The following is a 56,687-nucleotide window of genomic DNA, read 5'->3' as shown; positions in this document are numbered from 1 at the left end:
TACCGCGTACAATGCAACTCCAGGGAACCACCTGGGACCTGATGCGCAAGACAGATGAGCTTGCGTTTCAGGAAATTCGCGAAGGCCCGGCAATCTATTACATCGCCGAGCTGGATTTTCTCGACGAGGAGTGGCGTCATTTTGAAGTACACTTTCGGCCTGAAGGGGCGCAGCAAACCTACACCTTTGAACTGAAGCACCAGATGTATACGGACCACAACCCTTGAGCCACTCCGTCGTCGTACTCGCCAGTAGCAATGCCGGCAAGCTCAGGGAGCTGAACCGTATTCTCGCACCACTGGACGTCACGCTGCATTCACAGGCGCAATATCAGGTGCCGGACGTTCCGGAAGACGGCCTCAGCTTTGTAGAAAACGCCATCATCAAGGCCCGCGCCGCGGCTGCGCACACCGGCTTGCCGGCCATAGCCGATGACTCCGGGCTGGAAGTCGACTACCTCAATGGCGCGCCGGGGATACATTCTGCACGCTACTCCGGGGAGGGAGATGCAGGCAACAACGCCAGGCTGCTACGCGATCTGGCGGGGGTACCCGATGAACAACGGGGCGCAAGATATCAGTGTGTGCTGGTATACATGCGCCACGCCACTGACCCCAATCCGTTGGTATGCCAGGGCAGTTGGGAGGGGAGGATACTCACTGCCGGGCAGGGGGAAGGGGGCTTCGGTTACGACCCGTTGTTCTTCCTGGAGGAATACGGATGCAGCGCAGCCGAGCTGGACGCGGCTATTAAAAACCGGATCAGTCACCGGGCTCATGCCAGCGCGCTGTTGCTCGCTGCGCTACAAAAGCAAACCTGAGACGTGCCCCTGCCTCCGCTGAGCCTCTATGTGCACCTGCCCTGGTGCGAGCGCAAATGCCCCTACTGCGACTTTAATTCTCACGAGATCGCACGAATTCCAGAGCGGGAGTACGTGGCTGCACTACTCGCTGACCTGGAGGAGGACCTGGAATTAATACAAGGCCGCCCCGTCTCCACTCTGTTTATCGGCGGCGGCACGCCAAGCCTGTTCAGTGGAGCCGCGATCGAACGGCTGATGGCGGGACTGGGAGAAAAGTTAACATTTGCCGACCATCTGGAAGCGACAATGGAGGCCAATCCCGGTAGCGCTGAGGTAGAAAAATTCGGCGAGTTTCGCCGGGCGGGCATAAATCGATTGTCCCTGGGCGTGCAGAGTTTCCAGGATGAGAAGCTGCAGGCACTCGGCCGTGTACACAACAGCAACCAGGCGCGATCAGCGATTGAACAATTGCAGCAGGCCGGTTTCGAAAATTTCAATATTGACCTGATGCACGGGCTGCCCGGACAGGACCAGTGTGACGCGCTTTTCGACCTGGAGCAGGCCATTGAATTCCAGCCTCCGCATCTCTCCTGGTACCAGCTGACCATCGAACCCAATACCTTCTTCAACAAGCACCCTCCCGTTCTGCCGGCAGAGGACAACCTGGCCTCCATACAGGACTGCGGCGAGGCACTGTTGGCAGACAGGGGCTACACCCAGTACGAGGTGTCCGCATACAGCCGCCCGGGAAAGAGCTGTCGGCACAACGTGAATTACTGGTCATTCGGTGACTACCTTGCTCTCGGCGCTGGCGGTCACGGCAAGATTACCCGGTCAGACGGCAGGATCACACGCTATGCGAAGACCAGGGCGCCAGCTGACTACCTCAAGGGCAAGCAGCGCACTGTCAGCCGGCGCCATCTCGGCAGGGATGAAATCGTAGAGGAGTTCATGCTCTTCGCGCTGCGTTTGAACGACGGTTTTTCACTGCAGCGCTTTGAACAACGCACGGGGCAGTCTCGCCAGTTGATCGCGCCGCAGATTGCGTCCCTGGCACAGCGAGAATTATTGGTGCTAGACGGGGACAATATTAAAACCAGCGAACTGGGCAGGCGCTTCCTCGACTCTGTGATCACTGAGTTTTTACACTAGAACATGCGGACTGCAGAACATGCGCGCACTGTGCAGAAAGCGACCTCAATCTGTTCTGGTGAACAGCAGGTCCCAAACGCCATGCCCAAGACGCTCACCACGTGCCTCAAACTTGGTCAACGGCCTGGACTCCGGGCGGGGGGCGAATTCACCGCTGGCAATGGTGTTGGCATAGCCATCGGCCTCTGAAAGCACTTCCATCATTTGCTCGGCATAGTTTTCCCAGTCCGTTGCCAGGTGCAATATACCGCCGGGTTTTAACTTACACCGCAAGCGGTCGACAAACTCCGGTTGTATCAGGCGTCGCTTGTGGTGTCGCTTCTTGTGCCAGGGGTCAGGGAAAAACACCTGCACCGTATCCAGGGAGTCGTCAGCGATACAGTCGCGCAGTACTTCTACTGCATCGTGACAGTAAATACGGATATTACCGACACCTTCGTCGGCCATTGAATGCAGCAAGCGGCCCACGCCTGGCCGGTGTACCTCGATGCCGACAAAGTTGGTCTCAGGTGCCGCGCTGGCCATGGCAACCAGGGACTGTCCCATACCGAAACCTATCTCCAGGACCCTGGGGCCCGGGCGTCCGAACACCCTGTCGAAATCAAGAGTGCCATCTGCGTGTTCCAGGCCCCACTGCGCCCAGTTTTCATTGAAAGCGCGCTGCTGCCCCGGGGTCATGCGGCCCTTGCGCAACACGTAGCTACGGATACGCCGATCCTGTTCAGAGTCTTTCATTCAGGCGAGCAACTTCCAACCCACGGACGCCAGGCAGGCCCACCCGGCTATAAAGGCCAGGCCACCGAAGGGGGTGATAGCGCCCAGCCACTTGATCCCGGTGAGTGCCAGTACATACAGGCTGCCGGAAAACACGATTATTCCAATAAGAAACAACCAGCCGGCGCTCTTCAGCAACACCGTTTGCGGCTGGCTGAGGGCGATAACCCCCACTGCCAGAAGCGCAAGGGAATGATAGAAATGGTATTGCACGGCGGTCTCAAAAACACCGATGGAATAATCATCAAGCCTGCTACGCAGGGCATGGGCGCCGAAGGCCCCGAAAGTGACCGCCAGCATTCCGCCAAGCGCAGCGAGGGTGATAAATAACTTAGCCATAGTCCGAGTTTACCCAATAGATGATTGTTTTAGCAGTACCCGCAATGACAAGAGCCCGCCCCGACGCGATGAGTCGATAGCTCAATCGCGCGGTGGCGGGCTCCCGGGGGAAATCGTGCCGGTCTGGTGTCAGGCAGCGATAGCCGCCCTGAGCTTCTTCATGGCATTCGCTTCCAACTGGCGAATGCGCTCGGCTGATACGCCATAATGATCGGCCAATTCGTGCAGGGTCGCTTTCTCTTCGGCCAACCAGCGCTGGGCAAGGATATCCCGACTGCGCTCATCCAGATCGGCCAAAGCGCTGTGCAACTGGGCTTCCGAGTTTTGCTGCCAGTCGCCCTCTTCTACCGCCATCGCCGGGTCCGCGTCATGGTCCTGCAGATAATACTGCGGTGACTGCCAGCTGTCTTCGTCATCACTGTCGGTCGGCAAGTCGTAGGCAACGTCGCGACTGGACAGTCGACCTTCCATGCGCTGCACTTCCTTCACATCGACACCCAGGTCTTCCGCAACCGCCTGAGCTTCTGCTGCACTCAACCACGCCAGTCCCTTCTTCTTGCTGCGCAGATTAAAGAACAGCTTGCGTTGCGCCTTGGTTGTAGCGACTTTTACGATGCGCCAGTTGCGCAGAATGAACTCATGCATTTCCGCCTTGATCCAGTGCACGGCAAAGGAAACCAGCCGCACTCCTTTCTCTGGATTGAAACGCTTAACCGCCTTCATCAGGCCCACGTTGCCCTCCTGGATCAGGTCGGCTTCAGCCAGGCCATAACCAGAGTAGCTGCGCGCAATGTGCACGACAAAGCGCAGGTGCGACATGATCAACTCACGCGCCGCATTAAGATTGTCATTGTAGTAGAGATCATCAGTCAACTCGCGCTCACGCTCCGGACTGAGTACCGGGATGCTGCTCACGGCCTGGACATAGGCAGCAAGATTAGCTCCCGGTACCATCTGGTCTACAGGTTGCAGGCTGAAACTCATACTTGGCTCTCCATTAAATGGCCGGCAATATTAGCACTCTTTATATTAGAGTGCTAATCCCGGAAAAGTTCCATTTTTCGAGCGACGGGCTTGATCTATTGGCAATAAAATCAAGGTGATAGCGAAATTCCGTCGCCGATGTCGCAGATCTTAGGACAGCCCCTGCGCCGCCTTGTTCCGCGCCGCAGGCCTGCAGGCGATCACGCGCTAGCGAGGTTCAATATCAGCCAGATGGCGGGTAACGGCAAGCCAGGCCCCGGCAAGACCCAGCAGTCCACCCAGAACCAACAGGTTGAGGCTGCCCATCAGGCCGAGGCCCTTCAGGGTGAAATCACTCTGATACAGAGCGGCAAGCTGGGAGACCGGCGCCCGCAAAAACCACAGACACAGCGTTACCAGCAGCGCCGCCACCAGGCCGCCGCCGAAACCAAACCACAGCCCGGTATAAAGGAAGGGGCGGCGCACAAAGGGGTTACTGCCGCCTACCAGCTTGACGATGACTATCTCCTCGCGCCGGTTTTCTATCGCCAGCCGGATGGTGTTCCCCAAAATAAGCACCACGCCAACGACCAGCAAACCGCCAATTGCCATTACGATACGCCGGCTGAGCTCCATCAGGCTATTGAGGCGCTGCAGCCATTCCATATCCAGGACAGCCTCAGACACCTCTTGGCGCTCTCCCAGTTTCGTGCGCAACCCGCCAACCGCCGCTCCTTCGAGCCCGGTTGTCGGCGTCACCAGCAACAGATTTGGCAGTGGATTATCCTCCAGGCTGGCGAGGACATCCGCAAAACCGGATAAAGCACTGAATTCAGCCAGGGCGTCTTCACTGGTAACGACCTGGACCGCACTGATATCCGGCCGCTGCTCCAGTTCAGTGGCAAGAGCCGCGGCCTCTTCTCCCGTTACGCTATCGCGCAGGAACAGGGATATCTGCGAGGGACTGTCCCAGCCAGCGCTGAGTTGTGTTGCGTTATCCAGGGCCACGTTAAGCCCAACAGGCAGGGCCAGTGCAATGCCGATGACCAAAAACGTCATCAGCGTAGAGAGCTTGTTACTCAGCACGCGGTGCAAGCTATCTGCAGCTGAGAGACGATGATGCCGTAACCACGCATTATAGCGGTCAGCAAATCGGGTGCGGCTCTGGCGGGCACCTTCCAGTCGCGGCTTATTCACACGCTGCTCCCTGCACCAGGCGACCTTCCCTGAGCGTGAGAATTCGGTGGCGCAGGCGGGAAATCAGGGCAAGGTCATGGCTGGCAATCAATACCGTTACCCCGACCTGGTTGAATGCCTCGAAGAGCTGCATGATTTCCGAGGAAAGCTCCGGGTCCAGGTTACCCGTGGGCTCATCCGCCAGTAAAATTCTGGGGCGGCCAACCACGGCCCGGGCGATACCCACCCGCTGTTGCTCGCCGCCGGACAGCGTCAGCGGCATGGCCCTCTCTTTGTTCAGCAGACCCACCTTGTCGAGCGCCGCACGCACCCGGCGACCCACTTCACGATAATCGTAACCACTGATAATTAGTGGCAGGGCGACGTTGTCGAATACGGGCCGGTCAAACAGCAGCTGGTGGTTCTGGAACACCACACCGATATCCCGGCGGTGACCAGGAATATTCCGCCTGGCAACCCTCGCAAGGTCGACGCCATCGATCATCACCTTGCCACGAGTAGCCCGGTCCATAAGCATGATCAACCGCATCAGCGTACTCTTGCCCGCTCCAGAATGACCGGTGAGAAACACCAGGTCATCACGTGCGATTTCGAAACTGACCTCGCGAAGGGCGTCGTGGCCCTCTGCATAGCGCTTGCTGACACGCTCGAAATTGATCATCCTCAGGCATCGTCCCCGGCGAACAGTGCTTCGATAAATGGCTCCGCCTCGAACGGTCGGAGGTCGTCGGCCGCCTCACCAATACCAATGAAGCGAATAGGCAGGCCCAGTTTCTTCGCAATGGCGAAGATCACTCCGCCCTTGGCGGTACCATCGAGCTTGGTCAGGGAGATGCCGGATACACCAACCCACTGGCGAAAGTGATCTGCCTGTGCAAGAGCATTCTGGCCGGTTCCCGCATCGAGTACCAGCATCACCTCGTGCGGGGCACTGTCGTCAAGCTTGCCCATCACCCGAACAACCTTCTTCAGCTCTTCCATCAGGTTGTCCTTGTTGTGCAGGCGACCCGCAGTATCGGCAATCAGCACATCCACGTTGCGGCTCTGGGCCGCCTGCAGGGCATCGAACAGCACCGAGGCACTATCCGCCCCCGTATGTTGTGCGACCACCGGTACGTTGTGGCGCTCGCCCCACACCTGCAATTGCTCGACCGCGGCCGCACGAAAAGTGTCACCCGCGGCCAGCATCACCGTTCGGCCCTCTGCCTGGAAGCGCTTCGCCAGCTTTCCGATAGTGGTCGTCTTACCTACACCATTTACTCCCACCATCAGTATCACATAGGGTTTGTGACCGCTCACTATCAAAGGCACTTCACAGGGTTTCAACAGTGCCAGCAACTCTCCTTTCAAGGCATTTTGCAGCGCCTCCGGGTTAGTCAGCTCTTTGCGCGACACCCGCTGGGTAAGGTGGTCGATTATCTCCAGCGTGGCATCCACGCCAACGTCCGCCATCAACAGTCGTGACTCCAGTTCCTCCAGCAGTTCGCTATCAATTTCCTTGCGACCCAGGAACAGGTTGCCCATGCCCTGTACCAGGTTATCGCTGGTGCGGCTGAGCCCGTGGCGCAGCCGCGAAAAGAACCCTGGTTTGTCCTGTGGCAGCGGCACAGGCTCAGTCGCCTCTGCGGACGATGGCGTTTCCGCGTCAGCCGCCGGCACCTCCCGAACCACTTCATCATCGCCAGAGACCGGGGCAGGCTCGCGCTGCGGCGCTGCCTCATCGGCTGTTGTCGTTGCAGATGACTCGCTTCCAGCAACCGGACTGGGCAAGGATTCAGCGACCGGGGCAATTGACCCCGTTGCTAATTCCGATGCCTCGGCTGCAGCCTGGCCTGCGGCAGAAGGGGCGCTATCGGCCTCTATCTCCCGCAATTCAGCAGTCTCTGCAGGCGCGCTTTCTTTGCACGGCTCTTCCGGGGTCGGCTGAGCGACTTCCTTCTCCTGGAGATCGACGGACGAGTCGGCCTCCACCTTCTTTTTACGCTTGAAAAATTTCATATGGGTCGTGTTAGAGTTTGCCGTCACCAGAGGGGCAACCGCGACAGCGCCTATCCTACCATTCCTGAACAGAGTGATTAAATGTCGAGAGTCCGAAAAGCAGGCGGCGGACGCAGTCAATTACGCATCATCGGTGGCGAGTGGCGCGGCCGCAAGCTGACATTTCCTGACATCGAGGGACTGCGCCCCACTACAGACCGGGTCCGTGAGACGCTGTTCAACTGGATAGCGCCACAGATCCATGGCGCGCGATGTCTTGACCTCTTTGCTGGCAGCGGGGCACTGGGGATAGAGGCCCTGTCTCGTGGTGCCGCACACTGCAGCTTTGTCGACAGTTCCCGCAAGGCCACAAACCAGATTCAGGCGCATCTGCAGACACTGGACGCTACCGATCGCAGCATTGTTCACCCGCAGTCGGCTATGGACTTCCTGGCAGGCCGCGTGGGGCCCTGGGACATCGTTTTTCTGGACCCCCCGTTCGGCCAGGGCCTGGTCGCACCCTGCTGCGACTTACTGGAGTCGCATCAAAGCCTCGCTAGCGAGTCACTGGTTTATGTCGAGACTGGCAACGGAGAGCCTACCGCGGAGCCCAAAGACAACTGGGAATTGTATCGACAAAAACGTGCGGGCAGCGTTAGCTATCAGCTGTTCATTGTCCACGCCCGCTGAATCGGGTTACCATCCGCTGCTTTAACCGTCAGGTTTGCACCATGCGCACCAATACAGTGATTTACCCTGGAACTTTCGACCCCATTACCAACGGCCACGTGGACCTGGCGGAGCGTGCCGCAAAATTGTTCGACCGGGTGGTGGTGGCTATCGCCTACAGCGAGAAAAAAACCCCATTGTTTACCCTGGAGCAACGCGTAGAACTTTGCCAGGAATCACTATCGCACCTTGATAACGTCGAGGTGACGGGGTTCAGTAACCTGCTGACTGACTTTGCCCAGAGCCAGGGGGCTCGTTGTGTTTTACGCGGATTGCGAGCGGTGGCAGATTTTGAGTATGAGTTCCAGCTCGCCAACATGAACCGGGCTATTTACCCCGAGTTCGAAAGCATCTTCCTGACACCATCGGAACACCTGTCATTTATCTCCTCTTCCCTGGTAAGAGAAATTGCAGCGCTCAATGGGGATATCACCCCTTTTGTGCCACGACACGTGGCTGTGGCACTGCAGGAGCGCTTCGCAGATCAGTCTTGAACCGTGGGCTGCTTCACTCGCTTGCTGAGTCAGCTTCGCGTGCGGCCCGGATACTTTCCACGTCCTTGTTTGTATACCCAGTATTTCGACAGCCCAGGCAACGCATAAAGGTGGACTCACCAGGCCCCAGGACCAATGTCTCTGCAGCTTCGCCAGCGTGACCCGCAAGCAGGGTAAAGGGCAGGCTTACCAACCAGACCGCCGCACCACCGGCGGTCATCACCAGACCAACCGGACGCGCCACCAGCAAGTCGCCCACCATAGCCCACTCATTGGGGCTTTCATCGATGGCTGACTGGGCCATGAGTGCCTGGGGCACCATCAAACAGGCAATCATAAGTGCAGAAGCGGCGCGGCGTGCGCCAGTGTTTTTTTTCATTTTATTACTCCCGGGTTGCATCCCCGTCCCCTGTGGAAATTTCAGTTTAGCCTGTTCACCGCTGGCAGGCCACGCAGTAAATGGTACTTCGTTGACTTATTCGCAATTCGCGTAAAGGGAGGCCGCAGCGCTTACAGGGCTGCCCTTCCCGGCCGTATACATGAAGCTGCTGGGCGAAATACCCGGGTTTGCCATCACCCCCAACGAAATCACGCAAGGTAGTTCCGCCTTGACTTATAGCCGAAGTAAGCACTTGCTTTACGCGCCCTGCAAGGGATTCATAGCGCGCCAGCGAGACCCGCCCTGCCGCCCGGTCCGGCCTGATTCCGGCAAGGAAAAGCGCTTCGTTAGCGTAAATATTACCAACACCTACCACCACTTTCTGGTCCATGAGGAAGGGCTTGACCGGTCCCTTACGACCACGTGAGCGGCGGTACAGCAACTCGCCATCGAAGGCATCCGAAAGGGGCTCCGGACCGAGGTGACGCAGCAGGGGGTGCTGCTCATCTGGCGCGAGCCACAGGCAACAGCCGAAGCGGCGCGGGTCGTTATAGCGCAAGACCTGGCCGCCTTTCAGTTCAATATCGAAGTGGTCATGCTTTGCAGGGCTCTGCCCTGACGGCACCAGGCGCAAGGAGCCAGACATCCCAAGGTGAATCAGCAGTGTTCCGCCCGGCGTGAGGAACAGGAGGTATTTGGCACGCCTCTCCACCGCGTCAACCCTTTGGCCCTGCAGCAGTGCCGGCAGCTCCGCAGGAATGGGCCAGCGCAGGCGGGATTCTCGAACAGTCAGCCTGACGATCTCACGACCGACAACATGGGGCTGGACTCCGCGGCGGGTGGTTTCTACTTCTGGTAATTCCGGCATGAAAAGGAACTGTAACTGGGAGTGCGCAATGATAACCCGCCGCCAGAAACAAAAAACCCCGGGCCAGGCCGGGGTTTCTTATTTCTTGTACAGCAGGAGACCTACTTGATCTTGGCTTCCTTGTACATTACGTGCTTGCGGGCTACCGGATCGTACTTCTTCATTTCCAGCTTATCCGGAGTCGTGCGCTTGTTCTTGTCAGTGGTATAAAAGTGCCCAGTACCAGCTGAAGAGTTCATGCGAATCTTGTCTCTCATAGTGGTTCTCCTTAAACTTTTTCGCCGCGGCCACGCATATCTTCAAGCACGGCCTCAATGCCTTTCTTGTCGATAATGCGCATACCCTTGGAGGACACGCGAAGGCTAACAAAGCGCTTCTCTGATTCCACCCAGAAGCGATGCTGGTGAAGGTTTGGCAAAAAACGGCGACGGGTGCGGTTCTTCGCGTGTGATACGTTGTTTCCGGTTACCGGACGCTTGCCGGTTACCTGACATACTCTTGCCATGATCCTGTCTCTCCCAAATTGCGGGAAGTTGATAAAAAATTGAGGCTATTTGCGGGCCCAAAACGGAACCCCAGCCGCGCGGAGCGCGACTTTATACCAGAACACCACCACCATAGCAAGGAAGATCACTCGGCCTGCTGACTACAACAGTCCCTCCTCGGCGAAGGAATACTCCATCCCCCTGCCCACTATGATGTGGTCCAGCACACGAATGTCGAGCAGCCCCAGCGCCAAACAAAGCCGTTCAGTAATCCGCCTGTCTGCGCTGCTTGGCTCGGCAATACCAGAGGGGTGATTGTGGGCCAGAATGACCGCCGCGGCCCGGTACTGCAGAGCCCTGACGGCAACCTCGCGGGGATATACCGCAGCACCATCAAGCGTGCCCAGAAACAAATCGTCACAGCAGATAACCTGGTGCTGGTTATCGAGAAAGATCACGCTGAACACCTCACGCGCCTGATTGCCCAGATGATGTTGCAAAAAGCGCCTGGTCTGACCGGGACTGGAAAGCACGTCCGCTCCCTCCAACTCCTGCAGCGCCTGGCGCCGGGCAACTTCGACTGCGGCCATCAGCACTGCATACTTGGCCCGGCCTACTCCCTGACAACCCAGCAGCAGGCTGGCGTCCGCGCGCATGACGCCGGACAGCCCGCCAAACTGTTCCAGTAGCTCAACCGCCAACTGCACTGCGTTGCGACGGCGATAACCAGTTTGCAGCAACACTGCCAGGGCTTCAGCATCAGAAAGGGCCTGGGGGCCGCGCATCAGCAACCTGTCCCGAGGGCCCTCACCAGGTTCCCAGCGACTGTTTTCCATAGCGCTCCTCCCTGAGCGGGCAGACCAGTCGGTGTCAAATACCGGGGTCAGATGATATTGTTCCCTGCCTTTATACCTATTGTGGCAATTCGAGCTAAGCAATGGCACATCTATTTAATCGCAATGTCCTGTTGGGAGTCAGCGGGGGCATCGCAGCTTACAAGTCAGCGGAACTGGTCCGCCAACTGCAGGCGCTTGGCGCCGACGTCAGGGTGGTGATGACCCGCGGAGCCCGCGAATTCATCACCCCGCTAACCCTGCAGGCGCTGTCGGGACACCCGGTGCACACGGAACTCCTTGACGAGGAAGCGGAGCAGGGCATGGGCCATATCGAACTGGCCCGGTGGGCAGACCTGTTACTGCTTGCACCCGCCACAGCCGACCTGCTTGCTCGACTGGCCGCCGGCCGTGCAGATGACCTGCTCACCACTGTGGCACTGGCCACGCCGGCTCCCATCCTGCTGGCACCGGCCATGAATCAACAAATGTGGCGCGACCCGGCCACTGCCCACAACAACCAGACACTGATCAAGCGGGGCGTGCACGTCGTCGGGCCTGCAGAGGGTGTGCAGGCCTGCGGCGATGTTGGCCCCGGGCGAATGGAAGAACCCGAGGTCATCGCCGCCGCGGCCGCTGGCCTGTTCCACAGCGGTCTGCTGGCAGGAAAACGCGTAATGATCACCGCCGGCCCGACCCGGGAGGCGCTGGACCCGGTTCGCTTTCTCTCCAACCATAGCTCTGGAAAAATGGGCTATGCACTCGCCGAGGCGGCCATTGCCGCGGGCGCCCGCACCACACTGGTCAGCGGACCGGTTACGCTACCGATACCCGAACACGCTCAATACCACCCGGTAGAAAGCGCCGCCGAGATGCTGGAAACCTGCCTGCGGCTGGTAAGTGAATGCGATATTTTTATTGCCTGCGCGGCCGTTGCTGACTACCGGCCTGAACAGGTGCAGGGTGACAAGATCAAGAAAAACGACGCCGAGATGCTGCTGAAATTGGTGCGTAACCCGGATATCGTCAGCGCGGTTGCCGCCGCTGAGCCGCGCCCCTTTACTGTCGGATTTGCAGCAGAAACGCGCGATTTGCTTGCCTATGCAAGGGATAAGATGCAGCGCAAGGGGCTGGATATGATTATCGCCAATGACGTATCAGACCAGGGCATAGGCTTCAATAGCGAGGAAAACGAGGTCACCATTGTCTGCGGCCAGACAGAGCACGCGCTCCCCAGGGCCAGCAAGACCATCATCGCCAGGCAAATTATCGAAGCGATCGCCAACAGCAGCGGTAAATAGTTGATGAAAAGGCATTATTCGCGTTCACGACAGCGCGCAGTCGTAATATCATTTGCGGCTTAGAGGGATCCGCCAAAGAACATGCTGAATCGACTTAAAAAGAAGAAAAAGACCGGGACGCAGGGCAAGAAGGCGCCCAGTCCAGCAGCGAGCAATCCCCAGGGTATCGGCGCGTCCGGCAATGCCACCTACAGGGTGGCCCTGACAGGCCTGATCGTGGCCACCCTGGTCATCGTGGGCAGCTTCGCCTACCTGCTGCTGGTACGGGAACCTGGCCTGAAAACCAGCCAGGCTGATCGCGTGGCCGGCGCTTTTGCCACACAGCAGGCTACCAACCTGCACTCCCGCGTTCTGCTGCTGCGCCAGCGCCTGCAAAGCGCCGCGAGGTCACCCCTGGCGCTTTCCGCCATTGCCAGCCGCTCGCAGCAGGATATCGAGCTCGTGGAACAGGCGGTGCTGGATTACTTTCCTGATCTGATCAGCCTGAAACTGGTTCCCGTGGGCGACATGGGCACGGCGGTATTCGAGGGCGGCGACCAGGGCCTGCGCAACCATATTGAAGTCGATTTGGTGCGACGCACTGCAAGTGGCGAAAAAACCCTGCCCGAGGCATTCACCTTCGAGGACCGCTGGCTGACCACGATTGCGGAGCTGGTGCAGCACCCGAGGATGGGAGGACGGCGCGCCGTGCTGGTCGCGTCTGTCGACAACAAGACGCTGGCCGAACAGTTAGGCGCCCTGAACGCCGGGACCGGCAAGTACGAGCTGGAACAGCTGTTCACCGCCCGTGACGGCAAGACCCGCACGACCACAATCGCCCAGACCGGGAGCGGCGATGCCACCCGCTTCCGGCGCTTCGCCGTGATTCCCGATTCCAACTGGCGCGTGGCGTTCACACCCTCCAGTGAACTGGTAGCCACGCTGGGCGCATCCAGCATTTCTCTTTATATCGCCCTGGCATTTTGCCTGCTGGCCGCCGTCGCCGGTTTCGCCATCGTTGCCCTGCGCCTTCCGCGGATTATTGGCGAAGATGTCAATCACATGATCTCCGCCGCTGACCGCAAGTCTGAGTTAAAGCTGAGCATCCCGGAACTGGTTGGCGTCGCCAGGCAGCTGCGCCGCGCCACCTTGCGCGCCCTGCGTCAGAGCGCCAGTGGCAGCCGGGCTCATGAGGCGCTGCCCAGCCTTGAAGTTGAAACACTGGATTCTTTCGAAGATGCGTCCTCGGCGGCGGACCTGGATGACGTACTGGAGCTGGACCTGGCCGCAGAAGAGCCGCCGGGACCCGCCGCGTTAATACCCCCGGGATTCCCGGCGCACATCTTCCGCGCGTATGACATACGCGGTGATGCCGGGGAAGAACTCACCGAGGACATGATGGCGCGTATAGGTCTGGCCATCGGCACTGTCGCAGAAGATATGGGTGAACAGACACTTCTGGTGGGCGCCGATGGCCGCCTGTCCAGCCCGGCACTCAAGGCGGCGCTGGTTCGCGCATTGATGGAGTCTGGTCGCGACGTCATAGATATAGGATTGGTGCCGACGCCAGTATTGTACTTTGCAACCCGCCACCTGGACTGCCGTTCCGGCCTGATGGTCACCGGCAGCCACAACCCCAGGACCGACAATGGGCTGAAAATCGTGCTCAACCAGCAGACCATTCACGCTGGCGGTATCGAGGATTTACGCAGCCGGGTGCTGGAGGGTAATTTCAGCAGCGGCAACGGACGCATGATCAAGGAACAGGTCATCGACGCCTACATTGACGAGGTCGTGCAGGACGTCGCCATCGCCGTGCCCCTCAAAGTCGTTATCGATGCCGGCAATGGCGCCACCAGCGAAGTCGCACCGCTGCTGTTCGAGGAGTTGGGCTGCGAGGTGGTGCCGATGTACTGCGAAATTGACGGCAACTTCCCCAACCACTCGCCTGACACCTCTAATGAAGACAACCTGAGGGCGCTGTGCGAAGCAGTGAAGCAGGAGGAAGCCGACTTTGGCGTCGCCTTTGACGGCGACGGTGACCGGCTGGCCGTGGTAACCGGGACCGGCCGTATCGTGCGCTCTGACATTTTGTTGATGCTGTTCGCCCAGGACGTGGTTTCGCGTAACCCAGGGGCAGACGTCGTCTTCGACGTGAAGTGCAGCCGCAACCTGACTGAGCTGATCACGCGCTATGGAGGCCGACCCATTTTGTGGAAAACCGGCCATGCCTTCATGAAAGAAAAGATGGCAGAAACCGGCGCGCTGCTGGGCGGGGAGTTTTCCGGTCATATGTTCTTTGGCGAGCGCTGGTTTGGCTTTGACGATGGAATGTATGCCGCCGCTCGGCTGGCCGAAATCATGAGCACACAGGGCGACACTCTGGATGACATGATTGACGCGTTTCCCGCCACGGTGAATACGCCCGAGATCTTGATACCGGTTGCGGAGGATCAAAAGTACCCACTGATGGACCGTATTATCCGCAATACCGACTTTTCGTATGGCAAGGTCAACACCATGGATGGCATACGCGTTGATTTTGCCGACGGCTGGGGCCTGCTGCGCGCGTCAAATACCAGCCCGGCGCTCACGGCCCGCTTTGAAGCGAGCACGCAGGAAGCGCTGGACATGATCATCAGTGAGTTCCGCGAGCAGGTAGCGCTGGTGGACTCATCCCTGGAACTGAATTTCTGAGCCCAAGGCTCCTGCAGGTTTGTAAACCATGTCACTTGATCGCGACAACGCCCTCAATATCGCCCATGTGCTCACCGAGGCTCTTCCCTACATACAACGCTTCACCGGCAAGACCATCGTGGTCAAGTTCGGTGGCAATGCCATGGTCGACCCGGAACTACACGAAAGCTTCGCCCGCGATATCGTGCTGATGAAACTGGTCGGCATGAATCCTGTTGTGGTGCACGGCGGCGGACCGCAGATCGGCTCGCTACTCGAAAAGCTGAATATTCATACAGAGTTCGTTGATGGTATGCGGGTTACCGATGCCCAGACCATGGACGTGGTTGAGATGGTGCTTGGCGGTAGTGTCAACAAGGAGATCGTTTCCTCTATCAATCGTAACGGCGGCAAGGCCATCGGTGTGACCGGGAAGGACGGTCAACTGATTCGGGCGAAGCGGCTCAAGGTCACCCGCCACAGCCCTGAACTGGAGGCCCCGGAAATCATCGATATCGGCCACGTGGGGGAAGTGGACCGGATAGATACGGAGGTCATCAACCTGATCCTTGGCAGTCATTTCATTCCTGTTATCGCACCCATTGGCGTGGACGGAGATGGCAACAGCTATAACATCAATGCTGACCTGGTGGCAGGCAAACTGGCTGAAGTCATGCAGGCGGAAAAGCTGATGTTGCTAACCAATGTCGAGGGCCTGCTGGATAAGCAGGGGGCCGTTCTCACTGGCCTGAGCACGGCAGAGGTGGACGCGCTGATCGAGGACGGAACCATACACGGGGGCATGCTACCCAAAATCAGCTGTGCGCTGGATGCGGTAAAGTCCGGGGTGGCCAGTTCACACATTATCGACGGCCGGGTACCTCATGCCGTGTTGCTGGAGATTTTCACTAACGAAGGTATCGGCACACTGATTACCAATCGTCGCGACCAATAAAAGCACCAGAGTGCTTTATTTTAGGCCAATTTTGGCCGCTGCTTATTGCAGCGTCCACACGTAATCGCTAGCATGGAGCCAATCCTGTTTGGTACGTAGCCGCCATGCCCCCCCGAAAGTCGCAACGACGTCAACAGATCCTCGAAGCCCTGGCCCAGATGCTGGAGGCCAATCCTGGAAACCGCATCACCACAGCCGGGCTCGCCAGGCAGGTCGGCGTATCTGAGGCAGCGCTGTATCGTCACTTCCCCAGCAAGTCGAAAATGTTCGAGGGCCTGATTGAATTTATTGAAGAGACCTTGTTCAGCCGCATCAAGCTGATTCTCAACGAGGAGCCCAGTGCAGCGGGTCGGTGTGAGAAAATGCTGATGTTGTTACTGGCCTTCACCGAACGCAATCCCGGGATTACCCGAATCCTTACCGGGGACGCTCTGGCCGGGGAGACGGAGCGCTTGCATTTGCGGGTGGCGCAATTGTTTGATCGCTTCGAGACCCAGCTGAAGCAGGTCATTCGCGAAGCAGAGATGCGTGAAGGCCTGCGTCCCGCGATTCCCCTCTCGGCTGCTGCGAACCTGTTAATGGCGGCGGCTGAGGGGCGCATTTCCCAGTACGTGCGCTCCGGCTTCAAGCGCCGGCCGACGGAAGACTGGAGACTGCAATGGGATTTACTGATGTCGGGCTTCTTTAAACCGGCCGTCACCAAACCCCTTCCCGGCCAGAGCGGCATCGCCCAGCCCCTGGGCTAGCGGCGCGGGTCCAGCCGCTGTTCCTGTTGCTCGGCGCGCTTCTGCGCCATCATCGTGCGTCGGAATTCCACCATATCCAGCAGCACCGTGAAGCGAGCGATGTCAGCTTCGAAGGCTGCGTTCACCCCCGCTACCTCAACCTCGCGATCTGCGATGGCCCGATCAGTGGCGGCGATTTCCGCCTGCAGGTCCTCTATGGCCTGCAGCCGCTCCAGATCCACTGGCCTGCCCATACGCTCCAATTCAGCGGCCTGCGCCTGGTAGTTCTCGATCTGCTGTTTTAGGGAATGCTTGTTACTCTTGAGAATGCTGACGCGAATCCGGAGGTCCATCAATGCGCGCTCCTGCGCCGCCTCGATATCCTCTATCGTGCTATAGCGCAGCAGCAGGGATTCATCCCACTCCTTCAAGCGCCGCTGATCGGCCATAGCCTTGGCCTCAAGTCGCTCCTGGGCATCGGCCTCTTTCTGCTCTTCCTCGTTGAGCTCACGGGGAACGACACGAATCACCACACCTTTATCGTTGAGCACCTCATAGCCCTTTTTAACGTGCTCAGGAGGGACCTGATAATCGATGACCACGCTGCCTTCGTCATTGGTGTAACGATACAACTCTACCGCCGCTGCCAATGGCACCTGGCCCAGCAACACGAGTGGAGCAAGAACACCACAAAGAAATAACCGCGAGATTTTCATGATATCCAATATAGGTGCTGGGTCGCGCTGCTACAAGTCATACCCCGTAGCGGCTTCGGTAATCTTTCATTGCGTTCAGTGCCGAATCGACACCTCCTGCCGCCTCCAGGTACTCAATAAGGTGACCCATGTTGATTATGCTGAGAACCGGTATCGCGTAGGTCGCCTCCAGTTCCTGGATCGCGGACCGCTCTCCCTCGCCGCGCTCCTGCCGGTCCAGACCAATGGCAACGCCGGCCAGCTCCGCGCCCGCGCCTTCAATCATCGCAATGACCTCGCGCACCGCGGTGCCGGCAGTGATCACATCGTCGATCACCAATACCCGCCCCGCCAGTGGCGCCCCCACCAGCATGCCACCCTCACCGTGGGCCTTGGCTTCCTTGCGATTATAGGCAAAAGGCGCGTCGATCCCGTGCTCATCAGCCAGGGCAATGGCTGTCGCGGCCGCCAGTGGAATACCTTTATAGGCAGGACCCAACAGTACGTCGAACTCTACACCTGACTCAACGATGCGTCTGGCGTAGCATCGCCCCAGGGCCGCCAGGGCACGACCGCTGGAAAATTCACCCGCATTGAAGAAATAAGGGCTGATACGGCCTGATTTGAGGGTGAATTCGCCGAACTTGAGTACCTGGTACTCCCGGGCCAGCTCAATAAACTCGGTCTGGTAAGCCTGCATGGACATTAACCTTATGTCTTTAACGGTAATTCATGGCCGAATGTCGCCTCAGCGACTTTGTTCTGGAGGCATTCCCCGCTAGAATGACCCCCGTCCGGCACTCACCACCCGTTCTTCACCAGATCTGTGCCGCGAACAAAATTAATAACGCACTGCAGCAAGACCGATAGTCTGCAACAATCAGGATATGGCTATTTGATTGTCCGTAATGCCGGGAAGACTAACGCCGGGCAGGGCAGCAGTATGATACACGCTCTCATTTCAAGGGGCTATGAATGCGCATCATCAGTTTCAGCGCCGACGGCATCAAAAACGCCGCCGAGAAAGGATTTTATGACTGGCTGAAAGAGCAGGATGCTGACTTCGTTTGCATTCAGGACCTACGGTGCTCGGAGTATGACCTGCAGGACAACCTCTTCTTCCCGCAAGAATACAATCCCTACTTCTTTGACGACATCGACGGCAAGGCCAATGGCGTCGCCATCTATTGTCGCCAACTGCCGAAAGCCATCATGACCGGCCTGGGGTTCGCTGATTTTGACATGGAGGGCCGCTACATCCAGGCCGACTATGAAAATATCAGTGTGGCCAGCCTGCTGGCGCCGGTGGCAGAACCGGGTAACGCAGAACAACAGGCACGCAAGAACGAATTTTACGAACTACTGGGTAACCACCTGCAGAAAGTGCGCAACAAGCGCCGTGAGTTCATCATCTGCGGAAACTGGAGCGTCGCCCACACGCCGGCAGACGTGCAGGACACCGAGCGCAACAGTACTGTGTCCGGTTTTCTCGCCGAGGAAAGGCAGTGGATGAATGAACTGTTCCAGGAGGGCTACGTCGATGCGTTCCGGGAGATAAACTCCGATCAGGACGAATACAGCTGGTGGCCGGAAGGAGACCGCGCCAGCAACGGCTGGCGCAGTGACTTCCATGTGATTTCCAAGGGGCTGCAGTACGCGGTCGATTACGGCGCGATCTACAAGAGCCGTGAGTTTTCCACCCATGCGCCCATTATCATGGACTACGACATAGAACTGTAAACCGCCTGGCACCGCTGGAGATTCTGGCGGTAGCCATCAGCGGCGACCCGATCAGCCTTCGGCCAGCGCGGCTTTCTGCATGGAGACCAGGCTGGCAATCCCCTCACTGGCCAGGTCCAGCATGGCATTGAGCTCCTCGCGCGCGAAGTGCGCGCCCTCTGCGGTGCCCTGCACCTCGATAAAGCTCCCTGACTCACCCATCACAACGTTCATATCGGTATCGGCGGCGAAATCTTCAGGGTAATCAAGATCCAGTACCGGCTCCCCCTCAAACATGCCCACCGAAACGGAAGCTATCATCTGCCGTAGCGGATCGGTCTGGATCACTTTCTTGCGCTGCAGAAAATTTATGGCGTCAACCAGGGCCACACAGGCGCCAGTTATGGATGCGGTGCGCGTGCCGCCATCGGCCTGGATCACATCACAATCGATTGTGATGGTATTTTCTCCCAGCAACTCAAGATCCAGGGCGGCGCGCAGGGAGCGGCCAATCAGGCGCTGAATTTCTACCGTGCGGCCGCCCTGTTTGCCACGCGCGGCCTCCCGGCCCATACGTGTGTCAGTGGAGCGGGGCAGCATCCCGTACTCTGCCGTTACCCAGCCACGCCCTTCCCCACGCATAAAGCGAGGCACACCCTCCTCGACCGACGCGGTGCAGATCACCCGGGTATTGCCGAAGCTGACCAGAACCGACCCCTCAGCATGACAGGTAAAATTGCGGGTAAAGGTAATGTCTCTGAGCTGGTTGGGGTTACGACCACTGGGTCTTTGCATGAATAGTCTCCGCGAGTTAAAAAAGCGCCAGTATACGCGCAGTGACGCACTGTGAGCAGTCCCTGCAAGCTGCTACACTCGACGTCCATCCAGCAAAACTTGAGGAAACGCAGTCTTGGGCACAATACACAGCATGACCGCCTTCGCCCGGGAAAACAGCAACACCGCCCGGGACGTGCTGACCATAGAGCTGCGCACCGTCAACCATCGCTACCTTGATTGCAGTTTCAAGCTGCCAGATAGCATCCGGGCTCTCGAGCCCCGACTGCGTGAGCGATTGGGGAAAACACTGGCAAGGGGCAAGGTGGATTGCTTTGTTCGCATTCAGCAGGGTGCCGAACGCGGGCCGTCCCTGAGCATCAACCATGAAAATCTGGACGCCCTGGTGCAAGCCAGCGCAGAGGTGGCCGAAGCAATGGCTACTCGCGAGCCAACAGCACTGGAAGTGCTTCAGTTTCCAGGCATCTGCAGCCCTCCTGAACAATCTGAAGAGGCGCTGCACAAAGCGGTACTGGGACTGTTCGAGGACGCGCTGGCCACACTGGCTGCCAACCGCAGCCGTGAAGGCGAGAAGCTCAGCCACATGGTTGGCGAACGCATAGGCCAGGTTGAGCAGCAGGTGGCAAGCACTCGACAGCTTGTGCCCACGCTACAGCAGAGACAGCGCGACAAAGTGCTTGCGCGTATAAAGGAACTGAACGTCGATGTCGACCAGGGTCGCCTGGAGCAGGAACTGGTGTACATGGCCCAAAAATCAGACGTTGATGAGGAACTGGACCGTCTCGACGCCCATGTAAGCGAAGTACGGCGCACCCTCAAGAAGGGCGGGCCCTGTGGCCGCCGACTGGACTTCCTTATGCAGGAACTCAATCGCGAGGCCAATACCCTGTCCTCCAAATCTACCTCCAGCGACACCACCCAGAACTCGGTGGAGCTCAAGGTGCTGATCGAACAGATGCGCGAACAGATCCAGAACATCGAATAAGAGCCACGACAATGAGCCGCACCGGAACCCTCTATACCGTATCCGCTCCCTCCGGGGCGGGAAAAACCAGTCTCGTGGCCGCGCTGATCGAGCGCAGCAACGGCCTGCGCGTTTCCGTCTCGCATACGACCCGCTCCATGCGCCCTGGCGAGCATCACGGGGTGAACTATCACTTTGTTGAGGAAGCTGACTTTCTGGCGATGCTGGACCGGGCCGAATTCCTCGAACACGCCAGGGTATTCGGTAATCTATACGGCACATCCCAGGTCTGGGTAGAAGAACAGTTGAAAGCGGGAACCGATGTTATTCTGGAAATCGACTGGCAGGGTGCCCAGCAGGTCAAGCGGCTGCGCCCGGCAACCCGCTCAATTTTCATCCTGCCCCCCTCGCGGGAGACCCTGTTGCAGCGTCTTAACCAGCGTGGCCAGGATGACCAGGCGATCATCGACAAGCGTATGGCTGAGGCAGTGGAGGAAATCTCCCACTATGTGGAGAGCGACTTCCTCGTCGTGAATGACGATTTTGACCAGGCCCTTGCAGAGCTTGAATCGATCATCTGCTGCCATCGCCTGGCCACGGATAAGCAGCGGGATAACCTGGCCACTCTCCTCAAACAGCTGCTTTCCTGAGAGAGTTGCGGGATTTTTCACGCTGGAGCAACGCCCTGTGTCGAGGTATAATTTCCGGTTCCGTAATTTTATTCAGCAAGAGATCTTTATAGATGGCACGCGTAACCGTACAAGATTGCCTGGAAAACGTCGCTAACCGCTTTGAGCTGGTCATGGTTGCCAGCAAACGCGCCCGGCAGATTGCCACTGGCGGCAAGGACCCGATGGTAGACGAAGAGTCCGACAAGCCCACCGTTATCGCCCTGCGCGAAATTGCCGAAGGTCATGTCAACGCCGAGATCCTCACCCGCGAGGACGAGCTGGAGGCCGAGGAAGAACTGGCAGAAGTGATGATGGAGGCAGGCAACGAGGCCCTGTAGTCCCCGGGGCATCGCCGCAAGGCAACTCTATGAACGCCATACAGTCTATCGATGCCCTGACCAAGACGCTCCATACTTATCTCACCCCGGAGCAAAGCAATAGCGTAAGACGCGCCTACTACTTCGCCGAGCAGGCCCACTTCGGGCAGCTCCGGCGCAGTGGCGAGCCTTACGTGACCCACCCACTGGCCGTGGCGGGCATCCTGGCGGACATGCATATGGACCACCAGAGCCTGATTGCTGCAATGCTGCACGATGTCATTGAGGACACCGGCATTCCCAAGTCCGCCATTGGGGAGCAGTTCGGTGCCCCCGTCGCTGAGCTGGTTGACGGCGTCAGCAAACTGACGCAGATGGAATTCGAATCCCTGGAGGAAAAACAGGCGGAGAACTTCCAAAAAATGGCCCTGGCCATGGCCCGGGATATTCGCGTCATTCTGGTAAAACTGGCGGACCGCCTGCACAACATGCGTACGCTGGGCGTCCTGCAAACCGGGAAGGCCAGGCGTATCGCCCGGGAGACCCTGGACATCTATGCGCCCATCGCGATGCGCCTGGGCATGAACAATGTGCGGATGGAGTTCGAGGACCTGGGCTTTTCTGCCCTGCACCCCATGCGCGCCCGACGAATCGAGGCGGCGCGTCGCAACGCGCGTGGGCACCGCACGGAGCTGGTCAAGCAGATTCGCCAACAGATCCTGACAACGCTGGAGCAGGAAGGCCACGAGGCCGAAGTAGTCGGCAGAGAGAAGCATCTCTACAGCATCTATAAAAAGATGAAGTCCAAGCACAAGTCCTTCTCCGAGATCATGGATATCTATGCGTTTCGCATCATCGTCGACTCGGTGGACACCTGCTACCGCGTACTTGGCTGTGTGCACAGCCTCTACAAGCCCGTACCGGGCGAGTTCAAAGACTATATCGCCATCCCCAAGGCCAACGGCTACCAGTCCTTGCACACCGTGCTCATGGGTATGCACGGCGTGCCCATTGAAATCCAGATCCGGACTCGAGAGATGGAGGACATGGCCAATAACGGTATCGCCGCGCACTGGCTGTACAAGAGCGATAGCCAGACCAGCAATGGCAGCCATGCGCGCGCCCGGGAGTGGGTACAGGGTTTGTTGGAAATGCAGCAGCGCGCGGGCAACTCCCTGGAGTTCATTGAAAGCGTCAAGATCGACCTGTTCCCCGATGAAATTTACGTGTTCTCACCGAAGGGCCGAATCATGGAACTGCCTCGGGGAGCCACCGCTGTAGACTTTGCCTACGCCGTGCACACTGATGTCGGTAATAGCTGTGTCGCCTGTCGTATCAACCGTCGCCTGGCACCGCTATCCGAGCCACTGCAGAGCGGGCAGACTGTCGAAATCCTGACTGCACAGGGCGCGAGCCCAAATCCGTCATGGTTCAACTACGCGGTGACCGCCAAGGCGCGCACCAATATTCGCCATTTTCTCAAGAACCAGACCAGGGATGACTCGGTGGCGCTTGGGCGACGCCTGCTCGATCGTGCCCTCGCGGCAAAGGACAGCAGCCTGGAAAGCATTCCCGGCGATGAGCTGCAGATATTCCTGGATGAACAACAATACTCCAGCATCGACCGCCTGCTGGAGGAGATCGCTCGCGGCAATCGCCTGCCGGCGATTACCGCCCAGCAGATACTCGGCGAGAAGGGCGATGACCTGGTGGAGCCGGAAAACAAGTTTCCTGTGGCCATACGCGGCACCGAAGGTTTCATGCTCACCTACGCCAAGTGCTGCCACCCGATCCCAGGCGACCCTATCGAGGGTTACCTGAGCTCGGAGAAGGGTGTGGTGGTTCATCGCGAGCGCTGCCACAACCTCAACGAAATGCGCGAGAACAGCGAACGCCTGGTCGCCCTGCGCTGGGATGACCAGATAGAAGGCGAATACGCAGTAGAGCTGCGCATAGAGGTAGAAAACCGCCGAGGCATGATCGCCGTCATCGCCACACGCATTAACGCCATGGGCGTCAATATTGAAAAGATCACCACTGACGACAAAGACTACCAGTTCACCTACGTTAACCTGGAGATCCTGGTGAAGAATCGGGTACACCTTGCACGTATCATGAAACGCCTGCGCAGCACCAATTCAGTCCGTAAAGTCATTCGCATCAAGAACTGAACCAACAGGAGCACTACAGTGACCAACCGCGCCATCATTTCCACTCCCGGGGCTCCAGAAGCAATCGGCCCCTACTCACAGGCAGTCAAGGTGGGCGGAACCGTCTGGGTGTCCGGACAGATACCGCTGGTACCCGGCTCAATGGAGCTGGTCCAGGGAGATATTACAGCGCAGGCCCAACAGGCGTTCCGCAATCTTTCCGCCATTGCCGAAGCGGCGGGAGGCAGTCTCAACGATGCAGTGAAGATCAATATTTCACTGACCGACCTGCAGGACTTCGCCGCAGTGAATGAGGTTATGGCGGAGTTCTTCGACCAGCCCTACCCCGCTCGTGCCTGCGTGCAGGTAGCGGCGCTACCCAAGGCCGTGGACATCGAAGTTGAAGCGATTCTCGCGCTCTGAGCCATGACGCTCACTGAACTACGCTATCTGGTCGCCCTGTCTGAGGCCAGCCATTTTCGCAAGGCAGCGGATGCCTGCAATGTCAGCCAGCCCACCCTGAGTATCGCCATCAAGAAACTGGAGGACGAACTCGGCGTCAGCCTGTTCGAGCGTGCCCGGCACAAGGTCAGCCCAACGCCGATTGGTGAGCGGATAGTTGCCCAGGCGCGCACCATACTGCAGGAAATCAACAATCTGGTCAGCCTGGCGGAGCAGGGCAAGGACCCTCTGGGCAGTGTGCTTTCGGTGGGTGCAATCTTCACCGTGGGCCCCTACCTCTTTCCCAGACTGGTGCCACGTATCAAGCAATTGGCCCCCGATATGCCTATGTATATTGAGGAAAGCTTTACCGCAGACCTGCGCGTAAAGCTGAGCCGGGGAGCCCTGGATGCGATCTTTGTTGCACTGCCTTTCACCGAGCCTGAGGTGGTCACTCGACCGTTGTTCGACGAGCCCTTTGTAGTGCTGTTGCACGAAGATCACGAGCTGGCAGCTGCGTCTGCTATTGACCCCGGGGAACTGTCCAGGCACAAGGTCTTGCTGATGGGAGAAGGCCACTGCTTCCGCGACCAGGTTCTGGAGGCCTGTTCCGGCTTGCAGGAGTCCATCGCTGAGCACAATAGTCGAGATCACACGATAGTTGAAGGCAGCTCTCTGGAGACCCTGAAACACATGGTTGCCAGCGGCATGGGTATAACAGTTCTTCCCGAGTCGGCCGCCAGCACTGCGCTCTACAGCGATGGCGAACTTGTTGTCAGGCCCTTCACCGACCCGGCGCCCTTTCGCACCATTGCCCTGGCCTGGCGCGTCAGCTATCCGCGCCACCAGGCCATCGATATACTTGCCGAGGCCCTGAAGGACTAGTGCCGGCACCGGAGGCCAGGCACTGATGACCGGGATCGCCAGTGAGCCAGTCACCCAGTTACGCGGTGTAGGCCCGAAGCTAGCGACCAAACTGGCCGAAGCTGGCGTATACCGGGTGGAAGACCTGCTCTTTCACCTGCCACTGCGCTATCAGGACCGCACCCGCGTGACTCCCATAGGCGGTGCGGCGGACGGAGCAGACGTGGTCATCGAGGGGGAAGTACGTGTCGCCGATATCGCCTTCGGAAGGCGGCGCAGCCTGGTGGTGCGGCTGCAAGACGGCACCGGTACCATCAGTTTACGTTTTTTCCACTTCTCCGCGGCACAAAAAAACAACCTGTTGCCGGGCACACGGCTGCGCTGCTTCGGCCAGGTACGCCGGGGCGCCAGTGGCCTGGAGATGTATCATCCGGAGTATCGCCAGATAGAGGATGGGGAAAGCCCGGTGGAAGAAGCGCTCACACCGGTCTATCCCACCATCAACGGCATTGGCCAAAACCAATGGCGCAACCTCTGTACACAAGCGGTAACGCGGCTGCGACGCAGCGCGCCGGCCGAGCTGCTGCCCTCTAGTCACCGTCTGCGCTATGGCCTCGCAGAGGCGCTGGTTTACCTGCACGCGCCACCCCCGGACGCGCCACAGGAAGCACTACGCGACGGTGAGCATCCTGCCCAGCTGAGGCTTGCACTGGAGGAACTGGTTGCCCACAACCTGACCCTGCAGGGTTTACGCAACGAGCAACTCAGGGAAGGTGCACCTCGACTGAACATAGGCAACGACCTGGTACAGCGCTTCTTTGCCTCCCTGCCTTTTGAGCCCACTGGCGCCCAACATCGGGTGATGGCAGAGATCTGCACGGATCTGGCGAAACCTCACCCCATGCTGCGCCTGGTACAGGGCGACGTCGGCTCGGGTAAAACCCTGGTGGCTGCAGCCGCGGCCCTGCAGGCCATCGCCAGTGGTTACCAGGTGGCGATTATGGCCCCCACGGAAATTCTCGCCGAACAGCATCGCGCCAACTTCCAGTCATGGTTCGAGGGTCTGGATATTGAGGTCGGCTGGCTCAGCGGGCGCAGCAAGGGAAAGAAACGCGCCGAGGCGCTGCAGCACATTGCCTCGGGCCGCGTCGGCCTGGTGGTTGGCACCCACGCCCTGTTTCAGGAAGATGTGATTTTCCAGCGACTGGGCCTGGTGGTGGTGGACGAACAACACCGCTTCGGCGTGCACCAGCGCTTGTCTCTCACAGAGAAAGCCGCAGCTGGTGTCGGCAGGCCGCACCAATTGGTGATGACCGCCACACCCATACCGCGCACACTCTCAATGGTGGCCTACGCGGACCTGGACTGCTCAGTCATCGACGAACTCCCCCCCGGCAGGCAGCCGGTAGAGACCGTGCTTATCGACAACAACCGCCGCGAGCAAATTGTCTCCCGGGTGGCCGGTGCCTGCTCCGGCGGTCGCCAGGCTTACTGGGTCTGCACGCTGGTGGAGGAAAGTGATGTACTGCAGGCACAGGCGGCGGAGGCCACGGCCGAGGAGCTGCGAGTCGCATTGCCCCACTTGAGAATTGGCCTGGTACACGGCCGGCTGAAGCCCGCGGAGAAGGATGCGGTTATGGCCGCCTTCAAGGCGGCAGACCTGGACCTGTTAGTCGCGACCACGGTGATTGAGGTGGGCGTGGATGTGCCCAACGCCAGCCTGATGATCATTGAAAACCCTGAGCGCCTGGGGCTGGCGCAACTGCACCAGTTGCGTGGGCGGGTGGGTCGCGGCAGGGAGGCCAGTCATTGTGTGCTGCTGTATCAGGCTCCACTGTCCGCCAACGGTAGGGAACGGCTAACGGCGATGCGCGAGAGCAACGATGGCTTTTACATCGCTGAAAAGGACCTCCAGTTGCGCGGGCCGGGTGAGGTGCTGGGGACACGACAGACAGGGTTGATGGAGTTCCGCGTGGCGCGATTGCCGGAACACAATGAGCTGCTGGATGACGTGCAGCTGTTGGCTGCGCAGATTCAGAGTGAATACCCGCAGATGGCGGAGCCTTTGATTCAGCGCTGGACGGGGTCTGCCCGGGAGTTTGCGAAGGTTTAGTTGTCTGCGGTCCGGCACGGCAGTGGGGGCAGGTAGCCAAAGCGGCCACTCGCTCCGTCGCGCTTGCGGGCCGCTGCGGGACTCGGCAAAGGTTGCTGGGCGCAACCTTTAAGCGCCTCAGACAGTCCTCGCGGAAGGCCCCCGAAAACCCGACTGCGCTTAAAGCGGTGGCCCGACTGCTTTGGCTGCCTGCCCCCACTGCCGTGCCTCTACTGTGTTACCAGTACGGAGACTTCCTTGATTCCACCAAAACAGGCTGTGCCCAGAGTGCGCCGGACCGTACCAAACAGACAAAACCTAACCAGTTCAGCTGCCCAGAGCATCCCACCGTCGCTGCATTTCATCGACACCCAGGCCTTCAAGTGTCTCGATATTGCTTTGTGGAATCGCCTCCGCGTCGGGAAATTCACCTAGCACCCTCGACAACATATCTTCACGGATCAGGTGGATCGTGGGCCAGGGAGCCCGATTACTGAAATGACTGGCGGCGTTATCCGCCTCACCCGCAAAACGATACTCGGGGTGAAAGCTGGCCAACTGCACCAGGCCCTCCAGCCCGGCATCAATGAGCAACCCCTGGGAAAAGTCGAGAAAATCGAGGTAATCATCAAAATCGACCAGGGCCGCCGTGAACACCAGGAGGCTGGTAGCGACTTCTGCTTCCGCGGTGGATTGCAGCAGGTCCAGCTCGTTGAGGAAGAAGCGGCTTAAGGCCTCGTCATCTGCGCCGCCGCAGACCGCAATGCGCAGCTGCGGATTGTCCAGCATTGGGCGCGCAAAGGGGCAGAGGTTCAGGCCGACTACAAACTCGGTGAGCCAGCGACGGGTGTGCGCCTCTGCACGGGCAGGGTCCAGCACCTAGGGCATGATGGCCGGCAGTTCTTTCTGCAGGGCCATCTTATGCCTGGTGGCTTCACCGGTCAGGGCGAAACCCAGCAGCGTGCCGGCGGCATCGCGGAACTCGCCCTTGACGTTGGGACCATCTATTTCGAAAGACCAGTCTCCGGCCACGTCCCGTGGAGGCGGGGCAACCGTCACCGGACAGGCCGGTGTCTTGATGGTTACCGGCATGGCCGGATAGCTGACTTCGGTAGGCTCTCCCGTAAGCGTTTTAGCCAGCGCGCGTGCCTGCGCCATCAGGGGGGCGACATAGACAAGTACGTGACCACTTACTTCGGCGCAATCCCCCAGTGCATATACATTGGGAGCACTGGTCTGGAGCAAACGATTGGTTACCACACCCCGATTGGTTTCGATACCGGAGGCCTGGGCCAGATCTATCCTTGGACGCACGCCGACTGCGGAGACCACCAGGTCGGCCTCTATGGTCTCGCCGTTGTCCAGGCTAACAATGACGCCACCGTTGGCCTCGTTCACGGCCGTAACCAGCGGGCCGAAGTGAAACTTCGCACCCTTTGCTTCCAACGCGGCCTGTACCGCTTTGCCCGCAGGCTCGGGCAGCAGAGTGGGCAGGCAGTAGCCCAGTGGGTCGACGGTTTCCGTTTCAAAACCGCCATTAATCAGGTCGTTGGTGTACTCACAACCGATCAGGCCCCCACCGATCAGACAAATTTTCCTGGCCTCGTTCTTGCTCATGGCGGTGCGGAAATCATCGTAGTCCAACAGGTCGTTTACTGAATACACCTTGTCCAGCGCATCACCCTCGATGGGCGGGCGGATCACGTCAGCCCCCAGGGCCAGCACGAGACTGGAATAATGCACAGCGGTTTGGGCGTCTCCGACCTTGATCAACTGGTTGGCCGTATCTATCTCAGCGACCTTGGTCATGGTCCATACACTCGCCTTGAGCATGCGACCCATGCTCCCGGCGTCCATCTGCGCAAGATCATCGGTGGACAGGTTCTTGGTATAGCCGGTGGAAAGCATGGGCTTGGAGTAGGAACGGCCATCGTCCGAGGTGATGAGCACCAGCGGGGTATCCTGGTCGTACTTGCGGAACTCCTTGGCCAGTCCGTAACCGGCAAGCCCGGTGCCCAGAATCACCACCGGGGCATGCACTTTGTCCACTACCGGCTCCTCATGGTGGGGGGTCGTGTCTACGGGTGATTCTTCAAGTAGCTCGAAGTCCTCCTTGCCTACGCCACAATCCGGGCACAGCCAATCTTCAGGAACGTCCTCCCACTTGGTACCGGGAGCAATGCCATCATCGGGCCAGCCTTCCTTTTCATCGTAAACCAGGCCACAGACAATACATTCCCATCTACTCATGCTGACACTCGCTTTCTGATTCTGCTGTTTTCGCCGGGCGCTCCGCCCGGCCAAAAGGGTTATTCGGGATCGCCTCACTATAGGGTTGTCGGCAAATTGTGCAAGGGGCATTAACCCGCCTCGGTCGTGCTTTTTATGCCAGGGCCTTGCGTGCGTTTTCAGTATCACGCATTCTCGCACTCCCATGACCAATCGTAATTCCTCAACCGCCCTGCATCTGCCGCCGGGTCCCGCCGAGCCCGTCTGGCGGCCGCAGCAGCAATTCAGCGCCAGGCAGCTTTCACCTGACGTACGCAGGTGGCTGCTGGACGATGGATCACTAACAGAACGACTGACCGCACAGGGACGCGGCCCATTCCGGGTTATCAGGCTCAAACAGGGCTGGCAGGTTCCATTGCCTTCCGAGCGGGCGCTGCTGGACCTTCCCCAGCGACAGGTGGCGATCATCCGCGAAGTCATCCTGCAACAGGGCCAACACGACGTCGTTTTCGCCCGCAGCGTGGTACCGATTGCCAGTTTGCGCGGCAGGCTTGCGCACCTGCGGCGGCTGGAAAACAAGCCGCTGGGAGCGATCCTTTTTGGTGCCGCAGGTATGCAGCGCAGCCCCTTTGAGTTGGCGCGGATAAGCACCGACAGCAGCTACCTTCCCGACGCGCTGCAGGGCAGGCAAACTACTGCCTGGGGGAGGCGCTCTCGCTTTGAGGTCTACGGGCACTGTGTCATGGTAAGCGAGGTGTTTCTCGACGATTTTGAGCCCTGGCCCGCCTTGATCCCGCTACATCGAAGCCGGCGCGGAAAAGTCGCCACTGCAATTGCTGGCACAAAACAGTAAGCTTGCCCCTCTTTCCCCCACCGAATACAACATGCCCGGCGAATCCAAACTCAAGTCCCTGCTGCAACTGATCCGGTTCGACAAACCAATTGGCACCCTGTTGCTGCTTTGGCCGACTCTCTGGGCGCTGTGGATCGCTGCTGGCGGCTTTCCCGACTGGGATCTGCTGCTCATTTTTACGCTGGGTACCGTGCTGATGCGCTCCGCAGGATGCATCGTTAACGACCTGGCTGACCGCCATTGGGACGGAGAGGTCAACCGTACCCGCGGCAGGCCTCTGGTAACCGGTGCTGTTACCGTCAAAGAAGCCCGACTTTTTTTCCTTACGCTGCTAATTGCTGCGTTCGTGCTGGTATTGTTCACTAACCCGCTGACGGTGAAGCTGTCTTTCGGCGCCGTGGCGCTGGCGTCCACCTACCCTTTCATGAAGCGCTACACCCAACTGCCGCAGCTGGTTCTGGGTGCGGCATTCTCCTGGGGCATACCCATGGCCTTTGCCGCGCAGACAGCAGCGCTACCGCCGGCCCTGTGGCTGATTTACTTTGCCAACCTGTTGTGGACCATGGCGTATGACACCAAATATGCCATGGTGGACCGTGATGATGACCTGGTAGTAGGTATCAAGTCGTCGGCGATCCTGTTTGGCCGCCATGACCGGCTCATCATCGGCATACTGCAGCTGGCCTTTCTTGGGCTGATGGTGGAGACCGGCGTGCTCTTTGGCCTGGGCGCTGTGTATTATCTCGGACTGGCAGCCGCAGCGGCATTGTGCGCGTATCACCAATACCTGATTCGTGACCGCGACCCCGCAGCCTGCTTCAAGGCTTTCCTGCACAACAATTGGGTGGGGGCAGTCATTTTCGCTGGCCTGGCGCTGGATTACACCTGGTAAAAAGGATTCACAGTGGAGCTTAACGCGGAATTCATTACCAGCCTCAAACAGGTCTCTGCCCGGGAGTGGGATGGCCTGTGCGATACGCGCTACCCTTTCTTGAGGCATCACTTTCTACTGGGTATGGAGGCCACTGGCTGCACTACCGCCGACAGCGGCTGGCAGCCCTGCCACCTCATACTCCGCGGTGGCGAACGCGCGGTCGCAGCACTACCCCTGTATCTGAAGTCACACTCATATGGCGAATACGTATTTGACTGGTCCTGGGCGAACGCCTGGCAGCAGCAGGGGCTGGACTACTACCCGAAACTCGTTGCCGCCATCCCCTTCACTCCGGCCACCGGGCCGCGCCTGTGCCACCTGCCTGAGCTCGATACGGATACTGCCTGGGGGATAACCCTCGACGCTCTGGAACAATTTGCCAGAGAGCAGGGGATTTCCAGCTGGCACCTGCTGTTTCCCGTTGAGGAAGTGTCGGAGCTGCTGCGCAAGCGTGGTATTGCCCAGCGCCGCAGTGTGCAATTTCACTGGTTCAATGACGGCTATACCTGCTTCGATGACTTCCTCGGCACCTTTAACAGCCGCAAACGCAAGACGTTGAAGCGTGAACGTCGCCGAATTCAGGAACAGGGCCTCAGCTTGAAAACGCTGGTAGGCAACCAGATCAGTGCCGACGACTGGGTGCTGTTCTACCACTTTTACCAGTTCACCTATGCCAAGCGCAGCGGACACGGCGGATACCTCACCCACGAATTTTTTACCGAGGTTGCCGCGGCAATGGCCGAGCAGGTAATTATGGTGATGGCCAGCCACGAGGGTGAAGCCATCGCAGCGGCCCTGTATTTCCGCGGGGAGGATACTCTCTACGGCCGCTACTGGGGCTGCGCCCGGGAGTTCGATGCACTGCATTTTGAGGCCTGCTACTATCGCGGCATTGAGTACTGTATTGCAGAGGGTATTGGACGATTCGATCCGGGTGCCCAGGGTGAGCACAAAATCCAGCGTGGCTTCCGCCCCGTGGAGACATTCTCCAACCATTGGATTGCCGACCCGCGCCTCTCTGCCGCTGTAGGCGACTTCGCCCGCAGGGAGCAACCCCACACCCAGGCCTATCTGCGCGAGACCACCGCCCTGCTTCCGTTCAAGCTACAGGACTGAAAATCCAGCGCTCAGCGCCTGCGCCACACCAGAAGCCGGTTGTTGGCGGGCATGGCCTTGTCTTCCTGCAGTGCAAAGCCGGCATCGATCGCCAGCGCGTCCACTTTTTCGAAGTCCCGGATCGCACTGTGCGGGCTGCGTTGGGCCAACCACTGGTCGAAGTCAGCATTGCTGTCCGAGGTGTACTGGCCGCCATAGTTAAATGGGCCGTAAACAGCCAGAAGCATGCCCTGTGGCGCGTTTTCCGCTAACTCTGCGAACAGCTCACATACAGCGCTCCAGGGCATAATGTGCAGGCTGTTTGCAGTAAACAGGGCATCCGGCAGGGGACCAACTTGCCAGGGTCGCTTACTCACATCCAGCGCCAGGGGAGCCAGCAGGTTACTTCCCTGGTATTCATCGCAACGCGGTCGCAAAATGTCGATCGCCTCCGGCACCTCGGTTGGTTGCCAGCGCAGAAATGCCATGTGACCAGCAAACCAGGTGGCATGCTGACCCGTTCCCGAAGCGATCTCCAGTACCCCTGAACAATCGGCAAATACCGTTTTGAGCACTTCCAGTATAGGGCCCTTGTTGTTTTCACAGGACTGGGAAAAGGGTAGTGAACGCATGCCGCAACGCCCGCTTATTTCGCCGCTGGAGCCTGCTCACGCGTGAACACCAGTTCCCTGGCGGAGGATTCCGCCCGGTTGTAGCGATAGCCGTCAGTGCGAAATTTTTTCAGCCCCTCTGGCTCATTGAGTTCCCTCTCAAGGATATAGCGCGCCATCTGGCCTCGTGCCTTCTTCGCATAGAAGCTGATCACTTTGTACTTGTCCCCTTTCAGGTCCTTGAACACAGGCGTGATGACATCAGCGTCAAGCGCCCTGGCCTTGACTGACTTGAAGTACTCGTTGGACGCCAGGTTTACCAGCACCGGGGACCCAGACTTCTTCAGCTGTTTGTTGATGGCCACAGTGATCTCATCACCCCAGAACTCGTAGAGGTTTTTGCCTCCGCTGTTGCTGAACTTCAGCCCCATTTCCAGGCGATAGGGCTGCATCAGGTCCAGCGGGCGTAACAGGCCGTAAAGCCCCGAGAGTATGCACAGGTGCTTCTGGGCGAAGCCCAGCTGCGCAGCATTGAGAGTTCCGGCATCCAGCCCGGTGTAGACATCACCCTTGAAAGCGAACAAGGCCTGCTTGGCATTGTCCAGACTGAACGGGGCAGACCAGTTCATAAAACGCGCGTGATTAAGCTCGGCGATGTTCTCGCTCACGCCCATGAGCTCGCGAATATCCTCCGGGCTCATTTCGCGCGCGTCCTCAACCAGCTTCTGCGCGCGGTCGATAAACTGTGGCTGCGTCGCTTTGCGGGTAGTGGGCGGAGTCTCGTAATCCAGCGTTTTTGCCGGGGAAATGACTGTCAGCATTGGTTCCTGCCTGTGTTCAACGGGTGGCGGTGGTGTCGTCTTTTGCAGGCGCTATGATACTCTGCACGCCTACCAATAAAAAAGACCTGTAGACCATGCCTTTGTTGCGCAAACTTGTGCAATTCATCGACCTTGTCACCGATCGCAGCGGTCGCTTGCTGGCCTGGCTGGCGCTGGCCATGGCGCTGCTGACTACTCTTATCGTCGTCATGCGCTATGGCTTCAATACCGGCTCGATATTCGCCCAGGAGCTGGTGACCTATATGCATGCCACCCTGTTTATGCTCGGCACGGCCTATGCGCTGAAGACGGGTGCCCACGTGCGCGTTGATATCTTCTATCGCAACTTCAGCGACCGCGGCAGGGCCTGGGTAAACGCGCTGGGCGGTGTGGTCTTCCTGATACCCCTCTGCCTGTTCATTGCCGTTGTCAGCTGGAACTACGTGAGTGAATCCTGGGCCATGGGTGAAGTCTCTACGGAACAGGGCGGCATCCAGGCGGTTTACCTGCTCAAGGGGTTGATCCCGGCCATGGCGATCAACCTGTTATTACAAGGGATCGCCGAGACCCTGCGCAGTACCCTGGTGCTGGTGGAAGGGCAAAGCTGAACATGGAGTTCCTGCCGCTATACCTGTTTGCCGCCGTGTGCCTGTTACTCATGCTGGGTTACCCGGTTGCCTTCACCCTGGCGGGCACCGCCCTGGCCTTCGCCGCCGGCGGCATACTCGGCGGCGTATTTGATGCCGGTTTCCTTTCGGCCCTGCCCGGTCGGGTTTTCGGCACCATGAACAACACCACACTCATTGCGGTGCCCCTGTTTATCCTGATGGGCACTATCCTGGAGAAGTCCCGCATCGCCGAGGAGTTGCTGGGGAGCATGGCCCGGGTGTTCGCAGGCCTGCGCGGCGGGCTCGGCATTTCGGTGGTCGTTGTCGGCATGTTCCTCGCCGCCAGCACCGGCATCGTCGGTGCCACGGTGGTCACCATGGGCCTGTTGTCGCTGCCCAGCATGTTGCGCGCAGGCTACAGCCCCGCCCTGGCTACCGGCACGATTTGCGCCACCGGCACGCTGGGCCAGATCATACCGCCATCTATCGCCCTGGTACTGCTGGGTGACATTCTCGCCAATGCCTACCAGCGTGCACAGCTAAGTATGAATGTATTCACGCCAAAGACCGTATCGGTGGGCGACCTCTTCGTGGGCGCGCTGATTCCCGGGCTGGTGCTGGTGGCGATGTATATTCTTTATCTGACCATTTATGCACGACTCAAACCCGAGGCGGCCCCGCCCGCTGAAGGCGAGGACATTTCACTGCTGGAGGTAATGCGCGGCCTGCTGCCACCGCTGCTGCTGATCTTCCTGGTGCTGGGCTCCATCCTGATAGGCGCCGCGACGCCCACAGAAGCTGCCGGCTTCGGCGCAGTGGGAGCACTGCTGTTGGCCCTGGTACGCGGGCAAATGACCTTCGACCGGCTGCGCGATGCGGTGATGGACACGCTGGGCGTGACCTGCATGGTTTTCATGATTCTGATTGGCGCGGCGGTGTTCTCACTGGTGTTCCGCGGGTTTGGCGGCGAGGAATTGATTCACGGCTTTTTTATCGACATGCCCGGTGGGGTCATGGGCGCCACGCTGGTGGTAATGCTGGTGATATTCCTGCTGGGCTTCATTCTCGACTTTATCGAGATCACCTTTGTCGTGGTGCCAATCGTCGGTCCCATCCTGTTGGCTATGGGGGTGGACCCGGTGTGGCTGGGAATCATGATCGCCCTCAACCTGCAGACCTCGTTTCTGACCCCACCGTTTGGCTTCGCGCTCTTCTATTTGCGCGGAGTGGCGCCCGATAGCGTCCCCACCGGCGCTATTTACCGTGGGGTCATACCCTTTATACTCATCCAGCTTATGTTGATCGGGGCCCTGTGGTATTGGCCGGAGATGGCCACGTGGCTACCCGAAAAACTCAAACAATAACGTACTCCCAGGTCTCTCATGAACGACATTGACAGCACTCCGATACCCCACGGTGATCTCGCCCTGCAAACCGTGGCAATGCCCAAGGACACCAACCCCAGCGGGGATATCTTTGGCGGATGGCTGATGTCACAAATGGATATTGCCGGCATGGTGACCGCATGCGAGGTCGCCGGCGGCCGCGTCTCGACGGTGGCTATCGAAGCCATGGCCTTCCTGACGCCCGTCCACGTGGGGGCGGTAGTGTCATGCTATTGCGATGTGCTGGAGATCGGGCGCAGCTCAATTCGCATCATTGTCGAGGTGTGGATCAACTCCAAGCACGATGGGGAGCCGATCAAGGTCACCGAGGGCGAGTTTGTGTTTGTGGCGATTGATGACAATGGCAGGACGCGTTCTATTCAGCGTCAGGGTTGAGCCCTGAGGGCGGAGTATCCCGCTCTCAGGACCGCCAAAAAACGTCGTCCGTGACAGGCTTGGGGTCGCCCATCCCTGGCCTCCGACATCCTGGGAACGGGATACTCCGCCCTCAGGGCACATTCCGCGGCTGCATTCAGTAATCCTCTTCACCCAATACCACATCCCGCAGGTTGATATACGCCTGCTCAGAAATATGATGGTAGTTGCGCACTCCCTTGTAGAACTCGCTGTAAGACGCATAAACCCTGGCCGACATCGGGTCCTTCGCCACCAGGTCATCCAGGGCCTGACGCGTGCCCAGCCACAACGCTTTCAATACGTCGTCCGGGAATCGACGCAGTTGCACACCGTGTTCCTCTATCAACTCGCGTAGCGCCTCGTTATTGCGCGCCGTGTATTCGTCGAGCATGTCCTGGCTGGATGCCCTGGCTGCCTCACGCACGATAGCCTGCAGGTCGGCCGGCAGTTCAGCCATTGAATCCTTGTTGATAATAAACTCGAGAATGGAGCCGGGTTCATGCCATCCCGGGTAATAGTAATACTTCGCTACTTCATGGAAGCCGAGAATACGGTCATTGTAGGGCCCCACCCACTCCAGTGCGTCGATAACACCGGTTTGCAGCGAGGTATACAGTTCGCTGCCAGGCAGGGTCACAGAGGTTCCACCGGCCGCGGTGAACACTTCGCCGGCCATACCGGGGATGCGCATTTTCAGGCCTTTGAGATCGTCGATGGAGTTGATTTCCTTGTTAAACCAGCCGCCCATCTGCACACCGGTACTACCGCCGGCCATCGGCACCAGGTTGAAGGGCGCATAAGCCTCTTCATACAGCGCGAGGCCGCCACCGTAATGTAGCCAGCCGTACATTTCCTGGGCATTGAGCCCAAACGGAACTGCGGTGAAGAAGACAGACGAGGGGACCTTGCCTTTCCAGTAGTAAGCAGCGCCGTGACCCGCGTCAGCCACGCCCTGGGATACTGCGTCAAACACACCCAGTGCCGGCACGATTTCCCCACCACCATAGACGCGGATCTTGAGCCGACCGTTGCTCATTTCGTCCACCATACGAGAGAGGTTTTCTGCAGCGCTGCCCAAGCCCGGGAAGTTCTTCGGCCAGGTGGTGACCAGTTTCCATTCAAACTCTGGCCCGGCGTTGATTTCACCGTCCGCCATAGCCGCTACGGATTTTGCACCTCCCGCCTTCTCTGCCGCCCACAGACCAATTACGGCCACCAGCGCGGCCACCAGGGCGAGAATGATCAGCGGCGCAAGGCGCTGCTCCCGTGAATCCGTCGCCATCTCAGTATCCTTGTTATAACAGTTGCAGGTTGGCGTATTGCAGCACCAGCCACTTGCTGCCCTCGTCATCGAAATTGACTTCTACCCGGGCGCTATTGCCTCGCCCCTCGAAGTTTAGCACGGTGCCCTCGCCGAAAATCTGGTGATAAACCCGCTGGCCCAGGCTCAATTCGGTGTCAGGTACCGTCGCCTGGGCAAAGCTGCTGACCGGCCTGGCCACCGTGTTGTTGATGCGCACCTCCTGCAGCAGTTCGGCGGGGATCTCGCGAATAAATCGCGATGGGGCGTTGAAGGACTCACTGCCATGCAGGCGGCGGGACTCCGCGTAGGTAATCATCAGGCGCTCCATCGCACGGGTAATACCTACATAACAAAGGCGGCGCTCCTCCTCCAGGCGACCGGGCTCCTCGATAGACATTCGATGGGGAAACAGGTTCTCTTCCATCCCCGCCAGGAAGACCAGCGGAAACTCCAGGCCCTTGGCTGAGTGCAGGGTCATTAGTTGCACGCTGTCCTCGTGCTCGTCGGCCTGGGCGTCGCCGGCATCAAGGGCGGCACTGTCCAGAAACTGCTGCAAGGGAGAGGCCTCATCTGCCTCGTCGGGCGCGAACTGTTTGCCTGCACTGACCAACTCTTCCAGGTTCTCTACCCTGGCCTGACCTTTCTCGCCTTTCTCTTTCTGATGGTAGTCGATCAGGCCGGAGTGCTGGATACAGTGTTCCACCAGGTCATCGAGGCTCAATTCATCCGAGCCGGAATCCAGTTCATTGATCAACACCCTGAATCCATCCAGCGCAGACAGCGCACGCGGTGGCAGCAGCTTTTCCGCGATCGCGGTCTCGATTGCCTGCCACAGTGAAATGTTCCGGCTGCGGGCACAGCTGCGCACCACATCCAGCGTCTTGCTGCCAATACCACGGGGCGGCGTATTGATCACCCGCTCCACCGCTGCGTCATCGCCACGACTCTGCAACAGGCGCAGGTAAGCCAGGGCGTTACGAATCTCCAGGCGCTCGTAAAAGCGCTGTCCACCGTATATACGGTAGGGCATGGCCCCCCGAATCAGTGCCTCCTCCAGCACTCGCGACTGGGCATTGGAGCGATAGAGAATGGCAACCGAGGAGCGCGTATGGCCATCTGCGACCCATTGCTCAATTTGCTCAACAATGAAACGCGCTTCATCGTGTTCGTTAAAACCGGCATAGAGCGTTATGGGCTCGCCGTGTTCACCCGCCGTCCACAGTTGTTTACCCAGGCGCCCAAAATTGAAGCCGATCACCCCGTTGGCAGCCTGCAGGATCGTCTGGGTCGACCGGTAATTCTGTTCCAGGCGAACGGTACGAGTGCTATTGAAATCATCGGTAAAGCGCTGGATATTCTCAATCTTTGCGCCCCGCCAGCCATAGATAGACTGGTCGTCATCCCCGACCGCCATCACCGGAACATTTTTCCCGGCCAGCACCCGCAGCCAGGCATACTGTATGGTGTTGGTATCCTGGAATTCGTCGACCAGAATCTGCCGGAAACGGCCCTGATAATGCGCCAGCACATCCGGGTTCTTCAGCCACAACTCATGGGCCCTGAGCAGCAGTTCGGCGAAGTCCACCATGCCTCCACGGTCACAGGCCTCCTCGTAGGCGCGATATACCTGCAACATGACCTGCGCATAGAGGTCGCCGTGCGGTGCCTCAATATGCTGTGAGCGCAGCCCCTCATCCTTCTGCGAATTGATGTACCACATGGCTTGCTTGGGCGGCCAACGGCTCTCATCCAGCTCCAGCTCCCGGCAAACCCGCTTGACCAGGCGCAGCTGGTCATCGCTATCCAGAATCTGGAAGTTCTGCGGCAAACCGGCCTCCTGCCAGTGCGCTTTCAACAACCGGTGCGCCAGCCCGTGAAAAGTGCCCACCCACATGCCGTGACTGGGAATCTGCAGCATCTCCTCGATGCGCGAACGCATCTCCCGGGCTGCCTTGTTGGTAAACGTTACCGCCAGGATCGACCAGGGGGAAAAGTCCTCGGCCCGAATCAACCAGGCAATGCGGTGCACCAACACGCGCGTCTTGCCGCTTCCGGCACCCGCCAGCACGAGCATGTTCTGGCTCTCGGCAGCGACGGCGTCGCGCTGGGCCTCGTTGAGTGGGGAGAGAATATCCGATACGTCCATCGCCGCATTCTAACCGAGTGCTCGCCACTAAGGGTCGAATTTTTACGCACATGATCACCAGCGCCAATAAATCGACAGCAGGCAGGAATTCGTCATGTAGGGATACGGCAAAAGCCCTGCGGGTTTGCTACTATCAGCCGCAGACGAGGCAGATCAAGCGGTTACGCACAATGAAAGACAGGGACGCAGAAGACCAGGAAAAGAAAGCCAGGGAGTCTGCCGCAGACAGCGCCAGTGATTGGGGGCGACGGCAAAGCCAGATCAGCGATTTTGACGACGAGGACGAGTTTGAAGAGTCTGACCGCGACACCGACTTCAACGCCATCTACACCGAAGTAGAGGAGGAAGAGCTGGACCTGGATGCAGACGAGGAAGAGTGGTCAGAAGACGACACTGCCAACAGCGACGACGAGGACCTGACCAGTACACCCTGGGACGACAACCTTGACGACGAGGACGATTCCGACGAACAGGACCTCTGGGACATGGAGCTGAACCCCGAGGGCTCCTTTGACGATGACCCTCCTGAGGAGGCGCTGGAGCCAGCAGCTATTGCTGCCGCCACCTACGCGAGAGCCCACGACCGCACCCAGGAGTGGGACGAATTGGAAGATGAAGACGAGTACGAAGAGGAAGAAGAACGAGAATTGAATATTTCACTGGGCATGATTGTGGTCGCTGTACTCGCACTCATACTGCTTGGCGCAGGCGGCTACGGAATCATAGAAGAACGCGCCTCCTTGCAGGAAGAAGTTCGCCAATTACGCGCCAGCCTCGCCACCTCTGCTCCACCGGATGAAGTCGCCGCGAGCCGTGAAGCCGCAGCACGCGCCAGCGAACGCAATACACAGTTGCAGCAGCAGGCAGGAGACCTCGCCAGGGAGAACCGCAGCCTGCAGGCTATTATTTCCGGGCTGGAGTTACAGCTTACAGCACAACAGGAGGCACTTGCCCAGGCCGAGAAAGTCGCACCCGCAGAAGCGGCTGTCGCGGCAACGCCCAAACCCGCGCCACCGACCCCCAAACCAGCACCGGCACCGGTGAAACCATCGCCGGCACCACAACCCGCCACAGAGGACGCAGAAAAACCACCGGCAGTCAGTAGCGGCGGTGACTGGTTTGTAAACTTCAGCTCCTACGGCCAGCGCGGCCCGGCCCAGAGCTGGGCGAGTAAACTCAAGCCGTCCGTTGGCACGGTGGTCGTGGCGCCGGCTCAGAGCAACGGCAGGGATATTTTCCGGGTACGCGTCATAGGCCTGGCCGACAAGAGCACAGCCCAGGAAGTGGCCGAAGAGCTGCAGCGTGAATTCAAGACCGGCAAGCTCTGGGTAGGCCGTGCCGAGTGACTTGGCAGCAGCGGTCTCGCCTGCTAATGTTTTTACTTACGTCAAACCCGTTACAGGAATAACGATATGCAATTCATCAAGTACACCGCCATCGCTCTCGCTCTGGGCGCAGCGCCCGCTTTCGCCGCTGAATGCACAGCGCCGGCGTCCCCGACCCTTCCTGATGGCGCCAGCTCAAGCATGGACGACATGCTGAGCGGGCAACAGGCCGTGAAGGCTTTTCAAGCCGCAAATCTTGAATACATGAAGTGCCTGGAGCCCAGCCTGGCTGAAGCCGAGGCTGCGGTTAAAGCCGGAGATGAGGGCGCTGAAGCCCGCTATCAACAAGCCCAGGAAACCTACAATGCGGCAGTGTCTGCGGAAGAGTCAGTGGCCGGCCAGTTCAATACCGAAATTCGCGAGTACAAGGCGGCCAACCCTAAATAACCAGCGAATCAGGGCCGGATTCTACCGGCCCTTACCCCAACGGCCCCCAGGCTGAGTGGGTGAGAGCAACCGCAACAATATAGGCTGCAGTTGCCAGAGCGGCGAGATAAGCCGCTAACCTGGCCTCGCGCGTCCTGGCAAATCGCAATGCCGCCATGCCCAGCGCAATATACAGCAGCAGTGCTACCAGTTTGGCCGTTACCCAGGGCAGGCTCAGTGGCGATACTCCCCATATCCACAGCATTCCCACCGCCGTGCCCAGCAGGCAGGAATCGATCACGTGTGGCAGCACTTTCACCAGTCGATGTTTACACAGCGGATTACTCTGTAATGCCCAGTATCCGCGGAGTGCAAAGCCCGCAACAGATAGGAAAGCACATAAAACGTGCGCGGTTTTCAAAACGGTAAAGGTCATCATCAGCAGCAGTTTATCAGGCCCCACAGGGTCAAAACCAACGGTGCAGACTGGAGACCAGCTATTTTCAGGCGGTAGCCTGCCCTGGTGCCGGTTCTGCGAGAGAGCACGGCTGCGGGGCACCAAGTGCCTATTTCCACAAACAACACTAGCCATGGAATCAGCACATTGATACCGTTTCTATACGTTCATCCCATTTGCCATGACCATGTTGTCCAGATCCTCCCTACTGATCGCCGCTACCGTTGTCCTCCTCAGTGCGTGTCGCATGCCAGTTGTGGTTAACGGCGAGGGTTTCGTCTACGGCCAGCTTTCCGGGGAAATCTATAGCGATGGCTATCTGTTCGACATCAATGAGGACTTCCAGGAAGTCTTCTGGCCGATCCCCGCTCCCGGCCACAGCTTCTCGCGATGGACCAGGGTCTGTGACCGAACCTATGGTTCCTGTGAGCTGGAACTGACCCGGGAGCTCTGGGAACAGGACCGCGAAATCCCTCTGGGCGCCCGCTTCGAGCAGGGTTACCGTGGTCCGTTGCAGCTGGTCAGCTATGAGCTCTACTGGAACGAGTCCCTCCGCACTCTCAGCATACCGGCCGACAGCCTGGAGCTCGAAGGCGTACATGCGCAGGATTCTGCGCGGCTGTTCATGGCCCCAGCGGACCTGGGCGCCGTGGTGCCGGCAACACGCGTGGGCGATGACTACCGCTTCCGGCTTCCCGACAATGACTACAGTTTCCGGGACTACTGGCTGTTCATATCTGCAGTGGATAGCGACGGCGTCATCGCCAGCGCCTCTTTCGATTTTGGCCTGGCCGACAAGGTACGGGCCGAAGAATTGCGCGCCCACAGCAAAAAATCACCCTACGCGGGCGTGCTTGCCGACTGCGTAAGCGCCAACAACCCCTTCGCCATTTGCACACTGGAAGAACTACCATTCCTGGGCAGCAGCACCACCACCCCCTCGGTCAGCGATGTGCTGCAACGCACGGTAGTCAGCCACAGCTGGATGGGTCAGCGCTTCGCGGAGGTGCTGCAACGCCTGCCAAGGGACATGCTGAAGATGTTTCGCGGTGCCACCGCCGTGGTGATCAGCTCACGCGTGCGCCCGGCGTTTTATATCACCACCTCAGGTGCAATCTACCTGGACCCTCAGGACCTGTGGCTGACACCTGGAGAACGCGCCACCATAGACTGGGAGCCCGACTATCGTAGCGGCTTCAGCAGCGGCCTCGGGTTTATTTCCGCCGACCTGTATGTCGACGGGAACAGGCCGGCATGGTACTACTCCTCACAGTACCTGGAAGGTGAAAACCGCCGGCTCAGCGACATCATATGGCCCATGGCCAATCTGTTGGCCCATGAGCTGGCCCACGCCAACGACGCGATGCCGCCCGCTCTATTGCCCCTGGTTTCGCCCCGGGAGACGCCGCTGGATGTGACCTTCCGTTTTGACCAGGAGTCTGCCAGCACCCAGTTGAAGAACGCGTATCCGCTGCGTTCAGAGCTGCTGCTGGACCTGGGTGAGATACTGTTTCACGGCGCGCCTGCGAGCCGCCTTATACTGTCACTGACGCCGCGTGAAGTAGGCCTGGAGTTCGAATCCGATGACGCCAGTGCGCTGTACAGCTATTCAAGCCCTTACGAGGATACGGCGATGCTGGTGGAGGAAGTGCTGACGCGCTACTACTTCGGCCTGGACCGGGTCGCCTCGTTCCTCGAGGTCCCGGAATCGGCCGATCCGGAATGCGCCGAATTCACCCTGCGCTGGGGCATGCGCAACCGCGTCGCAACGCCCGCGGTGCGTGCACGGGCAGAGCTGGTGCTGGCTGGGATTCTCGGCGAGGCTGATGTCTCCAAATACCTGGATGCACTGCCTGAGACAGAGGACCTGGAGCGAGGCATCGGTCTATGTGAAAGCCTGGTGCTCCTGCCCAGTTTCAACCAGCCGCTGCCCGGTAAGTTCATCGCCCCCATGGAGCTGGCCCGGCATCGGGCGATACAAGTCGGCACGCACCAGCAGATGCGCGAACGAGCCCACCGCGCCCGTGTCAGCCATGACCGCCATTAGCCATCAGAAATTATAGCGGCCCTGCACTGCAAGCGTGCGCGGACGACTGACACTGCCGATAGTGGTAGTGCCGGCGGGGACCTCATCCCTGCCGCCAAAGAAAGGAAAATCAAAGCCAAAGGAACTGGACTCATCCAGCAGGTTGCGCGCTACCAGGGCCAGCTCCCAGCTGCCATCGGGCTGTACCATGGCGAGTCTCACATCCACCAGGGTCAGCGCCCCATCAGGGTCGGCTTCAAGGCGTTGCTGGTACTGCTCATCACGGTAGTTGACCGCGCCTTCCAAACGCCATTCCAGGCCAGCAAGGTCAACCGGTAGCGTCCAGGCAACATCGACCGCTGCTGACCACTCCGGTGCATAAGGCAGCGTCAGCCCGCTGTCCTTTTCTTCCGCATCGACATACGTAGCGCTGGCCCCGACCAGCAGGTCAGCCGTCAATAACCAGCGCGTTTCCAGCTCCAGACCGCGACTGCGGGCGGGCACGGTTGACGTCAAGAAGCCAGTGCCAACAAACGAGACGACCTGGAAGTCATCGATGTCAGTGTAAAACAGGGCGGCATTAAATAGCCCGGCGCCGCCAGCCGATTGCCATTTGAAACCCAGCTCCGAGGTCTGGGCCTTCTCCGTATCAAATTCAGCTTCCTCGGGAACCGCAACATTAATGCTAAATCCGCCACTCTTGCTGCCGGATGCCCAGGAGAGATAGCCTGTGAGCTGGTCACTGAAGTCATACTGTAAGCTGACCGAACCATCGAGGTTGTACTCTTTACGATGCAGGTCGGTAGGCGCGACCTCCGGGCTGATTACGCCCGCAAGAATATCCGCCAGAGGGCCGCCACTACGCAGGCGCTCACGTGCCCATACGGCATCCTTGTCTTCCTCCGTATAGCGCAAACCCAGCGTAGCGCTCCACTGCTGCCCGAAGTAGAGACTGGCCTGCCCGTAAGTTGACAGAATTTTCGTATCCTGCGTGTAAGTCAGCAGGCTACTGGAATCCACCGGAAGCGGCCCTATCGTGAAGGGTGGCGGAAAGGCCGAGTCGGTGATGTTGCCGTAGTCCAGTGCACTGTCGTGGTAGTAAATGCCCAACATGTACTCCAGGCGCTCCCCCTGTGGCGAGGCGATTCTCAGTTCCTGGGTAAACTGTTCGTAATCACTGGCGAAGACCGAGGTGAGGTAGTCCACAGAGAGAAAGTCTGTATCGGTCAGGCGGTCATTCTCGTATTCAGACCAGCCTGTCAATGAGGTCAGCGTAAAGCGCGCCAGCGCCTGCTCATACAGCGCAACCGCGCGCTGCGAGGTCTGCTCATCATCTGCGTCGCCGTGGCCACTGTAAGAGGTAAAAGCGTATTTGTTGTCGTCGAGGCCGATGTCCGCACCCGGATTCATGGACCGCATAAATCCGACACTGTCCTTATCCGGCTGAAACGTGTCCCCGGTAATGTGCAAATCGTCATATTCATAACTCAGGTCCAGGCGCCCGCCCTCACCTATCGCGAAACGCGCCGCGACACGCAGTGTATTCTGCTCCCGCTCAGGCACCTCACTGCCTATTGCATTGTTATCCACGTAGCCCGCTTCATCCACCGCATTGAAAGCCAGGCGGTAGTTGCCCAGAGAGCTGGGAATATTCACCGCGCCGGTCAGGTAACGGCTGCCGAACCCGGTCTCATAGTCGCCCTGGACGTAACCGGTGAATGTATCACCGGGCTTCGAGCTGATAATACTGAGGGCACCAAGGCTGCTGTTTTTCCCCAACAGGGTATTCTGGGTGCCCTTGATGACCTCCACGCGTTCAACGTCGAACAACGCCGTCTGGAAGTCGCGCACCCGGCCGCTCCATATTCCATCGATAAACAGGCCTACAGACTGATCCAGGCTTTCGCTGGCAGAGCCCGTGCCCAACCCGCGAATCGCCACCTGGGCGAGGTTTTGCGGTGTGGGTTGAATCGTCAACCCTGGCACAGCATCAGCAAGGTCTGCTGTATTGCGGATAGAAAATTTATCCAGGTGTTGCGCGCTGACCACGTTGACCGTGACCGGAATATCCTGGACGTTCTGCACCCGCTTCTGCGCGGTCACCAGCACTTCCTCCAGCACCGGCGCCACTTCCTGAGCATGGCTATGCCCCACAACTACAAGCAGCACAATGCCGCTCACTGCTTTCTTCAATGTCCGGGTGTCCTTATGAAAAACCCGCTCACCGGCGCGAAGCTGATGAGCGGGATGCTGACCCGATGATACGCCACCGGGACCGTCAATCCTTAAACTATGCGCGCGTGCGCGATGCTGCCTTCATATCAATTACCGCTGCCGCGCGCTTGCTGCGCCGCGTCTTTGCCGCGGGCTTGCCCCGGCGCGTTTTACGCACGGCGGCGTCGGCTTTCATCGCGGCCTCTGTTTGCGGTGCAGTGCGCAGCCAGTGCGCCTCATCAACTTCAAACTCATGCAGGATACCGTCAAGCGTGCGGCCAATGCGCGTGGTCGTATCAATTATCGGCAGCCTGGGCCAGGTGGCTCGCTCCCCGGCTGCCATCAACTTCACCATTTCATCCTCGTCCAGGGTCCTCAGGATGTCGGCCAGCCTGGTGTCGCCAAAACCCGGCACGATATTCACGTCTGCCTTGAACTGCTGGTCTATCAAGGCATTCACTGCCTCTATTGCGGTCGCCAGGCGAGGGCCGACTCTGGCGCGATGCTGCACAAAGTCTAGACAGCCCCTCACCACTTGCTTGGTGGCCGCTATCGAGGCATCAGAAACAATTTTTCTCATCCCTGGCTTCAGGCTGTCTTCACGTCCCAGTCCCGGTAGCACCTGGCTGACCACAAAGTGGTTAACGCCATACATACGCGCCAGGCGCTTTGCCGGCAGGTCCTGCGAAACGGACCCGTCTATCCAACGACGCGATGGTAAGTAGGGCTTTATCTTGCCCTCCACGTCGCGCGCTTCCAGCTGTACCGGGGGAAAGATACCCGGCACGGCAGAGCTGGCCAGAACCGCGGAGCGAATGGTGACGTTGGGGGAGGCAATATGGTTGAGCAGGCGCGAGGTCTGGCGTGGTTCCGCCGGGGAAATAGTAATATTAATACTGCGCCCGGTTTTCTCATAGGCCTCAAGGAAGGTCATGTCGGGAATGTGTCGCGCCATCTCGCGCTTGATTCCCCGCATGTCTATCTTTTTAGCCATCCCGATACCAATTTTGATATCTGCGTTGTTGCTGGTGAGCTCACGGGCCAGGTAATTGTCCTCGAAGAGCGCGAGGTACTCGGAGTCAGTTCGGGTGCCGACGACTGCCGCCACGAAAGCACCGGCGCTGGCGCCGGAAATAACGACTGGGCATAACTCCTGCTCAATCAGCGCCTTGAGCACTCCAAAATGGAAATAGCCCAGGGTGCCGCCGCCACTGAGCATTAATGCCGAGCGGCCGTAGCAGTGACTGGCGCGTTGGAAAAACTCTATACGATCTGCCCAGGGCACGCTCTGCAGTCGCCTTGGCGCCAGGTGAGTCAGGGATTCACAAATTTCATCGATGTATTCTTCGATCAGCAGCTTGGTGCCGCATTTCGCTTTCTGATACAGCGCCGACTTGCCCATCCCCTCCATATTACCGTGAATGCCTTCATTGAGCGCAAACAACAAAGCGTTGTCATCGCCCTTCTTGCGCAATTTACGTAACCTTTGCAGACGAAGACTGATATTTGCGGAGTCGTAGAGCCCGGATTCGGGTTTTTTGCGCCAGAGTTCAGCACCGGTCTGGCGGTCGTGGTTTTGTGCCAGCTCATGCCATTGCTCGTAGCTGCTGGCCTGCTGCATATCGCGGTCCATTTTCTTCTGCGCACGCGACATAAGACTAAATCTGCTATTCGCCATCGTTTCAAATACCCCTACCGAATTTAAAAAACCTGCACGTATTTCCAGTCACCTTATCCACGCTAGGGTGAAAATTTAGAATGATCTGCCTAATTTGCACTCAAACCAGCGTATGTTTCAAATATGCAGACTGTGCTCGGTAAACTGTCGACTACCTATTCCACGGTAACCGATTTGGCGAGATTGCGGGGCTTGTCCACGTCGGTTCCTTTCTGTACCGCCACGTGATACGAAAGCAACTGCAAGGCCACGGTGTAGACGATGGGTTTGATCACCTCCGGACAGTGAGGCATGTTGAGTACCTTGACCCGCGGTTCACTGGAGAACCCCGCGGCCCGATCGGCAAAGACAAAAAGCTCCCCACCCCGCGAGCGTACTTCCTCCAGGTTGGACTTGAGCTTTTCCAGCAGCTCATCACCGGGGGCGACGGCTACAACCGGCATGTCGTCATCCACCAGCGCCAGTGGCCCGTGCTTCAACTCACCAGCGGGGTAAGCTTCCGCATGGATATATGAGATCTCCTTGAGCTTTAGCGAGCCCTCCATGGCGATGGGGTACTGGATGCCACGGCCCAGGAACAGCGCATGGTGCTTGGGTATAAAAGCTTCCGATAGCTGCTGAATATTCGTGTCCAGTTCCAGCGTTTCCTCCACGAAATCCGGGAGCCGCTGCAGCGCATTGATTACTTCCTGCTGTTTTTCCGGGCTCATACCGCGACGTCTGCCCAGCGCAATGGTCAGCATCAGCAGCGCCACTAACTGGGTGGTAAACGCCTTGGTCGACGCGACGCCTATTTCAGCTCCGGCGCGAGTCAGGAACACCAGGTCACTCTCACGCACCAGCGAGCTGTTGTCCACGTTAGCGATCACCATGGTGCCGACAAACTCGTGCTCGCCGGCATTGCGCAGCGCCGCCAGCGTATCGGCCGTCTCCCCGGACTGGGAGATGGTCAGCAACAGTGTGCCCTCGTGCTGTACACGCTTGCGATACCGGAACTCAGAGGCTACCTCCACTTCGCAGGCGATTCCGGCGAGTTCCTCCAGCCAGTAGCGAGCCACCATGCCGGCATGATAGCTGGTGCCACACGCTGCGATCTGCACGTTGTTGACGCGGTCAAAAATGGCCGCTGCGCCGTCGCCAAAGCAACTGTCGTCCCTGAGCAGGTTATCGCAGGCATGAAACGTAGCCGCCAGCGCGCGTGGTTGGTCATAGATTTCTTTGAGCATGTAATGGTCATAGGCACCCAGCTCAACTGACTCAACCACATCGTCGATAGGGGTCTGGTCCCGGCACACCGGCTCACCCTGCTCATTGAAGACCAGCAGTTCAGACGGCGAAATCAGCGCCAGATCACCCTCTTCGAGGTACACGAAACGGTCTGTGACCTGGCGCAAAGCCAGCTGGTCAGAGGCGAGAAAATTCTCGCCAATCCCCACGCCGATGACCAGGGGGCTGCCATGGCGGGCAGCAATCACCTGGTCGGGGTGATGGATATCGATAGCGGCCACCGCATACGCGCCCTCCAGCTTGCGTACTGTCTGGCGCATTGCGTCGACAAGGCCGTCACCCTGCTGCAGAAACCCGTGCAGCAGGTGCGCGATCACCTCTGAGTCAGTCCCGGAAGCGAAATCGTAGCCTTGCGACTGCAACTCAGCGCGCAACACTTCATGATTTTCGATAATGCCGTTGTGCACCAGGGCTAGGCGCTGTCCGGAAATATGTGGGTGGGCATTCGCGGCAGAAGGCTCCCCATGGGTTGCCCAGCGCGTATGCGCAATGCCGGTGCAACCGTAGTAGGGTTGTAATTGCTGGGCGCGCTCCAGTTCGCTGACCTTGCCCAGTTGCTTGTGTAGCAACAGGCGGTGCTCGTTGTCGATAAGCGCCATTCCCGCGGAATCATATCCGCGGTATTCGAGCCTGCGCAGGCCCTCCAGTAAAATCTCCGATACTTCGCGCCTGGCCGCCGCCGCTACAATCCCGCACATACTAGTCTTCCTTGTTAGCTTTCCGGGGGCGCTGCCAGCCGCGGATATTACGTTGCCTGGCCCTGCTTACTGCCAGTTCGTCACCACCCACCGCCTTGGTCAGCGTGGACCCGGCTGCGACAAAGCCGCTGTCTGCAATCTGCATAGGCGCAACGAGAGTACTGTTGGAACCGATGAATACACCGTCGCCAACCACTGTCGTATGTTTATTCACACCATCGTAGTTACAGGTAATGGTACCCGCCCCAACGTTGACGCCGGCACCCATATCGCAGTCACCGATGTAACTCAGGTGATTAACCTTGCTGCCGACACCGATAGTGGCTTTTTTGGTCTCCACAAAGTTGCCGATCCGGGCTTGCTCAGCAAGCACCGTACCGGGGCGCAACCGTGCGTAGGGCCCGACATTCGCGGCCGCGCCCACCACTGCCTCTTCAAGGTGGCTCATGGCATGAATACTGGCTCCTGCGTCTATGCGCACATTCCTGAGTACACAGTTGGGGCCAACAGTAACGTTATCACCAAGGACGACGTCCCCTTCCACAATCACGTTGACGTCAATGCTCACACCTTCTCCACAGGTCAGCGAACCGCGGATGTCCAGGCGCGCAGGGTCGGCGATGGCAACACCGTCGCGCAACAGTTGCTGCGCCGTACGCAGTTGAAACTCCCGCTCTACCTGGCTGAGCTGCAGGTGATCATTGACCCCGAGAATCTCCAACTCCGAGCTGGCAACCTGCGCGGATACCGTTTTACCGTCGGCTACCGCCATGGACAACACGTCGGGCAGATAGTACTCACCCTGGCTATTAGCATTCCCCACTGCTGGCAGATACTGGTTAAGCGCTGCGGCGGAAGCAGCAAGTACACCGGTATTAATTTCCTGTACCAGTAACTCCTCATCGCTGGCATCCTTATGCTCGACCACACCCAGTACATTACCCGCACCGTCGCGCAGCACGCGACCATAGCCGGTGGGGTCCTGCATATGGGCCGTCAGCAGGGCCGGACCGGCTGCGACACGGCCCACAAGCGCATGCAGGGTCCGGGCCGAAAGCAGAGGCACATCGCCGTACAGAACCAGCACCATACTGTCTCCCGCCACCGCGGGCATCGCCTGCAATACAGCATGCCCGGTGCCCAACTGCTCGGTCTGTTCCACCCAGTTCAGTGCTTCCGCCGCAAGCGCATCCCGGACCGCCTGCGCGCCGTGGCCTATAACCACGTGAATGGCTTGTGGATGCAGTTCCCTGGCCGTATTCACCACGTGTTGTAACATCGGAATCCCGGCGACCCGGTGCAGCACCTTGGGTAGGGACGACTTCATACGGGTGCCCTGACCCGCAGCTAGAATAATAATTTCAAGGTTCATTTCTGCGCATCCCAGTGAAGCGATCAAGCTCACTGTCAGTTATTTTTTGACATAAAGTATTAGATGAGCGCATATTAATGCCGAGATTTATCAATACAACAATATATGTCACAAAATTTTTGACAACAAATGAAAGTAGATAGCCTGCACCAGCTTGGTCTGGACGACCGCGAGATTGGAATCTACCGCGCCCTGTTACGCCTGGGCCCGGCATCGATTCGCGACGTGGCCGCAGCAGCGGGCGTCAATCGCGGCACCACCTACGAGACGCTCAAACAGCTCGCCACAAAAGGCGTGGTCAACTATTTCCCCCGCGGGAAGCGCAGGGTATTCCAGGCAGAAGACCCCGACCAGCTACTGCGCCTCGCCGAGCGCAAGCAGCAGGCTCTTGCACAGGCAATGGAACAACTGCGCACCGAGGTCATACCCGAACTCAAGCAATCGCGCGCCGTATTCAGTCCCGGTAATGTGCGTTTCTATGAAGGGGATGACGGCGTGGAGATGGTGCTGCGCGACATTCTCAGTAGCACGCGAACGGACCCCGAACGCGGTTACGCCGTGATCTCCACCAAGACCCTGCGCGAGCACCTGTACAGGCCCTTCCCCAACTTCACCCGCCAGCGCGAAAGCCTGGGCATTCGCGTGCGGGTGATTGCTGTCGGCGAAGGCGGCGACGAAGCAGAGTACGCCGAGCGTAAGTGGCTGCCATCCGCCGACACTGCCGACGCCTCCTACATCGCCATCTACCCGCCCAAAGTAGCAATGATTACCCTGGCAGATGAGAATTATCCGGTGGTGGTTATCATCGACTCCGCGGCCATTGCATCCACCCAACAAATTCTTTTCGATACGCTCTGGCAGCTGCTATAGCCGGCGCTAACCCCAAGGTGTTACACCATCGTTGGCAGCGCTGTACTATCCTGCGCGATGTTTGCTACTGTTTAACCGGGCCAGGAGAGCCACCCCGCTATGACTCGAAGCGTTACTTTTGCGGCCACCCAACTGACCACCAGTTGGGACCTCGAAGACAATCAGCGCAAAGCCGAAGTCGCCGTACGCGAGGCTCACGCAGCAGGTGCCCAGGTAATTCTGCTGCAGGAACTGTTTGCCACGCCGTATTTCTGCAAAACCCAACAATACCACCACCTCGACCTGGCTGCGCCACTGGCGGGAAATCCCCTGGTGGAGCGCTTTGCACGCCTGGCTGCGGAACTGCAAGTGGTGCTGCCCCTGAGCTATTACGAGCGGGACACAAATACCTTTTTCAATTCACTGGTGATGATAGACGCCGACGGTACTGTCATGGACAACTACCGTAAGTCGCATATTCCAGACGGCCCCGGCTACTGCGAGAAATTCTACTTCACTCCCGGAGACACCGGATTCAAGGTGTGGAAAACACGCTACGGCGTATTTGGCGCCGGTATCTGCTGGGATCAGTGGTTCCCGGAAACCGCCCGCTGTTGTGCATTGATGGGGGCAGAAGCCATGTTGTATCCCACTGCAATCGGCTCTGAACCGCAGGACCCTTCACTGGACTCCAGTGCACACTGGCAGCGGGTAATGCAGGGCCACGCGGCTGCCAACGTGATACCGGTGATCGCTTCCAACCGCACCGGCACCGAGGAAGACGATGGCATCACTACCCACTTCTACGGGTCCTCCTTTATCACTGATCATACCGGGGAGAAGATCGCCGAGGCCGGCAGGGAGGAGGAGAAGATCCTGCTCGCGTCCATCGATCTTGATGAGGCGGCCAGCTACCGCCGTGCCTGGGGTCTTTTCCGCGACAGGCGCCCGGATCTCTACGCCCCCATAGGCCACAATGCCTGTAGCGCAGACGATGGATGAGTAACACGCTAAACACCACTCCGCGCCAGGATGGTTTTCGCATGCCCGGCGAGCACGAACCACAGCAGGCGGTATTGATGGCCTGGCCAGAGCGCGCGGACAACTGGCGGGAAAATGCGGCACCAGCGCAGGCGGCCTTCGCTGCTGTCGCCAGGGCCATAGCCGTGGCAACCCCGGTGATTGTCTGTGCCTCTGGCGAACAAATGGAAAAAGCACGCACCATGCTGCCGGCAACTGTGGAGTTGCTCAAAATACCCAGCAATGACAGCTGGATGCGCGATATAGGCCCCAGCTACCTTGTCGATGATGCCGGGCAGCGGCGGGGAGTGGATTGGCAGTTCAATGCCTGGGGCGGCGCCGTCAATGGCCTGTATGCGGACTGGTCGCTCGATGATGCCCTGGCTGGCGAACTACTCTCCCTGCGCGGCGAGGACCGCTACCGGGCGCCACTGGTATTGGAGGGTGGCTCCATCCATGTCGACGGCGAGGGCACCTGTATTACCACCGCTGAATGCCTGATGCACCCGGGGCGCAACCCGGGGCTGGACGCATCCAGGATAGAAGGTCTGTTGAGCGACTACCTGGGCGTCGACAGGGTAATCTGGTTACCGCGGGGCCTGTGCAATGACGAAACCGACGGCCATGTCGATAATATCCTGCATATTGCCGGCCCCGCCGAGGTGCTGCTGACCTGGTGCGACAACCCGGAAGACCCCGTCTACACGATCTGCCGCGAGTGCCTGGACACCCTGGAGCAGCAACGCGATGCACGCGGGCGCGCATTCACCGTGCACAAATTGCCTCTTCCCGGCCCACTCCACGTCACTGCCCGGGAGGCAGCCGGGATTCAGCCCTCAACCAGCATGGTACGCACAGCGGGCGAGCGCCTGGCGGCTTCCTATGCCAACTTTCTGATCACCAATGGGCGCGTGGTTTTCCCATTGCTGGACCCGGCGCATGACCACACCGCGCGCAGCATATTGCAGGCAGTGTTTCCGGACCGGGAGGTCATCGGCATAGACGGGCGCGAAATCCTGCTGGGCGGCGGCAATATTCACTGCATTACCCAACAAATTCCCGCCTGAAACCCTTCTTAAAGCGAAGCAGACTGAGCGCCCATCGCCACATCGCGCAGCCCAGATCACGCGCCCCTCAACTCCTTCAACGCTGTGCGCTAGCAAAAAGAGACTGATTCCGTCCTGTCCGTCAAATTTACGTGAAGACTGGCCCATAACATGTTGTAATGCATGGAAAATATAGACCAACAAAAACATGAACGAATTGGGCCAGTAAATGATATTCAGTCGCTACACGAAGACGAGAACCGCCACCGAAACAAACGCCAGGAAAATCTCCGGGCCGCTGATATTGCTAGGGGCATTCATCGCCTCCGGGACGGTTTTTCCCTCAGCTACGCACGCACAGAACAGTCAGTTTACGGTCGCCGTCACCACCAGCCCTGACCTGCTCCCCAACAGTAGTACTGTGCTTCCGGGCGGACAGACCAGCCTGCGGATAACCTTGCAGAACGACGACGTCAGCCCCATAGCCGATGCCCAGTACTCAGGATCCCTGCCGGGCGACGCAGCAAGAGAGCTGGTGATTGATGGCAGCCGCTCAGCGTCTATCAGCCCGCTGGGCTGCGCCGGCATCCTGACCGCCCCTGCCGGTGGCAGCAGCGTGGCTTTCTCCGGTGTCAACGTGCCGGCAGAAACGCCCTCGGGCCCTGGCCTGTGCTTCGTCGACCTGCCGGTGGTGGCCAGGTCACTCAACGGCCAGGTTGGTTCCCTGACCTACCGGGTTGATGGCGCTGAGGTCTCTTACGACACCGGGGCTGGCACAGATGTCGCCGGCAGCGGCGGCGAACAGTCGATCAGCATTGGCGCTGCGAGCCGACCGCGCGTCGTTAAGTCCTTCATCGGCGGCAGCCTGGTTACGCTAGGCGGTGAGGGTACTCGCCTGCGAATTCGCATTATCAACGATGGTCCCCTGGCAATCGATCTCAGCGGCATCAGCCTTGAAGACGTTTTCCCTATCAGAGGGGCCGGGGGCGCTATCATCAGCCCCGATTTCGGTACCGTTACCACTAACTGCGGCGGGTCTACCGTCGTCGGCCCCGCGGCGGGTAACGTCGGTGTAGCGGTCAGTGGCGTGAACCTTGCCGCTGGTGCAGGTTGTAATGTGGATATTGATGTCAATGGTGTGCATACCAACGGCGCATTTCAAGTTACCGCCCAGAACCGCATAGAGCCGGGTTCATTTGATAGCGACCAGGGCCTGCGCCCCAGTTCTGCTGCAACCCGCAACGTGACCGTGCGGTCACCACTTAACATTGCCAAGGCGTTCGCCAACCCGGTCATTGCCAGCGGCCAATCGGACAGCTTCACCATCACCTTGACCAATGCCGGCACAGACCCGATCACGATCAATACACTCACTGACAACCCGCTCGCCAATGGCGATGCCGGTAGCCTGGTGATTCTGGACAACAACCCCGCAAATGTCACCACATCCTGCGGAGGGGCCGGAACAGTCTCACTTCTGGATGGCGGTAATGGCTTTCAGATAGCCGGTATTGTTGTACCTGCCCGGTCCGGCACAACCAATGGTCAATGTACCGTGAGTGTGAACTACTCGGGGACTGTACAAAACGTCGAGACCCCAGAGAGCTATACCAATCTCATTCGGGGGAACACAACGGCCACCTCTGACGTGGATATCGCCAACGCGGGGGTTTTTGTCAATAACACTTCGGCTACCGTCATCATTGCCGACCGATTGAGAGTGCTAAAGAGTCGCATCCTGACTCCACCATCAACCAGCAACGCCGCACCGGGAGAGCCCGTTAGGTACCGGGTGACCATTCAGAATTTCTCCGATTCCGTACTCAACGACCTCAGCCTGACTGACGCCCTGGATAACGATTCCACCCTGCTGCTCGGTGGCACTTTCGATCCAGTCTCTTTTGATCCCGGCGACCAGGCGAACTCGGCAGTATGTAACGCCCTGACCGTGACCACCCCGGCCGGTGGCAATTCCGCAGGTTTTGAGCTGCAGGGACTGCCGGCACGCACCAGCCCATCCTCACCCGGGCAGTGCGCAATTGAGTTCTGGGTGATGATCGACCCTGATGCCACCTCGGCAACATCCAACTCTATTGCTTCTGGAGCGGTGTGTTTCAATTCCCTGGCGGCATGTAATGGCTCAGCGTCAAACAGTGTCTCCACCTCTTTACGTACGCCCGTTGAATTCGTCAAAACCTTTGATGGCAGCAACAGTGTCACCAAACCAGAGGGCGTGCCTGCCAGGCTGCGACTGGAGCTGCGAAACTTCTCCGTATCTGCACTCACGGGTGTCGCTTTCAGTGACGACCTGCCCAGCGGGCCGGGGAACCCCTTCGAACAACTGCGTATCGCAAGCCCCGCCAATATTACCAATAGTTGCGGCGGCTCGATCGTCGCCATTGGGGACACAACTTCCCTGGAACTGGATAATGGCACCGTTCCTGCTTTCAACGGGTCTGCCGGTGTTTGCGCTATTGAGGTCGACGTTGTAGGCCCCGCCGGCGTATATGTGAATACCGGTCGGGTGACCGGTGGCCAGCGACTCAATGCC

General features: G+C 58.8%; 55 protein-coding genes (2 of these 55 running past the window's edge). 30 read left to right on the top strand and 25 right to left on the bottom strand.

Features of this window, described 5'->3' with window-relative positions; all coding sequences use genetic code 11:
- The 3 genes in view from C0039_RS02245 to hemW are tightly spaced (at most 3 nt apart) and all read left to right on the top strand, a layout consistent with a single transcriptional unit that may run on beyond the window.
- A protein-coding gene (locus C0039_RS02245) for a DUF4426 domain-containing protein (protein ID WP_075999816.1) crosses the window boundary here: on the top strand, nt 1–227 show its 3' portion. 223 nt of this gene lie to the left of the window's left edge; the window shows 227 of its 450 coding nt (coding positions 224–450); its start codon lies beyond the left edge, outside the window; it ends in the stop codon at nt 225–227.
- Nucleotides 224–820, top strand: coding sequence for an RdgB/HAM1 family non-canonical purine NTP pyrophosphatase (rdgB, locus tag C0039_RS02240; protein ID WP_075999815.1), 597 nt, complete (start codon nt 224–226; stop codon nt 818–820). Before C0039_RS02245 ends, rdgB begins: the two co-directional genes overlap by 4 nt.
- A 3-nt stretch (nt 821–823) precedes the next feature.
- Nucleotides 824–1,954 carry a radical SAM family heme chaperone HemW gene (gene hemW, locus C0039_RS02235; protein ID WP_075999814.1) on the top strand — a complete coding sequence of 377 codons (1,131 nt, stop codon included), beginning with the start codon at nt 824–826 and terminating at the stop codon, nt 1,952–1,954.
- A gap of 45 nt (nt 1,955–1,999) precedes the next feature.
- Here hemW and trmB read toward each other — a convergent pair whose 3' ends face one another.
- From trmB to ftsY, 6 genes are all read right to left on the bottom strand, one after another.
- Nucleotides 2,000–2,689 carry a tRNA (guanosine(46)-N7)-methyltransferase TrmB gene (gene trmB, locus C0039_RS02230; protein WP_075999813.1) on the bottom strand — a complete coding sequence of 230 codons (690 nt, stop codon included), beginning with the start codon at nt 2,687–2,689 and terminating at the stop codon, nt 2,000–2,002.
- On the bottom strand, nt 2,690–3,067 hold the full coding sequence (locus tag C0039_RS02225; protein ID WP_075999812.1) for a DUF423 domain-containing protein: 378 nt from the start codon (nt 3,065–3,067) through the stop codon (nt 2,690–2,692).
- 129 nt (nt 3,068–3,196) lie between these two features.
- A complete protein-coding gene (gene rpoH / locus C0039_RS02220) occupies nt 3,197–4,051 on the bottom strand; it encodes an RNA polymerase sigma factor RpoH (protein WP_075999811.1) in 855 nt (284 codons plus the stop codon).
- A gap of 207 nt (nt 4,052–4,258) precedes the next feature.
- Nucleotides 4,259–5,227 (bottom strand): permease-like cell division protein FtsX, encoded by a 969-nt coding sequence (gene ftsX / locus C0039_RS02215; RefSeq protein ID WP_101517111.1) that lies wholly within the window; start codon nt 5,225–5,227, stop codon nt 4,259–4,261.
- Nucleotides 5,220–5,888 carry a cell division ATP-binding protein FtsE gene (gene ftsE, locus C0039_RS02210; protein WP_075999809.1) on the bottom strand — a complete coding sequence of 223 codons (669 nt, stop codon included), beginning with the start codon at nt 5,886–5,888 and terminating at the stop codon, nt 5,220–5,222. The genes ftsX and ftsE overlap by 8 nt, the downstream gene beginning before the upstream one ends.
- 2 nt (nt 5,889–5,890) lie before the next feature.
- Nucleotides 5,891–7,225: a signal recognition particle-docking protein FtsY gene (ftsY, locus tag C0039_RS02205; RefSeq protein WP_101517110.1), complete on the bottom strand. Its 1,335-nt coding sequence runs from the start codon at nt 7,223–7,225 to the stop codon at nt 5,891–5,893.
- A gap of 81 nt (nt 7,226–7,306) precedes the next feature.
- On the opposite strand from ftsY, the gene rsmD reads away from it, so the two are divergent.
- The gene (gene rsmD, locus C0039_RS02200; RefSeq protein ID WP_101517109.1) at nt 7,307–7,894 is read left to right on the top strand and encodes a 16S rRNA (guanine(966)-N(2))-methyltransferase RsmD; all 588 of its coding nucleotides are present in this window, start codon (nt 7,307–7,309) and stop codon (nt 7,892–7,894) included.
- Between the two features lie 41 nt (nt 7,895–7,935).
- Nucleotides 7,936–8,427, top strand: a complete 492-nt coding sequence (gene coaD, locus C0039_RS02195) for a pantetheine-phosphate adenylyltransferase (RefSeq protein WP_075999806.1) — start codon at nt 7,936–7,938, stop codon at nt 8,425–8,427.
- Between the two features lie 13 nt (nt 8,428–8,440).
- On the opposite strand, the gene C0039_RS02190 is transcribed toward coaD, so the two are convergent.
- The 5 genes from C0039_RS02190 to radC form a co-directional block, all read right to left on the bottom strand.
- On the bottom strand, nt 8,441–8,806 hold the full coding sequence (locus C0039_RS02190) for a hypothetical protein (RefSeq protein WP_075999805.1): 366 nt from the start codon (nt 8,804–8,806) through the stop codon (nt 8,441–8,443).
- 55 nt (nt 8,807–8,861) lie between these two features.
- Complete coding sequence (mutM, locus tag C0039_RS02185) at nt 8,862–9,674, bottom strand: bifunctional DNA-formamidopyrimidine glycosylase/DNA-(apurinic or apyrimidinic site) lyase (RefSeq protein ID WP_075999804.1); 813 nt, start codon at nt 9,672–9,674, stop codon at nt 8,862–8,864.
- A 101-nt stretch (nt 9,675–9,775) separates the two neighbouring features.
- A complete protein-coding gene (rpmG, locus tag C0039_RS02180; RefSeq protein ID WP_075999803.1) occupies nt 9,776–9,931 on the bottom strand; it encodes a 50S ribosomal protein L33 in 156 nt (51 codons plus the stop codon).
- Nucleotides 9,932–9,942: 11 nt separating this feature from the next.
- Nucleotides 9,943–10,179: a 50S ribosomal protein L28 gene (gene rpmB, locus C0039_RS02175; protein ID WP_075999802.1), complete on the bottom strand. Its 237-nt coding sequence runs from the start codon at nt 10,177–10,179 to the stop codon at nt 9,943–9,945.
- A gap of 141 nt (nt 10,180–10,320) precedes the next feature.
- Nucleotides 10,321–10,995, bottom strand: a complete 675-nt coding sequence (gene radC, locus C0039_RS02170; RefSeq protein ID WP_101517108.1) for a RadC family protein — start codon at nt 10,993–10,995, stop codon at nt 10,321–10,323.
- A 101-nt stretch (nt 10,996–11,096) separates the two neighbouring features.
- Here radC and coaBC point away from each other — a divergent pair, with 101 nt between their 5' ends.
- The 4 genes from coaBC (at nt 11,097) to slmA (ending at nt 16,649) form a co-directional block, all read left to right on the top strand.
- Nucleotides 11,097–12,293 (top strand): bifunctional phosphopantothenoylcysteine decarboxylase/phosphopantothenate--cysteine ligase CoaBC, encoded by a 1,197-nt coding sequence (gene coaBC / locus C0039_RS02165; RefSeq protein WP_075999800.1) that lies wholly within the window; start codon nt 11,097–11,099, stop codon nt 12,291–12,293.
- 81 nt (nt 12,294–12,374) lie between these two features.
- Entirely contained in the window at nt 12,375–14,969 is a 2,595-nt protein-coding gene (locus tag C0039_RS02160; protein WP_101517107.1) for a phosphomannomutase/phosphoglucomutase, read from the top strand.
- 28 nt (nt 14,970–14,997) lie between these two features.
- A complete protein-coding gene (gene argB, locus C0039_RS02155; protein ID WP_075999798.1) occupies nt 14,998–15,903 on the top strand; it encodes an acetylglutamate kinase in 906 nt (301 codons plus the stop codon).
- A gap of 104 nt (nt 15,904–16,007) precedes the next feature.
- Nucleotides 16,008–16,649, top strand: coding sequence for a nucleoid occlusion factor SlmA (gene slmA / locus C0039_RS02150; protein ID WP_101517106.1), 642 nt, complete (start codon nt 16,008–16,010; stop codon nt 16,647–16,649).
- Here slmA and C0039_RS02145 read toward each other — a convergent pair.
- Together C0039_RS02145 and pyrE are read right to left on the bottom strand one after the other, a co-directional pair.
- A complete protein-coding gene (locus C0039_RS02145) occupies nt 16,646–17,344 on the bottom strand; it encodes a hypothetical protein (RefSeq protein WP_076002199.1) in 699 nt (232 codons plus the stop codon). The two genes, slmA and C0039_RS02145, sit on opposite strands and share 4 nt — an antisense overlap.
- A gap of 37 nt (nt 17,345–17,381) precedes the next feature.
- Entirely contained in the window at nt 17,382–18,023 is a 642-nt protein-coding gene (gene pyrE / locus C0039_RS02140; protein ID WP_075999796.1) for an orotate phosphoribosyltransferase, read from the bottom strand.
- A 275-nt stretch (nt 18,024–18,298) separates the two neighbouring features.
- On the opposite strand from pyrE, the gene C0039_RS02135 reads away from it, so the two are divergent.
- Entirely contained in the window at nt 18,299–19,063 is a 765-nt protein-coding gene (locus C0039_RS02135) for an exodeoxyribonuclease III (protein WP_075999795.1), read from the top strand.
- Nucleotides 19,064–19,114: 51 nt separating this feature from the next.
- Here C0039_RS02135 and rph read toward each other — a convergent pair whose 3' ends face one another.
- A complete protein-coding gene (rph, locus tag C0039_RS02130; RefSeq protein WP_101517105.1) occupies nt 19,115–19,837 on the bottom strand; it encodes a ribonuclease PH in 723 nt (240 codons plus the stop codon).
- Nucleotides 19,838–19,952: 115 nt separating this feature from the next.
- Here rph and C0039_RS02125 point away from each other — a divergent pair, with 115 nt between their 5' ends.
- From C0039_RS02125 to recG, 7 genes are all read left to right on the top strand, one after another.
- Entirely contained in the window at nt 19,953–20,822 is an 870-nt protein-coding gene (locus C0039_RS02125; RefSeq protein ID WP_232334921.1) for a YicC/YloC family endoribonuclease, read from the top strand.
- 11 nt (nt 20,823–20,833) lie between these two features.
- Nucleotides 20,834–21,451, top strand: coding sequence for a guanylate kinase (gene gmk / locus C0039_RS02120; RefSeq protein WP_075999792.1), 618 nt, complete (start codon nt 20,834–20,836; stop codon nt 21,449–21,451).
- Between the two features lie 92 nt (nt 21,452–21,543).
- Nucleotides 21,544–21,810, top strand: a complete 267-nt coding sequence (rpoZ, locus tag C0039_RS02115) for a DNA-directed RNA polymerase subunit omega (protein ID WP_075999791.1) — start codon at nt 21,544–21,546, stop codon at nt 21,808–21,810.
- 29 nt (nt 21,811–21,839) lie between these two features.
- Nucleotides 21,840–23,960, top strand: a complete 2,121-nt coding sequence (gene spoT / locus C0039_RS02110; protein WP_232334920.1) for a bifunctional GTP diphosphokinase/guanosine-3',5'-bis pyrophosphate 3'-pyrophosphohydrolase — start codon at nt 21,840–21,842, stop codon at nt 23,958–23,960.
- 18 nt (nt 23,961–23,978) lie between these two features.
- Nucleotides 23,979–24,362: a RidA family protein gene (locus C0039_RS02105; protein WP_101517104.1), complete on the top strand. Its 384-nt coding sequence runs from the start codon at nt 23,979–23,981 to the stop codon at nt 24,360–24,362.
- A gap of 3 nt (nt 24,363–24,365) precedes the next feature.
- Nucleotides 24,366–25,265, top strand: a complete 900-nt coding sequence (locus C0039_RS02100) for a LysR substrate-binding domain-containing protein (RefSeq protein WP_075999789.1) — start codon at nt 24,366–24,368, stop codon at nt 25,263–25,265.
- Between the two features lie 25 nt (nt 25,266–25,290).
- Complete coding sequence (gene recG, locus C0039_RS02095) at nt 25,291–27,357, top strand: ATP-dependent DNA helicase RecG (RefSeq protein ID WP_101517103.1); 2,067 nt, start codon at nt 25,291–25,293, stop codon at nt 27,355–27,357.
- Nucleotides 27,358–27,663: 306 nt separating this feature from the next.
- Here recG and C0039_RS02090 read toward each other — a convergent pair whose 3' ends face one another.
- A complete protein-coding gene (locus C0039_RS02090; protein ID WP_075999787.1) occupies nt 27,664–28,215 on the bottom strand; it encodes a DUF1415 domain-containing protein in 552 nt (183 codons plus the stop codon).
- The gene (locus C0039_RS02085) at nt 28,216–29,586 is read right to left on the bottom strand and encodes an FAD-dependent oxidoreductase (protein ID WP_075999786.1); all 1,371 of its coding nucleotides are present in this window, start codon (nt 29,584–29,586) and stop codon (nt 28,216–28,218) included.
- A gap of 184 nt (nt 29,587–29,770) precedes the next feature.
- On the opposite strand from C0039_RS02085, the gene C0039_RS02080 reads away from it, so the two are divergent.
- The 3 genes from C0039_RS02080 to C0039_RS02070 are packed head-to-tail and all read left to right on the top strand — an operon-like array spanning nt 29,771 to nt 32,468.
- Complete coding sequence (locus C0039_RS02080) at nt 29,771–30,418, top strand: chorismate--pyruvate lyase family protein (RefSeq protein ID WP_075999785.1); 648 nt, start codon at nt 29,771–29,773, stop codon at nt 30,416–30,418.
- A gap of 31 nt (nt 30,419–30,449) precedes the next feature.
- Complete coding sequence (ubiA, locus tag C0039_RS02075) at nt 30,450–31,310, top strand: 4-hydroxybenzoate octaprenyltransferase (RefSeq protein ID WP_075999784.1); 861 nt, start codon at nt 30,450–30,452, stop codon at nt 31,308–31,310.
- Between the two features lie 12 nt (nt 31,311–31,322).
- Complete coding sequence (locus tag C0039_RS02070) at nt 31,323–32,468, top strand: GNAT family N-acetyltransferase (RefSeq protein ID WP_101517102.1); 1,146 nt, start codon at nt 31,323–31,325, stop codon at nt 32,466–32,468.
- An 11-nt stretch (nt 32,469–32,479) separates the two neighbouring features.
- Here C0039_RS02070 and C0039_RS02065 read toward each other — a convergent pair whose 3' ends face one another.
- Both C0039_RS02065 and yaaA read right to left on the bottom strand, forming a co-directional pair.
- Nucleotides 32,480–33,079 carry a DUF938 domain-containing protein gene (locus tag C0039_RS02065; protein ID WP_075999782.1) on the bottom strand — a complete coding sequence of 200 codons (600 nt, stop codon included), beginning with the start codon at nt 33,077–33,079 and terminating at the stop codon, nt 32,480–32,482.
- A 14-nt stretch (nt 33,080–33,093) separates the two neighbouring features.
- Entirely contained in the window at nt 33,094–33,879 is a 786-nt protein-coding gene (yaaA, locus tag C0039_RS02060; protein WP_075999781.1) for a peroxide stress protein YaaA, read from the bottom strand.
- Nucleotides 33,880–33,974: 95 nt separating this feature from the next.
- Here yaaA and C0039_RS02055 point away from each other — a divergent pair, with 95 nt between their 5' ends.
- From C0039_RS02055 to C0039_RS02045, 3 genes are read left to right on the top strand one after another with little or no spacing between them, the layout of a single operon-like run.
- Nucleotides 33,975–34,487, top strand: a complete 513-nt coding sequence (locus C0039_RS02055) for a TRAP transporter small permease subunit (RefSeq protein ID WP_101517101.1) — start codon at nt 33,975–33,977, stop codon at nt 34,485–34,487.
- Between the two features lie 2 nt (nt 34,488–34,489).
- Nucleotides 34,490–35,851: a TRAP transporter large permease gene (locus C0039_RS02050; RefSeq protein ID WP_101517100.1), complete on the top strand. Its 1,362-nt coding sequence runs from the start codon at nt 34,490–34,492 to the stop codon at nt 35,849–35,851.
- 18 nt (nt 35,852–35,869) lie between these two features.
- Entirely contained in the window at nt 35,870–36,268 is a 399-nt protein-coding gene (locus C0039_RS02045; protein WP_075999778.1) for an acyl-CoA thioesterase, read from the top strand.
- Nucleotides 36,269–36,404: 136 nt separating this feature from the next.
- Here C0039_RS02045 and C0039_RS02040 read toward each other — a convergent pair whose 3' ends face one another.
- A complete protein-coding gene (locus tag C0039_RS02040; RefSeq protein WP_075999777.1) occupies nt 36,405–37,571 on the bottom strand; it encodes a TRAP transporter substrate-binding protein in 1,167 nt (388 codons plus the stop codon).
- Between the two features lie 13 nt (nt 37,572–37,584).
- On the bottom strand, nt 37,585–39,738 hold the full coding sequence (gene uvrD, locus C0039_RS02035; protein WP_101517099.1) for a DNA helicase II: 2,154 nt from the start codon (nt 39,736–39,738) through the stop codon (nt 37,585–37,587).
- Between the two features lie 170 nt (nt 39,739–39,908).
- Here uvrD and C0039_RS02030 point away from each other — a divergent pair, with 170 nt between their 5' ends.
- Both C0039_RS02030 and C0039_RS02025 read left to right on the top strand, forming a co-directional pair.
- Entirely contained in the window at nt 39,909–41,084 is a 1,176-nt protein-coding gene (locus C0039_RS02030; protein WP_101517098.1) for an SPOR domain-containing protein, read from the top strand.
- A gap of 66 nt (nt 41,085–41,150) precedes the next feature.
- Nucleotides 41,151–41,510 carry a hypothetical protein gene (locus tag C0039_RS02025; RefSeq protein ID WP_075999773.1) on the top strand — a complete coding sequence of 120 codons (360 nt, stop codon included), beginning with the start codon at nt 41,151–41,153 and terminating at the stop codon, nt 41,508–41,510.
- A 31-nt stretch (nt 41,511–41,541) separates the two neighbouring features.
- On the opposite strand, the gene C0039_RS02020 is transcribed toward C0039_RS02025, so the two are convergent.
- Nucleotides 41,542–42,048 carry a SirB2 family protein gene (locus C0039_RS02020; RefSeq protein ID WP_165787010.1) on the bottom strand — a complete coding sequence of 169 codons (507 nt, stop codon included), beginning with the start codon at nt 42,046–42,048 and terminating at the stop codon, nt 41,542–41,544.
- Nucleotides 42,049–42,193: 145 nt separating this feature from the next.
- Here C0039_RS02020 and C0039_RS02015 point away from each other — a divergent pair, with 145 nt between their 5' ends.
- A complete protein-coding gene (locus tag C0039_RS02015) occupies nt 42,194–43,993 on the top strand; it encodes a hypothetical protein (RefSeq protein ID WP_101517097.1) in 1,800 nt (599 codons plus the stop codon).
- A 3-nt stretch (nt 43,994–43,996) separates the two neighbouring features.
- On the opposite strand, the gene C0039_RS02010 is transcribed toward C0039_RS02015, so the two are convergent.
- The 4 genes from C0039_RS02010 to glmU form a co-directional block, all read right to left on the bottom strand.
- Nucleotides 43,997–46,165 (bottom strand): TonB-dependent receptor, encoded by a 2,169-nt coding sequence (locus C0039_RS02010; protein WP_165787009.1) that lies wholly within the window; start codon nt 46,163–46,165, stop codon nt 43,997–43,999.
- Between the two features lie 97 nt (nt 46,166–46,262).
- Nucleotides 46,263–47,840: a DUF3336 domain-containing protein gene (locus C0039_RS02005; RefSeq protein ID WP_165787008.1), complete on the bottom strand. Its 1,578-nt coding sequence runs from the start codon at nt 47,838–47,840 to the stop codon at nt 46,263–46,265.
- Nucleotides 47,841–48,019: 179 nt separating this feature from the next.
- Nucleotides 48,020–49,849, bottom strand: a complete 1,830-nt coding sequence (glmS, locus tag C0039_RS02000; protein ID WP_101517094.1) for a glutamine--fructose-6-phosphate transaminase (isomerizing) — start codon at nt 49,847–49,849, stop codon at nt 48,020–48,022.
- Nucleotide 49,850: 1 nt separating this feature from the next.
- A complete protein-coding gene (gene glmU, locus C0039_RS01995; protein WP_075999769.1) occupies nt 49,851–51,221 on the bottom strand; it encodes a bifunctional UDP-N-acetylglucosamine diphosphorylase/glucosamine-1-phosphate N-acetyltransferase GlmU in 1,371 nt (456 codons plus the stop codon).
- 129 nt (nt 51,222–51,350) lie between these two features.
- Between glmU and C0039_RS01990 the strand changes: the two genes are divergently transcribed.
- From C0039_RS01990 to C0039_RS01975, 4 genes are all read left to right on the top strand, one after another.
- Nucleotides 51,351–52,091: a TrmB family transcriptional regulator gene (locus C0039_RS01990; RefSeq protein WP_075999768.1), complete on the top strand. Its 741-nt coding sequence runs from the start codon at nt 51,351–51,353 to the stop codon at nt 52,089–52,091.
- Between the two features lie 99 nt (nt 52,092–52,190).
- Nucleotides 52,191–53,072 carry an N-carbamoylputrescine amidase gene (gene aguB / locus C0039_RS01985; protein ID WP_075999767.1) on the top strand — a complete coding sequence of 294 codons (882 nt, stop codon included), beginning with the start codon at nt 52,191–52,193 and terminating at the stop codon, nt 53,070–53,072.
- Complete coding sequence (gene aguA, locus C0039_RS01980) at nt 53,069–54,157, top strand: agmatine deiminase (RefSeq protein WP_101517093.1); 1,089 nt, start codon at nt 53,069–53,071, stop codon at nt 54,155–54,157. Before aguB ends, aguA begins: the two co-directional genes overlap by 4 nt.
- 208 nt (nt 54,158–54,365) lie before the next feature.
- On the top strand, nt 54,366–56,687 hold the 5' portion of the coding sequence (locus tag C0039_RS01975) for a DUF7933 domain-containing protein (protein ID WP_101517092.1). Its footprint extends 3,342 nt past the window's final position; only the first 2,322 of its 5,664 coding nucleotides appear in the window; its start codon is at nt 54,366–54,368; its stop codon lies off the right edge, out of view.

The sequence above is a fragment of the Pseudohalioglobus lutimaris genome, assembly GCF_002866825.1.
GTDB classification, from domain to species: domain Bacteria; phylum Pseudomonadota; class Gammaproteobacteria; order Pseudomonadales; family Halieaceae; genus Halioglobus; species Halioglobus lutimaris.
Note: the sequence above shows the minus strand (reverse complement) of the source record. Positions and strands in the feature narration are given on the sequence as shown.

Excerpts from the sequence above, each read along its gene's own strand:
- trmB (WP_075999813.1), bottom strand. The coding sequence starts at position 2,689 with ATGAAAGACTCTGAACAGGATCGGCGTATCCGTAGCTACGTGTTGCGC.
- C0039_RS02225 (WP_075999812.1), bottom strand. The coding sequence starts at position 3,067 with ATGGCTAAGTTATTTATCACCCTCGCTGCGCTTGGCGGAATGCTGGCG.
- rpoH (WP_075999811.1), bottom strand. The coding sequence starts at position 4,051 with ATGAGTTTCAGCCTGCAACCTGTAGACCAGATGGTACCGGGAGCTAAT.
- ftsE (WP_075999809.1), bottom strand. The coding sequence starts at position 5,888 with ATGATCAATTTCGAGCGTGTCAGCAAGCGCTATGCAGAGGGCCACGAC.
- ftsY (WP_101517110.1), bottom strand. The coding sequence starts at position 7,225 with ATGAAATTTTTCAAGCGTAAAAAGAAGGTGGAGGCCGACTCGTCCGTC.
- rsmD (WP_101517109.1), top strand. The coding sequence starts at position 7,307 with ATGTCGAGAGTCCGAAAAGCAGGCGGCGGACGCAGTCAATTACGCATC.
- coaD (WP_075999806.1), top strand. The coding sequence starts at position 7,936 with ATGCGCACCAATACAGTGATTTACCCTGGAACTTTCGACCCCATTACC.
- C0039_RS02190 (WP_075999805.1), bottom strand. The coding sequence starts at position 8,806 with ATGAAAAAAAACACTGGCGCACGCCGCGCCGCTTCTGCACTTATGATT.
- mutM (WP_075999804.1), bottom strand. The coding sequence starts at position 9,674 with ATGCCGGAATTACCAGAAGTAGAAACCACCCGCCGCGGAGTCCAGCCC.
- rpmG (WP_075999803.1), bottom strand. The coding sequence starts at position 9,931 with ATGAGAGACAAGATTCGCATGAACTCTTCAGCTGGTACTGGGCACTTT.
- rpmB (WP_075999802.1), bottom strand. The coding sequence starts at position 10,179 with ATGGCAAGAGTATGTCAGGTAACCGGCAAGCGTCCGGTAACCGGAAAC.
- radC (WP_101517108.1), bottom strand. The coding sequence starts at position 10,995 with ATGGAAAACAGTCGCTGGGAACCTGGTGAGGGCCCTCGGGACAGGTTG.
- coaBC (WP_075999800.1), top strand. The coding sequence starts at position 11,097 with ATGGCACATCTATTTAATCGCAATGTCCTGTTGGGAGTCAGCGGGGGC.
- C0039_RS02160 (WP_101517107.1), top strand. The coding sequence starts at position 12,375 with ATGCTGAATCGACTTAAAAAGAAGAAAAAGACCGGGACGCAGGGCAAG.
- argB (WP_075999798.1), top strand. The coding sequence starts at position 14,998 with ATGTCACTTGATCGCGACAACGCCCTCAATATCGCCCATGTGCTCACC.
- slmA (WP_101517106.1), top strand. The coding sequence starts at position 16,008 with ATGCCCCCCCGAAAGTCGCAACGACGTCAACAGATCCTCGAAGCCCTG.
- C0039_RS02145 (WP_076002199.1), bottom strand. The coding sequence starts at position 17,344 with ATGAAAATCTCGCGGTTATTTCTTTGTGGTGTTCTTGCTCCACTCGTG.
- pyrE (WP_075999796.1), bottom strand. The coding sequence starts at position 18,023 with ATGCAGGCTTACCAGACCGAGTTTATTGAGCTGGCCCGGGAGTACCAG.
- C0039_RS02135 (WP_075999795.1), top strand. The coding sequence starts at position 18,299 with ATGCGCATCATCAGTTTCAGCGCCGACGGCATCAAAAACGCCGCCGAG.
- rph (WP_101517105.1), bottom strand. The coding sequence starts at position 19,837 with ATGCAAAGACCCAGTGGTCGTAACCCCAACCAGCTCAGAGACATTACC.
- gmk (WP_075999792.1), top strand. The coding sequence starts at position 20,834 with ATGAGCCGCACCGGAACCCTCTATACCGTATCCGCTCCCTCCGGGGCG.
- rpoZ (WP_075999791.1), top strand. The coding sequence starts at position 21,544 with ATGGCACGCGTAACCGTACAAGATTGCCTGGAAAACGTCGCTAACCGC.
- spoT (WP_232334920.1), top strand. The coding sequence starts at position 21,840 with ATGAACGCCATACAGTCTATCGATGCCCTGACCAAGACGCTCCATACT.
- C0039_RS02100 (WP_075999789.1), top strand. The coding sequence starts at position 24,366 with ATGACGCTCACTGAACTACGCTATCTGGTCGCCCTGTCTGAGGCCAGC.
- recG (WP_101517103.1), top strand. The coding sequence starts at position 25,291 with ATGACCGGGATCGCCAGTGAGCCAGTCACCCAGTTACGCGGTGTAGGC.
- C0039_RS02085 (WP_075999786.1), bottom strand. The coding sequence starts at position 29,586 with ATGAGTAGATGGGAATGTATTGTCTGTGGCCTGGTTTACGATGAAAAG.
- C0039_RS02080 (WP_075999785.1), top strand. The coding sequence starts at position 29,771 with ATGACCAATCGTAATTCCTCAACCGCCCTGCATCTGCCGCCGGGTCCC.
- ubiA (WP_075999784.1), top strand. The coding sequence starts at position 30,450 with ATGCCCGGCGAATCCAAACTCAAGTCCCTGCTGCAACTGATCCGGTTC.
- C0039_RS02065 (WP_075999782.1), bottom strand. The coding sequence starts at position 33,079 with ATGCGTTCACTACCCTTTTCCCAGTCCTGTGAAAACAACAAGGGCCCT.
- yaaA (WP_075999781.1), bottom strand. The coding sequence starts at position 33,879 with ATGCTGACAGTCATTTCCCCGGCAAAAACGCTGGATTACGAGACTCCG.
- C0039_RS02055 (WP_101517101.1), top strand. The coding sequence starts at position 33,975 with ATGCCTTTGTTGCGCAAACTTGTGCAATTCATCGACCTTGTCACCGAT.
- C0039_RS02050 (WP_101517100.1), top strand. The coding sequence starts at position 34,490 with ATGGAGTTCCTGCCGCTATACCTGTTTGCCGCCGTGTGCCTGTTACTC.
- C0039_RS02045 (WP_075999778.1), top strand. The coding sequence starts at position 35,870 with ATGAACGACATTGACAGCACTCCGATACCCCACGGTGATCTCGCCCTG.
- C0039_RS02040 (WP_075999777.1), bottom strand. The coding sequence starts at position 37,571 with ATGGCGACGGATTCACGGGAGCAGCGCCTTGCGCCGCTGATCATTCTC.
- uvrD (WP_101517099.1), bottom strand. The coding sequence starts at position 39,738 with ATGGACGTATCGGATATTCTCTCCCCACTCAACGAGGCCCAGCGCGAC.
- C0039_RS02030 (WP_101517098.1), top strand. The coding sequence starts at position 39,909 with ATGAAAGACAGGGACGCAGAAGACCAGGAAAAGAAAGCCAGGGAGTCT.
- C0039_RS02025 (WP_075999773.1), top strand. The coding sequence starts at position 41,151 with ATGCAATTCATCAAGTACACCGCCATCGCTCTCGCTCTGGGCGCAGCG.
- C0039_RS02015 (WP_101517097.1), top strand. The coding sequence starts at position 42,194 with ATGCCAGTTGTGGTTAACGGCGAGGGTTTCGTCTACGGCCAGCTTTCC.
- C0039_RS02005 (WP_165787008.1), bottom strand. The coding sequence starts at position 47,840 with ATGTCGCGTGCGCAGAAGAAAATGGACCGCGATATGCAGCAGGCCAGC.
- glmS (WP_101517094.1), bottom strand. The coding sequence starts at position 49,849 with ATGTGCGGGATTGTAGCGGCGGCGGCCAGGCGCGAAGTATCGGAGATT.
- glmU (WP_075999769.1), bottom strand. The coding sequence starts at position 51,221 with ATGAACCTTGAAATTATTATTCTAGCTGCGGGTCAGGGCACCCGTATG.
- C0039_RS01990 (WP_075999768.1), top strand. The coding sequence starts at position 51,351 with ATGAAAGTAGATAGCCTGCACCAGCTTGGTCTGGACGACCGCGAGATT.
- aguB (WP_075999767.1), top strand. The coding sequence starts at position 52,191 with ATGACTCGAAGCGTTACTTTTGCGGCCACCCAACTGACCACCAGTTGG.
- aguA (WP_101517093.1), top strand. The coding sequence starts at position 53,069 with ATGAGTAACACGCTAAACACCACTCCGCGCCAGGATGGTTTTCGCATG.